Source organism: Alteribacillus sp. YIM 98480, from assembly GCF_009765375.1.
GTDB lineage: Bacteria > Bacillota > Bacilli > Bacillales > Marinococcaceae > Alteribacillus.
In genome coordinates, this window is sequence record NZ_VTOK01000006.1 from 1 (window position 1) to 57,671 (window position 57,671).

50 protein-coding genes and 1 pseudogene (1 of these 51 running past the window's edge) are annotated in these 57,671 nt (G+C 37.5%); 35 read left to right on the plus strand and 16 right to left on the minus strand.

The window, feature by feature from the left end:
- Nucleotides 1-92 precede the first annotated feature (92 nt).
- On the minus strand, nt 93-887 hold the full coding sequence (locus tag FZF09_RS08835; RefSeq protein ID WP_370514441.1) for an HAD family hydrolase: 795 nt from the start codon (nt 885-887) through the stop codon (nt 93-95).
- A 442-nt stretch (nt 888-1,329) separates the two neighbouring features.
- Here FZF09_RS08835 and FZF09_RS08840 point away from each other — a divergent pair, with 442 nt between their 5' ends.
- The 7 genes from FZF09_RS08840 (at nt 1,330) to FZF09_RS08870 (ending at nt 18,229) form a co-directional block, all read left to right on the plus strand.
- On the plus strand, nt 1,330-4,170 hold the full coding sequence (locus FZF09_RS08840) for a 2-oxoglutarate dehydrogenase E1 component (protein WP_158736236.1): 2,841 nt from the start codon (nt 1,330-1,332) through the stop codon (nt 4,168-4,170).
- A gap of 15 nt (nt 4,171-4,185) precedes the next feature.
- Nucleotides 4,186-5,472: a 2-oxoglutarate dehydrogenase complex dihydrolipoyllysine-residue succinyltransferase gene (odhB, locus tag FZF09_RS08845; RefSeq protein WP_158736237.1), complete on the plus strand. Its 1,287-nt coding sequence runs from the start codon at nt 4,186-4,188 to the stop codon at nt 5,470-5,472.
- A 344-nt stretch (nt 5,473-5,816) separates the two neighbouring features.
- Nucleotides 5,817-6,125: a hypothetical protein gene (locus FZF09_RS08850; protein WP_158736238.1), complete on the plus strand. Its 309-nt coding sequence runs from the start codon at nt 5,817-5,819 to the stop codon at nt 6,123-6,125.
- Nucleotides 6,126-6,465: 340 nt separating this feature from the next.
- The gene (gene addB / locus FZF09_RS08855) at nt 6,466-9,969 is read left to right on the plus strand and encodes a helicase-exonuclease AddAB subunit AddB (protein WP_158736239.1); all 3,504 of its coding nucleotides are present in this window, start codon (nt 6,466-6,468) and stop codon (nt 9,967-9,969) included.
- Entirely contained in the window at nt 9,969-13,646 is a 3,678-nt protein-coding gene (gene addA / locus FZF09_RS08860; RefSeq protein ID WP_158736240.1) for a helicase-exonuclease AddAB subunit AddA, read from the plus strand. Before addB ends, addA begins: the two co-directional genes overlap by 1 nt.
- 12 nt (nt 13,647-13,658) lie before the next feature.
- A complete protein-coding gene (locus FZF09_RS08865; protein WP_158736241.1) occupies nt 13,659-14,813 on the plus strand; it encodes an exonuclease SbcCD subunit D in 1,155 nt (384 codons plus the stop codon).
- Nucleotides 14,814-14,815: 2 nt separating this feature from the next.
- Entirely contained in the window at nt 14,816-18,229 is a 3,414-nt protein-coding gene (locus FZF09_RS08870) for an AAA family ATPase (RefSeq protein ID WP_158736242.1), read from the plus strand.
- A gap of 97 nt (nt 18,230-18,326) precedes the next feature.
- Here FZF09_RS08870 and FZF09_RS08875 read toward each other — a convergent pair whose 3' ends face one another.
- The 5 genes from FZF09_RS08875 to FZF09_RS08895 form a co-directional block, all read right to left on the minus strand.
- Entirely contained in the window at nt 18,327-19,499 is a 1,173-nt protein-coding gene (locus FZF09_RS08875) for a CapA family protein (protein ID WP_158736243.1), read from the minus strand.
- 10 nt (nt 19,500-19,509) lie between these two features.
- Nucleotides 19,510-19,959, minus strand: a complete 450-nt coding sequence (gene pgsC, locus FZF09_RS08880) for a poly-gamma-glutamate biosynthesis protein PgsC (RefSeq protein WP_158736244.1) — start codon at nt 19,957-19,959, stop codon at nt 19,510-19,512.
- Between the two features lie 16 nt (nt 19,960-19,975).
- Nucleotides 19,976-21,166: a poly-gamma-glutamate synthase PgsB gene (gene pgsB / locus FZF09_RS08885; RefSeq protein ID WP_158736245.1), complete on the minus strand. Its 1,191-nt coding sequence runs from the start codon at nt 21,164-21,166 to the stop codon at nt 19,976-19,978.
- 120 nt (nt 21,167-21,286) lie between these two features.
- A complete protein-coding gene (locus FZF09_RS08890) occupies nt 21,287-21,448 on the minus strand; it encodes a hypothetical protein (RefSeq protein WP_158736246.1) in 162 nt (53 codons plus the stop codon).
- A gap of 20 nt (nt 21,449-21,468) precedes the next feature.
- On the minus strand, nt 21,469-23,136 hold the full coding sequence (locus FZF09_RS08895; protein ID WP_158736247.1) for a gamma-glutamyltransferase family protein: 1,668 nt from the start codon (nt 23,134-23,136) through the stop codon (nt 21,469-21,471).
- 181 nt (nt 23,137-23,317) lie between these two features.
- On the opposite strand from FZF09_RS08895, the gene FZF09_RS08900 reads away from it, so the two are divergent.
- Nucleotides 23,318-24,061 carry a ZIP family metal transporter gene (locus tag FZF09_RS08900; protein ID WP_158736466.1) on the plus strand — a complete coding sequence of 248 codons (744 nt, stop codon included), beginning with the start codon at nt 23,318-23,320 and terminating at the stop codon, nt 24,059-24,061.
- 544 nt (nt 24,062-24,605) lie between these two features.
- Here FZF09_RS08900 and FZF09_RS08905 read toward each other — a convergent pair.
- On the minus strand, nt 24,606-24,941 hold the full coding sequence (locus FZF09_RS08905; RefSeq protein ID WP_158736248.1) for a CHY zinc finger protein: 336 nt from the start codon (nt 24,939-24,941) through the stop codon (nt 24,606-24,608).
- Nucleotides 24,942-25,376: 435 nt separating this feature from the next.
- On the opposite strand from FZF09_RS08905, the gene FZF09_RS08910 reads away from it, so the two are divergent.
- The 8 genes from FZF09_RS08910 to FZF09_RS08945 all read left to right on the plus strand — a co-directional run bounded on the left by FZF09_RS08910 (nt 25,377) and on the right by FZF09_RS08945 (nt 31,054).
- Nucleotides 25,377-25,811, plus strand: coding sequence for a hypothetical protein (locus tag FZF09_RS08910; protein ID WP_158736249.1), 435 nt, complete (start codon nt 25,377-25,379; stop codon nt 25,809-25,811).
- Between the two features lie 163 nt (nt 25,812-25,974).
- Nucleotides 25,975-26,715: an SDR family oxidoreductase gene (locus FZF09_RS08915; protein ID WP_158736250.1), complete on the plus strand. Its 741-nt coding sequence runs from the start codon at nt 25,975-25,977 to the stop codon at nt 26,713-26,715.
- Nucleotides 26,716-26,803: 88 nt separating this feature from the next.
- Nucleotides 26,804-27,463, plus strand: a complete 660-nt coding sequence (locus FZF09_RS08920; protein WP_233269456.1) for a type 1 glutamine amidotransferase domain-containing protein — start codon at nt 26,804-26,806, stop codon at nt 27,461-27,463.
- 573 nt (nt 27,464-28,036) lie between these two features.
- Nucleotides 28,037-28,525, plus strand: a complete 489-nt coding sequence (locus FZF09_RS08925; protein ID WP_158736252.1) for a hypothetical protein — start codon at nt 28,037-28,039, stop codon at nt 28,523-28,525.
- 252 nt (nt 28,526-28,777) lie between these two features.
- Nucleotides 28,778-29,992 carry a NupC/NupG family nucleoside CNT transporter gene (locus tag FZF09_RS08930; protein WP_158736253.1) on the plus strand — a complete coding sequence of 405 codons (1,215 nt, stop codon included), beginning with the start codon at nt 28,778-28,780 and terminating at the stop codon, nt 29,990-29,992.
- 164 nt (nt 29,993-30,156) lie between these two features.
- A complete protein-coding gene (locus FZF09_RS08935) occupies nt 30,157-30,378 on the plus strand; it encodes a hypothetical protein (RefSeq protein WP_158736254.1) in 222 nt (73 codons plus the stop codon).
- A 10-nt stretch (nt 30,379-30,388) separates the two neighbouring features.
- A complete protein-coding gene (locus tag FZF09_RS08940) occupies nt 30,389-30,592 on the plus strand; it encodes a DUF6501 family protein (RefSeq protein WP_158736255.1) in 204 nt (67 codons plus the stop codon).
- Between the two features lie 78 nt (nt 30,593-30,670).
- Entirely contained in the window at nt 30,671-31,054 is a 384-nt protein-coding gene (locus FZF09_RS08945) for a hypothetical protein (protein ID WP_158736256.1), read from the plus strand.
- 355 nt (nt 31,055-31,409) lie between these two features.
- Here FZF09_RS08945 and FZF09_RS08950 read toward each other — a convergent pair whose 3' ends face one another.
- Nucleotides 31,410-32,231 carry a YihY/virulence factor BrkB family protein gene (locus tag FZF09_RS08950; RefSeq protein WP_158736257.1) on the minus strand — a complete coding sequence of 274 codons (822 nt, stop codon included), beginning with the start codon at nt 32,229-32,231 and terminating at the stop codon, nt 31,410-31,412.
- A gap of 121 nt (nt 32,232-32,352) precedes the next feature.
- Between FZF09_RS08950 and FZF09_RS08955 the strand changes: the two genes are divergently transcribed.
- Nucleotides 32,353-33,180 carry a S1C family serine protease gene (locus tag FZF09_RS08955; RefSeq protein WP_158736258.1) on the plus strand — a complete coding sequence of 276 codons (828 nt, stop codon included), beginning with the start codon at nt 32,353-32,355 and terminating at the stop codon, nt 33,178-33,180.
- 105 nt (nt 33,181-33,285) lie between these two features.
- Here the strand turns inward: FZF09_RS08955 and FZF09_RS08960 are convergent, their stop codons facing one another.
- Nucleotides 33,286-34,887 (minus strand): ABC-F family ATP-binding cassette domain-containing protein, encoded by a 1,602-nt coding sequence (locus FZF09_RS08960; RefSeq protein WP_158736259.1) that lies wholly within the window; start codon nt 34,885-34,887, stop codon nt 33,286-33,288.
- A gap of 170 nt (nt 34,888-35,057) precedes the next feature.
- Here FZF09_RS08960 and FZF09_RS08965 point away from each other — a divergent pair, with 170 nt between their 5' ends.
- The 4 genes from FZF09_RS08965 to FZF09_RS08980 all read left to right on the plus strand — a co-directional run bounded on the left by FZF09_RS08965 (nt 35,058) and on the right by FZF09_RS08980 (nt 38,757).
- Nucleotides 35,058-35,942: a TetR/AcrR family transcriptional regulator gene (locus tag FZF09_RS08965; RefSeq protein ID WP_158736260.1), complete on the plus strand. Its 885-nt coding sequence runs from the start codon at nt 35,058-35,060 to the stop codon at nt 35,940-35,942.
- 25 nt (nt 35,943-35,967) lie between these two features.
- Nucleotides 35,968-37,380: an MDR family MFS transporter gene (locus FZF09_RS08970; protein WP_158736261.1), complete on the plus strand. Its 1,413-nt coding sequence runs from the start codon at nt 35,968-35,970 to the stop codon at nt 37,378-37,380.
- 159 nt (nt 37,381-37,539) lie between these two features.
- Nucleotides 37,540-38,349 carry a uroporphyrinogen-III synthase gene (locus FZF09_RS08975; protein WP_158736262.1) on the plus strand — a complete coding sequence of 270 codons (810 nt, stop codon included), beginning with the start codon at nt 37,540-37,542 and terminating at the stop codon, nt 38,347-38,349.
- A 12-nt stretch (nt 38,350-38,361) separates the two neighbouring features.
- The gene (locus FZF09_RS08980) at nt 38,362-38,757 is read left to right on the plus strand and encodes an acyl-CoA thioesterase (RefSeq protein WP_158736263.1); all 396 of its coding nucleotides are present in this window, start codon (nt 38,362-38,364) and stop codon (nt 38,755-38,757) included.
- Between the two features lie 2 nt (nt 38,758-38,759).
- On the opposite strand, the gene FZF09_RS08985 is transcribed toward FZF09_RS08980, so the two are convergent.
- The 3 genes from FZF09_RS08985 to fdhD form a co-directional block, all read right to left on the minus strand.
- Nucleotides 38,760-39,335: a molybdenum cofactor guanylyltransferase gene (locus FZF09_RS08985; protein WP_158736264.1), complete on the minus strand. Its 576-nt coding sequence runs from the start codon at nt 39,333-39,335 to the stop codon at nt 38,760-38,762.
- A 237-nt stretch (nt 39,336-39,572) separates the two neighbouring features.
- Nucleotides 39,573-39,800: a group-specific protein gene (locus FZF09_RS08990; RefSeq protein ID WP_158736265.1), complete on the minus strand. Its 228-nt coding sequence runs from the start codon at nt 39,798-39,800 to the stop codon at nt 39,573-39,575.
- On the minus strand, nt 39,781-40,608 hold the full coding sequence (gene fdhD / locus FZF09_RS08995) for a formate dehydrogenase accessory sulfurtransferase FdhD (protein WP_158736266.1): 828 nt from the start codon (nt 40,606-40,608) through the stop codon (nt 39,781-39,783). The genes FZF09_RS08990 and fdhD overlap by 20 nt, the downstream gene beginning before the upstream one ends.
- Before the next feature lie 637 nt (nt 40,609-41,245).
- Between fdhD and FZF09_RS09000 the strand changes: the two genes are divergently transcribed.
- The 6 genes and pseudogenes from FZF09_RS09000 to FZF09_RS09025 all read left to right on the plus strand — a co-directional run bounded on the left by FZF09_RS09000 (nt 41,246) and on the right by FZF09_RS09025 (nt 46,569).
- Entirely contained in the window at nt 41,246-41,611 is a 366-nt protein-coding gene (locus FZF09_RS09000; RefSeq protein WP_158736267.1) for a Na-translocating system protein MpsC family protein, read from the plus strand.
- Nucleotides 41,612-41,647: 36 nt separating this feature from the next.
- Nucleotides 41,648-41,764, plus strand: a pseudogene (locus FZF09_RS09005) (DUF1641 domain-containing protein); the annotation flags it as partial.
- 153 nt (nt 41,765-41,917) lie between these two features.
- A complete protein-coding gene (locus FZF09_RS09010) occupies nt 41,918-45,271 on the plus strand; it encodes an ATP-binding protein (protein ID WP_158736268.1) in 3,354 nt (1,117 codons plus the stop codon).
- Between the two features lie 51 nt (nt 45,272-45,322).
- Nucleotides 45,323-46,024: a response regulator transcription factor gene (locus FZF09_RS09015; protein WP_158736269.1), complete on the plus strand. Its 702-nt coding sequence runs from the start codon at nt 45,323-45,325 to the stop codon at nt 46,022-46,024.
- 123 nt (nt 46,025-46,147) lie between these two features.
- Entirely contained in the window at nt 46,148-46,291 is a 144-nt protein-coding gene (gene sinI, locus FZF09_RS09020; protein WP_233269457.1) for a DNA-binding anti-repressor SinI, read from the plus strand.
- Nucleotides 46,292-46,398: 107 nt separating this feature from the next.
- Nucleotides 46,399-46,569: a hypothetical protein gene (locus FZF09_RS09025; protein WP_158736270.1), complete on the plus strand. Its 171-nt coding sequence runs from the start codon at nt 46,399-46,401 to the stop codon at nt 46,567-46,569.
- 215 nt (nt 46,570-46,784) lie between these two features.
- On the opposite strand, the gene FZF09_RS09030 is transcribed toward FZF09_RS09025, so the two are convergent.
- Nucleotides 46,785-47,921, minus strand: coding sequence for a zinc-dependent alcohol dehydrogenase (locus FZF09_RS09030; RefSeq protein WP_158736271.1), 1,137 nt, complete (start codon nt 47,919-47,921; stop codon nt 46,785-46,787).
- Between the two features lie 174 nt (nt 47,922-48,095).
- Between FZF09_RS09030 and FZF09_RS09035 the strand changes: the two genes are divergently transcribed.
- Entirely contained in the window at nt 48,096-49,091 is a 996-nt protein-coding gene (locus tag FZF09_RS09035) for an aldo/keto reductase (RefSeq protein WP_158736272.1), read from the plus strand.
- 28 nt (nt 49,092-49,119) lie between these two features.
- On the opposite strand, the gene FZF09_RS09040 is transcribed toward FZF09_RS09035, so the two are convergent.
- From FZF09_RS09040 to FZF09_RS09050, 3 genes are read right to left on the minus strand one after another with little or no spacing between them, the layout of a single operon-like run.
- Nucleotides 49,120-49,635: a cupin domain-containing protein gene (locus FZF09_RS09040; RefSeq protein WP_158736273.1), complete on the minus strand. Its 516-nt coding sequence runs from the start codon at nt 49,633-49,635 to the stop codon at nt 49,120-49,122.
- 58 nt (nt 49,636-49,693) lie between these two features.
- Nucleotides 49,694-50,650 carry a UV DNA damage repair endonuclease UvsE gene (gene uvsE / locus FZF09_RS09045; RefSeq protein WP_158736274.1) on the minus strand — a complete coding sequence of 319 codons (957 nt, stop codon included), beginning with the start codon at nt 50,648-50,650 and terminating at the stop codon, nt 49,694-49,696.
- Entirely contained in the window at nt 50,647-50,940 is a 294-nt protein-coding gene (locus FZF09_RS09050; RefSeq protein ID WP_158736275.1) for a hypothetical protein, read from the minus strand. Before FZF09_RS09050 ends, uvsE begins: the two co-directional genes overlap by 4 nt.
- A gap of 136 nt (nt 50,941-51,076) precedes the next feature.
- Between FZF09_RS09050 and FZF09_RS09055 the strand changes: the two genes are divergently transcribed.
- The 7 genes from FZF09_RS09055 to bioD all read left to right on the plus strand — a co-directional run.
- Nucleotides 51,077-52,261 carry an MBL fold metallo-hydrolase gene (locus FZF09_RS09055; RefSeq protein ID WP_158736276.1) on the plus strand — a complete coding sequence of 395 codons (1,185 nt, stop codon included), beginning with the start codon at nt 51,077-51,079 and terminating at the stop codon, nt 52,259-52,261.
- A gap of 105 nt (nt 52,262-52,366) precedes the next feature.
- Complete coding sequence (locus tag FZF09_RS09060) at nt 52,367-53,656, plus strand: glycosyl hydrolase family 18 protein (RefSeq protein ID WP_158736277.1); 1,290 nt, start codon at nt 52,367-52,369, stop codon at nt 53,654-53,656.
- 70 nt (nt 53,657-53,726) lie between these two features.
- Nucleotides 53,727-53,972, plus strand: a complete 246-nt coding sequence (locus FZF09_RS09065) for a YkuS family protein (RefSeq protein WP_158736278.1) — start codon at nt 53,727-53,729, stop codon at nt 53,970-53,972.
- A gap of 267 nt (nt 53,973-54,239) precedes the next feature.
- Nucleotides 54,240-55,001 carry a 6-carboxyhexanoate--CoA ligase gene (locus tag FZF09_RS09070; RefSeq protein WP_158736279.1) on the plus strand — a complete coding sequence of 254 codons (762 nt, stop codon included), beginning with the start codon at nt 54,240-54,242 and terminating at the stop codon, nt 54,999-55,001.
- 1 nt (nt 55,002) lies between these two features.
- Nucleotides 55,003-56,367 carry an adenosylmethionine--8-amino-7-oxononanoate transaminase gene (gene bioA, locus FZF09_RS09075; RefSeq protein WP_158736280.1) on the plus strand — a complete coding sequence of 455 codons (1,365 nt, stop codon included), beginning with the start codon at nt 55,003-55,005 and terminating at the stop codon, nt 56,365-56,367.
- Nucleotides 56,348-57,523 carry an 8-amino-7-oxononanoate synthase gene (bioF, locus tag FZF09_RS09080; RefSeq protein WP_233269458.1) on the plus strand — a complete coding sequence of 392 codons (1,176 nt, stop codon included), beginning with the start codon at nt 56,348-56,350 and terminating at the stop codon, nt 57,521-57,523. Before bioA ends, bioF begins: the two co-directional genes overlap by 20 nt.
- Nucleotides 57,524-57,671 carry the 5' portion of a dethiobiotin synthase gene (gene bioD, locus FZF09_RS09085; protein ID WP_158736281.1) on the plus strand. 587 nt of this gene lie beyond the right edge of the window, so only the first 148 of its 735 coding nucleotides appear in the window; it begins with the start codon at nt 57,524-57,526; its stop codon lies beyond the right edge, outside the window.

Consider the following 57,671-nt stretch of genomic DNA (forward strand, 5'->3'; position numbering starts at 1 on the left):
CGATTATCAAAAAACGATAATCGGAATCTTTTTTACTATTTCGGGCTAGTTATGTCCCAGCCCCTTTTAGGAAATTCCATATTTCATTATTTTTATTCAATAGAAGTTAATAATGATGGGATTTCAGATAAGCTTTTTACTTCCCAGCCAAAAGAAATAGAGGGGTCAGGTGTTGATCCTTCACGATTGATCCAAATGTTTTTTATGTTTGCACGATTAGAACCGAGTATGTCTGTGTTTAAATTGTCTCCAATCATAATAGCTTCGCTGGCTTCAAGCGACAGTAATTTTAACGTATGTTCAAATATAGACGGATCGGGCTTGCCAATGCCAAACGCGCCTGAAACTAATATGTATTCAAAAAAAGGAATAAGCTGCGGGGTCATAGTAAGTTTTTCATCTTGTAAAGTTGGAGACCCATTTGTTAATAAGAATAAACGATAGTCTGTTTTTAGTTTCGCTAAAACTTCTAAAGTGTCTTCATAAAGAAAAGGCAGTTTTTTACGATGGTAGCGATATTTTTCTGCTAACGTTCGGCCAAGTTCTTGATTTTCAATTCCATGTTTAAGCAAGGCATTGGTCCATGCTTTTCGTTGATATTCAGGCATTAATTTATTCATCTTTCGAAAGCCTGCGTTCGTTTTGTCAGAAAACTCTCCCCATAATCCTTCAAAAGGGTTAATTCCAATTTTTTTTGTAAAAGGATACGTTTCATATTCTGCGTATAATGCAGCTGCTTCCTTACGTAACGTTTGCTCTAGATCTCTATGATCAACACCAGTCTCTTCTTCGGCTTCTAAACAAACGATCCTTAATGCTTCTTTTACACTTTTTTTATCCCATAGCAACGTATCATCTAGATCAAAAATTAAAGCTTTTAACATCATCTGTTCTCCTTTCTTCGACACAACGATATTATAACCCTTAAAAGATGAGAAAGCATTAAAGAAATTTGTCTTCAGCACTTTTATTCTCTATTTTTTGTTGTACAATAACAATGAAGGTTCACATTTTTGACATTTTTTTTAAATAGAAAATATTTTTTATGTTATTTTTATATCTGTTTCTACATATTTATATTGCTTGTCATAAAGTGTCAAATTTTCACCCCTTGCTTTTGAGAACGCGCTTACAACGTGTTAGAATAAAAGTACAGAATAAATCATGTAAAAGAAGTAATATAAAAATGTTAAAAGCAGGTATACATCCTGAGGGGAGTGGTTGGAAAAGATTGCTTATAAAGATTATAGATCATTTTCTTTAAAGAAATGCTTTACATAATTTTTTCAACCTTACCAAATATCACTTAGCAGTTGGAGGTAGAACCCGATGAGTAATAATTCAGCCAAGCATGATGAGCCGTGGCAGGAATTTTATGGTCCCAACCTTGGTTATTTAATGGACCTTTATGAACAATATAAAGATGATCCATCAGCCTTAGAACCTGAAACAAAAAAATGGTTTGACCAATATGGTGCTCCGCAGGAAGAACAGACAGTGCACACAAATGGTGAATCTGTAGGAACTGCAGAAGAAGTACAGCCTAGAGCAGATACTGTTGTTAAAATTGCAGCTGCTGTAAAGCTTGCTGAAAATATCCGTATCCATGGACATTTATCTGCAGATGTTAACCCTCTTCAAGAGCCAGGTGAAGAAACCTCTTTTTTGAAAATTAATGAGTATGGATTGACAGAAGAGGACTTAAAACACCTGCCGGTCCATGTTATCTGCCCAGATGCTCCGGAAAATATTTCAAATGGTCTAGAAGCTATCAATCATCTAAAAGAAATGTACACGAAGTCTATTGCTTTTGAATTTGATCATGTACACGATGTTGAGGAACATCAATGGTTAAATCGCCAAGTGGAATCTGGAGATATTTACAAATCTTTATCTGAAGATAAAAGGAAAAGAATTCTAAAGAGTTTAACGGAAGTAGAAAGTTTTGAACAATTTCTTCATAAAACATTTGTTGGACAAAAGCGTTTTTCTATTGAAGGCGTCGACTCCTTAGTGCCAATGCTAGATGAGTTTGCACAAGATTCGATCCAAGACGGAGCTAGAAACGTAATGATCGGAATGGCCCACCGCGGGCGGTTAAGTGTATTGGCACACGTGCTTGGAAAGCCGTATGATCTTATTTTCTCCGAATTTCAACATGCCCCAAATAAGGATTTAGTACCTTCTGAAGGTTCAATAGGAATAAATTATGGATGGACAGGGGATGTAAAATACCATTTAGGTGCTCACAAGAAGATTGAACAAGAATCTTTTGATTCCCGTATTACGCTGGCAAATAATCCAAGTCACCTGGAATTTGTAAACCCTGTTGTAGAAGGTTACGCGAGAGCTGCACAAGATGACCGCTCACAGCCTGGTTTTCCACAGCAGGACACGAATAAATCAGTTGCTCTTCTCATACATGGGGATGCGGCTTTTCCTGGGGAAGGTATTGTTACTGAAACGTTGAATATGAGCAGGTTAAAAGGGTATCAAACAGGTGGTACTCTGCACATTATTGCTAATAACCAATTAGGTTTTACTACGGACACGCATGACTCAAGGTCAACAACTTATGCAAGTGATCCTGCTAAAGGCTATGAAATCCCAATTGTTCATGTTAACGCTGATGATCCTGAATCTTGTATGGCTGCTATCCATTTGGCTTATCAATACCGACACAGATTCAATAAAGATTTTGTTATTGATTTAATTGGATATAGAAGATTTGGACATAATGAAATGGACGAGCCGGCAGCTACACAGCCTTATTTGTATAACGTTATACGAAAGCATCCGACTGTTCGTGAAATCTATGCCAAATCATTAATTTCTGACAATGTCTTTTCTGAAAAAGAAACAGAAACATTAAAAGAAGAAACAATAAAGTTTTTGTCATCCCAGTATGAAAAAGTGGCTGATAATAAATCGGATGAACCAGAAAAAGTAGTTATACCTGAAGAAGTAGAACAAAGACTTCCTGTTGTTGAGACAGGATATAATTTAGACGAATTAAGACAAATTAACAAAGAGTTAATTACTTGGCCTGAAGGATTTAGTGTTTTTCCGAAATTAAAAAAGATTTTAGAGCGCAGAGAAGAGGCCTTGGAGGATAATGGCAAGATTGATTGGGCACATGCTGAAACGTTAGCTTATGCCACGATTATATCGGACGGAACCCCGGTACGATTAACGGGTCAGGATTCTCAAAGAGGGACCTTCGCCCACCGCCATATTGTCTTGCATGACCATAAAAACGGTGATATTTACTCTCCTCTTCATACATTATCAAAAGCCAAAGCATCTTTTGCTGTTCACAACAGCCCGCTTTCAGAAGGATCTATTGTTGGTTTTGAATATGGATACAATGTTCATGCACCTGAAACGCTCGTTTTATGGGAAGCGCAATTTGGTGATTTTGCAAATGCAGCTCAGGTCATTTTTGATCAGTTTATTTCGGCTGGCCGTGCAAAATGGGGTCAAAAATCAGGCATGGTGCTGCTGCTGCCGCATGGATATGAAGGTCAAGGACCGGAACATTCAAGTGCAAGGCTGGAACGCTTTTTGACTTTGGCTGCTGAGAACAATTGGAATGTCGCGAACTTAACAAGCTCAGCTCAGTATTTTCATCTGCTTCGCAGACAAGCAGCTACTCTAGGCACAGAAGAAATGAGACCGCTCGTGTTAATGACACCAAAAAGTCTTTTAAGAAATCAAAATGTAGCTTCTTCGCCAGAAGAGTTTGCAAATGGGCGTTTCCAAGCCGTGTTGGAAGACCCTAAAACAGGAAAACAAAAGGATAAAGTAACTCGAATTGTATTTGCTTCTGGAAAAATGGCAGTTGACTTGCATGAAGCTATTGAAGAAGAAAGTACAGAAAACGTTCATATTATACGGATTGAAGAATTATATCCATTTCCTGGAGAAGAAATTCAAGATATTGTACGAGAGTATAAAAATGTTAAAGAATTTAAATGGGTACAAGAGGAGCCAGAGAATATGGGGCCTTGGAATTATATCCAACCGCTTCTGCGAGATATCGCTCCAAATAACGTATCCACAAGTTATATTGGCAGAAGACGCCGGTCAAGCCCTTCTGAAGGGGACCCTAAAGTACACAAAAAAGAACAGACACGGATTATCAACGAAGCACTAACAGGAAAATTATAAGGAGGACTCATCATCATGGCTGAAATTAAAGTACCGGAGCTAGCAGAATCTATTACAGAAGGAACAATAGCAGAATGGTTGAAACAACCAGGTGATCAAGTAGAAAAAGGAGAAAATATTGCAGAATTAGAAACAGATAAAGTAAATGTAGAAATTACTTCCGAAAAATCTGGAGTTCTTCAAGAGCTTCTCAAAGAGCCAGGAGATACGGTGGAAGTTGGCGATGTTATTGCAGTGGTTGACGAAAATGGCGAGGCAAGCGGAAATGAAAAAAGCGGGGGAGAAGACAAAAAAGAAGAAGTCAAAGAACCTTCTGAGGCCTCAGCAGAAGACTCTGCAAAACCCCAAAATAATAATGATGAAAATAATGAAGAAGATTCATCAACAGACCGTCCGGTAGCTTCACCATCTGCTAGAAAGCTTGCCAGAGAAAAGGGATTAGATCTAAACCAAATTCCAACGAGAGACCCTCTAGGAAGAGTAAGAAAAGAAGATGTAGAAGACTACGAGAAAAATAAAGCGGCTGCCTCAGCAAAAGCTGACAGCGGTGCTACATCTAAAAAAGAAAGTGCTCCTGCCCAAAAAGATGAATTTGAAGGCAAACCAGTAGAACGTGTGAAAATGTCTCGCCGCCGTCAAACGATTGCTAACAGACTAGTAGACGTACAGCAGACTTCAGCAATGTTGACAACCTTTAATGAAATAGACATGACAGCCGTTATGAATGTAAGAAAAAGAAGAAAAGAAGCTTTTCAAGAAGCACACGACGTTCGTTTAGGTTTTATGTCATTCTTTACAAAAGCTGTTATTGCTGCGTTGAAACATTACCCATTATTAAATGCAGAAATTCAGGGAAACGAGATCATCAAAAAGCAGTTTTATGACATTGGTATGGCTGTTTCTACCGATGACGGTCTTGTCGTTCCGGTTGTAAGAGAGGCGGACAAAAAATCATTTGCTGAATTAGAACAATCGGTAGTGGATTTATCGAAAAAAGCAAGAGACAATAAATTAACTCTAAAAGACTTACAAGGCGGATCGTTCACGATAACAAACGGCGGTGTTTTTGGTTCCTTGTTATCTACACCAATTCTGAATGGGCCGCAGGTAGGTATTTTGGGAATGCACAAAATCCAATGGCGCCCCGTTGCTATTGATGAAGAGAAAATGGAAAACCGACCAATGATGTACATCGCGTTGTCTTATGACCATCGAATTGTGGATGGTAAAGAAGCTGTAAGCTTTTTGGTTAAAATAAAAGAGCTCTTAGAAGATCCAGAAACTCTTCTTTTAGAAGGATAATTATTATTTTAAAAGCTTTTCCTTGCAAATTGAGGCAGGGAAAAGCTTTTTTACACTGATAAAAAGTATAAAAATTTTAGCGTGGATGAATCATCGACGTCGTCAAATGTTGAGTCAGCCCTTTCATATTAGCTTTAAAGGATATTAATTTGGAGGGCTTTTCAGCCTAAAATTCGACAAAATCTCTCTCATTTTACGATTATTAATCATATAATATCATTAACCAATGTTAAAACAATTTAAATTAAATTTTCTCTTTATATCTATTGATATATACCTATATCTTCGTGTTATAATCGCCTTGTGAAAAACTATAGTGAACATTTTCTTAAGGAGGTTTTTTTATGACTCGCATTAACATGGACAAAAAAACGGTCAGCTGGATTAAAAAAAACGGCGGTATTGTAACACTGCATCCATTTTATCCGTTTAACCAGAAAAAACAGCGCGGGCCAGTAGATGTTATGCTTACATTTGATAAGCCGGAAAGCGATAACACTTTTAACATTGTACCGCACGAAGGGGTAGAAGTGTATATTCATAATCATCTTCGCATCAAGAATCAACTGAGACTTCGTATTAGCGGATTTGGACCATTTCAGCATCTTAGCTGCAGCGGTATAAAACATTTCCGAAAAAATACTGCTGTTTAAGTTTTCAGAAAAGCAGGGAATTTAGAGGACAATATAAAGATACAAATAGTGTAAGGAGGTTCAATATATGAGTCCTCCCATCCGGAGATTGTTAACCATTACGATGGAATAACAATCTCTTTTTGTATGTGTAAATAGTAACCAAACTGCTTGTACAAGTCCGCGCAACACAGTTGCACTCCACGTTTTTTTTGGTTGCCCAACCTTTTCTTTTGTTTTCCATTTTGCAAATATGCCTTTTCCTTTTGTAAATATTTATATAAAATATAATAAGAAAGCGAACATATGATTCATTTAAATGTGACTATAAAAGAATTGTTTTAAAACGGAGGCGTTCAATATGGGGGCAGTCTTTTACATAGGAAGAACAGGAACGGGTAAAACACATGCTATTCGAGCAGAAATGAAAGACAAACTCAACAAACAGCCTAAAGACGGCCCGCCAATCATTTATTTGGTGCCTGATCAGATGACATTCCAAGCAGAATACGATCTTTTACAAAGAACAAACACAGGGATGACAAGAGGCCAAGTTTTAAGTTTTTCACGAATGGCATGGCGGATTCTAAAAGAAACAGGCGGGATAACCAAAACCTATATTCAGCAAACCGGCATACAAATGGTGCTGCGAAAAGTGATTGAAGAACAAAAAGATGGTCTCCGTTTATATAGAAAAGCATCTGATAAAAGCGGATTTATTGAACATTTGGAACAGTTAATAACAGAATTTAAACGCCAGGTTGTTTCGGTAGATGTGCTTGAGAAAAAATATTTAGATTTAGAAGCAGAAACCGACAAATCAGCGCAAAATCAGGTATTAACAGATAAACTCCATGATATTGTTAATATATGGAAAGGTGTAGAACTGGTTTTAGGAAATCGTTATGCAGGAACGGAAGATTATTTGCGCCTCTTAGCTAAAAAAGCAGAAAACTCCTCATTGTTAGAGGAGGCAGAAATATATGTAGATGGTTTTCATTCGTTTACACCGCAAGAGCTTAACGTTTTACAAGCCCTCATGAACAAATCTGCACATATAACCTTTGCACTGACTTTAGATAAACCTTATGACGGGGAACCTCCGCATATGTTGGATTTATTTCAACAAACTGGAACGACTTATCAAAAATTAAGAGAACTATGTAATCAAACGGATTGTAATATAGAGGAAACAGTAGTATTTAAAGAGCAAAAAAAATATAAAACGTTAAACTTGCGGCACCTAGAAAAGTATTTTGAGAAACGCCCAACGATACCAGGCGAATCAGATAACAGTATTATGATCAGAGCAGCAGTAAACAGAAGAGCAGAGATTGAGGCTTGTGCAAGAGAAATTATAAAGCTTGTACAAGAAAAGGGATATCGTTATAAAGACATTGCAGTAATTACTAGAAATATGGAAGATTACGGAGAAATGCTTAGTGCTTCCTTCCATGATTACAATATACCTTTGTTTAACGATCAAAGACGTCCTATGTTGAACCACCCTGTTATTGAATGTATACGTTCTTCTTTAGAAACGATTTCTGGAAATTGGAGATATGAACCGTTATTTAGATCGTTGAAAACAGATATGTTTTTTTCTATCGAAGAAGACTGGGAGCAAGAAAGAGAAAAAGTGGATATGTTAGAGAATTATGTACTTGCTTATGGTATTAAAGAAAAACATTGGAAACAAAAAGGGCTTTGGGGATATGTAAGCAAGAGAACATCAGCAGGAACGGAGGAGCAGCGTAGGAAAAAAGACGTTGATTATGAGCGTACAATAAATTTCCTCCGTGAAAAGTTTTCATCCGCTCTATTGCAGTTTGAACAACGTATAAAAAAAAGAAATACCTTAAGAGAATTCAGTGTAAGATTATTTGAATTTCTAGAAGAGCTGAATGTACCTCATAAAATTGAAAAGTTAAGAGACAAAGCTAAGGATGCAGGTGATCTGGCTAAAGCTAGAGAGCATGAACAGGTATGGGGAGCAGTTATTGAATTATTAGAGCAAATCGTCGAAATGGCCGGGGACGAAGAAGTGTCTTTTTCTGATTTTCAAAAAATAATAGAAGCTGGACTGGAGTCAATGAGTTTTAGTATTGTGCCGCCTGCTATTGATCAAGTTACTGCAGCAGACATGGAACGTTCGAGGCTGACAAATATTAAAGTCGTTTTTTTACTAGGGGTGAATGAGGGAATAATTCCTGCCACATTTGAAGAAGAAGGCATACTCAGTGATGAAGAAAGAAAATGGTTTGAAAAACAAGGGATGGAGCTTGCAGATGATTCCGGCCAGCAGCTTCTCAATGAGCAGTTCCTTATTTACCGTGCTTTAAGCTTATCAGAAGAGAATTTGTATATTAGCTACCCATTGGCAGATGAAGAAGGAAAAACTTTACAGCCTTCTGTAATTATAAACCAATTGAAAGATATCTTTCCTGATATAGAGGAAAATCTACTATTCAACGAACCTAACGAGTTTACACAAAGTCAGCAAATTGATTTTGTAGGCCCTCACCGGAAAACATTGTCATTTTTAACATATCAGCTTCAATTATGGAAAAAAGGATACCCGATTTCCTCTGTTTGGTGGGACGTATATAATTGGCATATAAAAAATGATCCGTTTGGAAGGGCTCCATCTGTGTTAAATAGTTTATATTATACGAATCAACCTGTTCATTTAACTAGTGATACGAGTAAATATTTGTATGGGGAAAAATTAAAAGCAAGCGTTTCAAGGATGGAAAAATTCGAGTCCTGTGCATTTTCTCAATTTGCATCCTATGGTCTCGGTTTAAAAGAACGGGATGTTTATAAACTAGAAGCACCCGATATTGGCCAGCTGTTTCATGCTGCCTTAAAAGATATGACCGAGGTTATAAGAAAAGAAGGAAAAGACTGGGGAGAACTTTCTCCAAAAGAATGCCGCCAGATAGCTAAAGAATGTGTGGCAGCTTTAGTTCCTAAAATACAGCGGGAAATTTTGTTAAGTACGAATAGATACAAATATTTACAAAAGAAGCTTGAAGATACAGTTGGACGGGCATCGGAAATGCTAAGTAAACAAGCAAAAGCATCTGGATTTTCGCCATATGGATTAGAACTTGGCTTTGGTCAGGAACAAGAACTTCCTCCTTTACGTTTCACCTTGCCCGATGGATCGGAAATGGAAGTGGCTGGAAGGATTGACAGGGTAGATACGGCTGCTGGGTCAGAAGGTATTTTTGTGAGGATAATTGATTACAAATCGAGCGAGAAAGACATTAAGCTAGCAGACGTCTACTTCGGATTAGCCCTTCAAATGCTGGTTTATCTTGATGTTGTATTATCATTTTCTGAAGATTGGATTGGGGATAAGGCACAACCAGCAGGAGTACTGTATTTCCATGTCCATAACCCGTTTATTCAAGCAAAACAGGGCTTGAGTGAAGAAGAATTAGAAAATGAATTTCTCAAGCGGTTTAAAATGAAAGGGCTTCTCATGGCAGAAGAGGAATCAGTACGGTTAATGGACCAAACCCTTACGACAGGACATTCTCAAATCGTTCCTGCAGCTATTAAAAAGGATGGCTCATTTTACAATAACTCTTCGGTTCTGCCCTCCCATAACTACGAATCACTCAGGCAGTTTATTCGTAAGAAACTTCAAGATATTGGCTACTCCATTATGCAAGGGAACACGGAAATAATACCTTTTAAAAACCAGCAAAATACCGCTTGTTCATTTTGTTCTTTTAAAGCTGTTTGTCAATTTGACACTTCTTTTGAAGCAAATGACTACCGCGTGTTGTCTAAAAATAAAAAAGAAATACATTCTTATTTGTTTGATAACGAGCAGAAGAAGGGGCATGAATAATGAAAATGAAGTGGAAGCCAAAACCAGATGGAGCATCATGGACTGATAGTCAATGGGAAGCTATCTCTGGATCAGGGAGCAGCCAACTTGTATCAGCAGCTGCTGGCAGCGGGAAAACAGCAGTGCTTGTAGAACGAATCATTAATAAGATTACTGATAAAGATCATCCAGCAGATGTCGATCGGCTCCTGATTGTAACATTTACAAATGCAGCTGCAGCAGAAATGAAAAACCGCATCGCTGAAGCATTGGAGCGAGAAATAAATAAAAGCCCTGGTTCATTGCATTTACGCAGGCAGCTAGCGTTATTAAACAGGGCGCAAATCTCTACTCTCCATTCATTTTGTATGAGCTTAATACGAAAATATTATTACAAAGTAAACATAGATCCTAAATTTCGTATTTTAGATGAAATTGAAGGGGAACTAATGAGAGAAGAAATTCTAGATGAAGTGTTTGAAGAACAGTACAGCAAAGAAAACAATACTTCATTTATCGATGCTTGTGATAGGTTCAGCGGTGATAAGTCAGATGAGGGCTTTCGAAACGTCGTTCGAAATGTATACCGTTTTTCAAGAGCACATCCCGACCCAGATCACTGGCTCAGTAAAATGGCTTCTTATTATAACTTGGCAGAAGATCAAAACATGGAAGAGTTAGAATGGGTAAAAGAAATTTGGAGAGAGGTGAAGGCACGTCTATCTGCCTCTATTGAAGCTTTGCAAAAAGCCAAATCATTATGTGAATTAGATGGCGGCCCTGCTCCTTACTTAGAAACAATTGCAGAAGATGAAAAAATGCTTGAAACATTGCATGGTGCTAGTACTTGGGAGAAGCTGTATAATTCATTTCAGTACATTGCATTCAAGCGTTTAAAAACGATTAAAAAGAATGAAGGTGTAGAAGAAACCTTAAAAGCTCAAGTAAAAGATATTCGAGATAAAGTAAAAAAAGAGATTAATAGTATAAAAACAGAGGCATTTGACGAGCATCCTCACGTTTTACTTCAGGATATTAAGGAGATGGCTGTCCCTGTACAATCGCTTGTAAATACTGTTCGTTTATTTGCTGAAAGCTATCAGGCAGCTAAAGAAGATAAAGGCCTTGTCGATTTTTCTGATCTTGAGCATTTATGTTTAGCTGTATTAAACGAAGAAGATTCAGAGGCTGTTCATGAATGCCGGTATCGTTTTGAAGAAATATTAGTGGACGAATATCAGGATACCAACCATACCCAGGAAGCGATTCTTCAAACGATTTCAAATGGCGATAATTTATTTTTGGTAGGTGATGTCAAACAAAGTGTGTACCGTTTTCGTTTGGCAGAACCAGGACTTTTCCTAGAAAAATACCAAAAATATAATCAAACCAATGGCATTCCAGGTTGGAAAGTAGACCTTGATCAAAACTTTAGAAGTCGTACAGAAGTTTTAAGTGCTGCTAACTTCATTTTTAAACAGCTTATGGACGAAAAAGCTGGAGATGTAAAATATGATGAAGCTGCTGAATTAAAAGCTGGAAATAAAGAGTATCAGCACATGGAAAATAGAGATCCAGAGCTGGTGCTTATTAATAAGGGAGATCCATTAGAACAGTCAAAAGAAAACGCCGATGAAGCAGAAGAAGACACTGAAACAGCGCAGTTAGAAGCGAGATGGATGGCAGGGAAAATAAAGCAATTAATAAATGAACAATATCAAATACTGGATAAAGAAACAAAACAATTACGCAATATTACCTATCGCGATGTTGTTATATTAATGCGTTCGATGCCGTGGGCTTCTACAATTATGGAGGAATTTAAAAAAGAGGGTCTGCCTGTTTATGCAGAACTGAGCGGTGGTTATTTTCAAGCAGTAGAAATAAATATTATGCTGTCTTTGCTGCAAGTAATTGATAATCCAAGACAAGACATTCCTCTAGCTTCTGTTCTGCGCTCTCCTATCGTCGGAATGAATGAGGAAGAGCTGGCACAGATTCGGCTAATGAATAAAAAAAATACATTTTTTGATGCACTAAAAGAATCCGTCATTGCAGGACCAGCATCGGTATGGAAAGAGAAAGCACTATTGTTTTATGAAAAACTTCGTGTGTGGCGAGAGCGTGCTCGCAGTGAATCATTATCTGAATTTATTTGGGATCTATTACAGGAGACGGGATATTATGATTTTGCAGGAGGTTTGCCTGGAGGAAAGCAAAGACAAGCAAATTTATTAGCTTTATATGACCGAGCAAGATCATATGAGAAAACGTCTTTCCGGGGATTGTTTCGATTTTTACGGTTTATTGAGCGTATACAAGAACGCGGGGATGATTTAGGAACAGCCAGAGCGTTAGGAGAACAAGAAGATGTCATTCGGTTAATGACGATTCATAAAAGCAAGGGACTCGAATTTCCAGTTGTTTTTATTGCTGGGTTGAATAAGCAGTTTAATTTTCAGGATGTTCACCGTAACGTACTTCTTCATAAGGAATTAGGTATTGGAGCCAAGTCTATAGATCCCAATCAAAGAGTGATCAAAGAATCCATCCCGCAGCTGGCCGTCAAAAAGCGGATTCATCGAGAAAATATAGCAGAAGAGATGAGAGTTCTTTATGTAGCTATGACCCGGGCGAAAGAAAAGCTAATCTTAGTTGGTACATTAAAAAAAGCAGAAAAAACATTGAACGATTGGTTAGAGTATAGGCAGCACGGGGAATGGATTCTGCCAGAGGTAGATAGGTTAAAAGCCAAATCATATGCTGATTGGATAGGTCCTGCGCTGTTTCGTCATCATTCTGCGAAGGCCTGGCAGCAAGTGGAAGAAAGCTGCGGATTTACGGAGGTTTACTATTATCCTTCCAACTGGAAGATAACGTTTGTTGAACATCAAGACTTACAAGAAGCAGATGAAGACATTGTAACCGTGGAACAAGAAGTCGAACAAGCTTTAAAACAACAGCAGCCGGTAAACGCTCAGAGTGAATATATGGATGATATAGAAAAAAAGTTAAGCTGGTCCTATCCTTATCAAGCTTCCGTCAGCCATCGATCGAAACAGACGGTTAGTGAATACAAAAGGACTCTTCAAGATGAATACAGCGAGCCGGCTTTTCAGCCAGCCTTTCAATCTCAACACGCAGAACGTCCTTTATTTATGCAGCAAAAAAACACTAGGCCGGCTGAAAGAGGAACAGCAGTCCACACGGTAATGGAGCATATTCCACTTGAAACAACGATTTCAAAAGAAAACTGTCAGCATTATATTACAGAATTAGTATATAAAGAACTATTAAGTGAAGAGCAAGCCAATATGGTGGAGGCTAGTGAAATTGTTTCGTTTTTTTCCTCTTCTCTTGGAGAAAGAATGAAAAAAGCTTCCCAAGTTTTTAGAGAAATCCCTTTTAGTTACGGATTGAAAAAAAGCAGTGATAAAGATTTGATTTTAATCCAAGGGGCAGTGGACTGTGTGTTTCGCGATGAAAGAGGGCAGCTTGTTTTGATTGATTACAAAACAGATGCGTTTAAAAGCAGGTTCCCAGATAATATCAACACAGCTGTAACAATGATGAAAGACAGGTATCAATCGCAAATGGATCTTTATCTAGAAGCTTTATCCAACATTTGGCAAGAAGAAATACAAGAAGCGTATCTTTACGCTTTTGACGGTCATTATGTGATTGATATGATGAATTAGGGAGAGGTTTTTATGAGAGTTCTGCATACAGCAGATTGGCATTTAGGGAAAACGCTTGAAGGCAGAAGCAGGATGCCGGAACAAATTGCTTTTTTTGAGGAACTTGAAGCGATTATCAGAGATGAAAAAATAGATGTGTTATTAATGGCTGGTGATGTGTTTGACTCTGTGAACCCGCCTGCCTCAGCTGAAGAATTATTTTATGAAAGCATGGCAAACTTCAGTGAAAAGTATAACATGCCAATTATTATTATTGCTGGAAATCATGATCATCCAGACAGACTCCAAGCAGCCAGAAAGATCGCAAAAAGTCAAGGGATATATATTTTAGGTTACCCAGGCACAGAACCTGTAAAAATACCAGTAAAAGAGGAAGTGCTTCAACTAGGAGCTCTTCCTTATCCTTCTGAATCACGTATGCAAGCTGTATTTAGCAGTTCAATGGAAGAGCAGTCTTTACAAAGCGCCTATAACAAAAAAATGAAACACCTTTTTCAGCAGTTAACCCAATCATTTAAGAAAGAAAACGTTTGTATGGCGATGAGTCATTTGTTTGCAGCTGGAGGCGCATCGAGTGATTCAGAAAGACCGATTGAAGTCGGAGGAGCATATACGGTTTCGCCTTCATCATTGCCTAAAAATGTGCAATATACAGCTCTTGGACATCTTCACCGTCCGCAAAATATTCACGGATCCGATGGCTTAATAAGGTATAGCGGATCACCCATTGCTTTTAGTTTTTCCGAATCAGGCTATTCCAAATCAGTAACTATTATTGATATTAAAGCTCAAAAGACCCCTCATGTCAAAGAGATTCCACTATCTTGCGGAAAGCCATTAGTGAAGTGGGATGCTCGTTATGGACTCGAAGAAGTCTACCAGTGGTTAAATGAAAAAAGAGATGATAATGCTTGGATTGAACTGGACTTGCATATTACAGAAACACCTTCTATGGAAGAAATACATCATATAAGAAAATCACATGAAGGAATCATACATATTCATCCGGTTTTTCCAGACATGCAAAACAATATAACCTCAGAAAAAAGAAAAGAATTTCCGATTGATGAATTGTTTAAGAAGTTTTATGAGAGGCAAACAGGCGGGGCTCAGGCCGATGAAAAACTAGTCCGATTATTTTTGGAGCTCGCAGAAGGAGGAGAATAAAGGTGCGTCCTATAGAAATCACAATTAAAGGTTTGCACAGTTTTAGAGAAAAGCAAACGGTGAACTTCTCTTCCCTATGCGAAGGGGGGGTCTTTGGAATATTCGGTCCCACAGGAAGCGGAAAATCTTCTTTATTAGATGCAATGACATTAGCGTTATATGGCAAAGTAGAGCGAGCCTTGAACAATACGCAAGGTATTATTAATCAAGCAGAAAAATCATTATCCGTGTCTTTTACCTTCGAACTTGGTCATAAAGGACATGCTTCAACTTACAAGGTAGAACGCAGCTTTATACGTACGAGTGAATTTAATGTAAAAACGTCCCTCTGCCGTTTGCTTGATATGACAAAAGAACCTTCTGTATTAGCTGATAAAACGAATGATGTGAATAATCAAATTGAACATTTGCTTGGGTTGTCCATAGATGATTTTACAAGAGCGGTAGTACTTCCCCAAGGTAAGTTCTCGGAATTTCTAAAACTTCGCGGAAACGAAAGAAGAAAAATGCTGCAGCGATTATTTCATTTAGAGAAGTACGGAGACGAGCTAATTAAAAAAATTAAAAAGAAACTTCAGGAGGTGACGCATGAAAAAGAAAAAATAGAAGCAGAACAACTTGGACTTGGGGATGCATCGAAAGAAGCATTACATACGGCAGAAGATAACCTTAAATATTGGGAAAACGAACTTCAACAGGCCGTAATGAGAAAAGAGCAAACAGAAGAAAAGTGGGACCAAATAAAACAATTAAGGGCTTGGCAAAAAGAAAAAGAAGAAGCCGATCAAGAGCTTTTAGAATTAGAAAAGCAAGCACCACAAATAGAAATCTACAAAAATTATATACAGCAAGCAATAGAAGCAGAGTCGCTTCTTCCATATGCCAATGCTTTCCTCTATGCCGATAAAGAACAGAGAGAGTGGAAAAAGAAAGCTGATGATACAGCAAATAAGCTTGTTGATATATTAGTCAACGAAAAACATCTGCTTTGTCAGTGGGAAGAATTTCAACAAGAGAAACAGTCAAAAGACGAAGAAATTGCCTCTATCCGTCAATCTATTGATAAAGCAGAGGAATTAGAAAAAGAAGTGTCTCAGTATAATCAGGAAAAACAAAACATAGAAGATGTGTATAAGACATTGACAAATGAGTTGGATGCATATCGTAAAGAAGCGGAAAATATAAACGCACACGTAATGAAATATTCAGACGCAGTAAAAACACTTAAAGATCGACAAAACAAATTGCTAGGAACCCGGGAAGAAAAAAATACATTATTTAGAGCAATACAAGAAAAACAACACATATTGCATATCAATCAACACTTGGAAAATATAAAAAGAGAAGAAAGCGACAGGAAACAACAAACAAACAAAGCTTTCGAAGACAAAAAAGAAGCAGAACAACAGGTTAACAAAGGGAAAGAAACATTAACTGCACGATTTTCTCAAGTGTTGTATTGGTATGATAAAACCGCTGCAGAAAAAGGGTGGATAGACCAATTTTTACATCATCTGCAAAGATGGTTGAAGGAAGAGGCAGACAAAGAAAATCATATGAAAGCTAGGGAAATGTCGTATCATTTATCTACTCATTTGAAAGAAGGCAGCCCATGCCCGGTGTGTGGTTCTTCTGAACATCCTGCTCCTGCCGTTCCAGAAGAAAAATCTTTGAAATTCACAGATGAACATGTCGTTGAACGAGAAAAATTAGAAGAATGGATCAGCAAACTTCAAAGCTATCAATTAGTAATGAATCAGAGAGAATGGACATTGCAGCAAACATCGTCTTCTATTGTGGACCAAATGGGAGAAGAAATAGGAGCATCTCTTGCTAAAGAAGAGGATACGGATGATTTATTTTCATTAAAAAAAGCTGACAAATGGGAGGAGAAAATACAACGAAAGCTCGTACAATGGGATAAAGAAGAGGAAACCCTTTCTCGACTGCAAAAAAGCATCGAAAAAGAATTAAAACATTATTATCAAGCGATAGAAAATAGGAAACAGCACGAGTATGAATGTGATAGCAAATATTACGTACACAAAGAATTAGTAGAAAAAAGAATGACTGCAGAGGTAGAACGAGATAGAGCGAGGCAGAAGTGGGAAGAGAAATTCCCCTCTTATTCGTTTGATGCATTAGAGGACAGATATGAAACCCTCCAGCAGAATGAAGAAGAAGGCGAGCATTTACAAAAAAGGATAGAGGATGGCACGAAACAAATTGAAGACTTACAAGGTCGTTATGATGATTTATTAAAGAAACTCCATGCGATAGAAGTAAAACAAACGGAGGCAAAAACACAAGTTGATCAAATGACTGCTTTTGTAAATGATAGAGCAGCGCAGCTAGAAACAATCTTACAGGGCCAGCATTTAAACACATTAAAAAAGGATGTACATGATCAAATAGCTGCCTGGCAGAAAAAAGAGAATCACTTGAACAGCGAATTAGAAAAATTAAAAACAGAAAAACAACAAACAGAGCAAGAAAAAGCGGTTGCTGAGCATTCTTATGATGAATCTGTATCAAGATTAAAAAAAGCGCGGATCGATTGGCAAGAGAAAGCGGATAGCAGCACATTACAGCTTCATCCTGCTGCTGTGAGCGACGCTATATTGAGTGAACAAGAAAAAGATGAATACGAAAAGAAAATTAAGACGTTCGAACAGGAAAAGGAAAAATGGAAAAGAATAAAACAAGAATTGGTGCAAAAATTATCTGATCGGTATGTTACAGACAAAGAATGGGAAGTGTGGAAAGAGACTTGGCATGCTATTAATAAAAAATTAGATGATATAAGGGAAAAAAGAGGAGCTGCATCTAAAAGTTTAGATGAAATAAAACAAAAGCACGCATACTATAATGAGCTTGAAAAGGAAAGAAAAAAAAGAGAAGAGAAAGAAAACCAATATCAACAGTTAGATACTGTTTTTCGTGGGAAAGGCTTTGTTGAATTTTTAGCAGAAGAGCAGCTTGTTCAAGTAAGCCGGCTCGCATCTGAACGTCTGTATACATTAACTAATGGACGTTATGCCATTGAAGTAGATTCTAGCGGTGGTTTTATTGTGAGAGATGATGCCAATGGTGGAATAAAAAGACCTGTTACGACATTATCAGGAGGAGAAACGTTTTTAACAAGTCTTGCTTTGGCATTAGCTTTATCGGCTTCCATTCAATTAAAAGGGCAGTATCCATTGGAATTTTTCTTTTTAGATGAAGGATTTGGGACCTTGGACCATGAACTGCTAGAGACAGTAATGAGCGCTTTGGAAAAGCTTCAGACAGATAATTTATCAGTTGGTGTTATAAGTCACGTACCAGAGCTGCAGGAAAGACTGCCTAAAAAATTATTCGTCAAGCCAGCTGAACCAGGCGGCCCTGGAAGCAAAGTTTACATCCAAGGAATGTAAGGGGTTTTGCAAAATAGTTTCAAATAATATTATTATGTAAAGTGAATATAATAGAAAGAAACAAGCACTGAATAGAGATTAGTGCTTGTTTCTTCAATTACTCTTTGTTGTTTAAAACATGTGAATGATCGGCAGAGATAATTAATCGTTTACCATTCTCTACTATATTCTCTTTTGCTTCTGTGTCTTTTGTCAGCTGCCTAAATATTCTGTTCTTGTGAATACTGGTCGTTAACCCTTGCACCGGGCGCGGTTGTGCTTCAAATACACGAAAAGGATGCATTTCTAACATCGCAGTCCCATCATTTTTTAATTCATATTCAGCAATAACGCTGTCCCGTGTTCTTGTCCAGCCTTGATCAAAAATAAAATTACCAAGTGAATACATGATGAGTGTATCGTTATAAACATCGACTGATTGAAGAACATGGGGGTGATGCCCAATAATAATATCGGCTCCTGCATCCGCTATGGCATGAGCCAATTCTTTCTGGCGGGTGGTGGGGGAGCTGTCGTATTCTTGTCCGCTGTGCAGATGAACCAATACTAAATCTGCATCTTCTTTTGCTTTTTTTATAGCTGGGATAAAATCATCCGGATCTGATGTTAATATGCCGGGTGTGTTTGGGCTGCCACTTTCCATATCAGCATAAACAATATCGTTTATACCTAATGTAGCCACATCAAGCTCCTCGTATTGATTAACTGTATAACTTTCCGATGAATTTCCGTTTTCAACGACTCCTGCTGGATCAATTGAAGTTTGTCGAAAAGCATCGAGCGTAGCTGAAAATCCCTCTGATTTATAATCCATCATATGATTATTCGCCAAGTTCACTGTAGAAAAATTTAATTGTTCTAAAGCGCCTAATGACCTTTGTTTAGAAGACAAGTGAATCGTTTTATTAGCTTGTTCAAACTCGTCTTCGTTATCTATAATTGGGTGTTCGAAATTGCCTGTTGTATAATCACTAGAACGTAATATACTTTCAGCATAAGCAAACAGTGAAGTGTATCCATGTCGTTTAGTTATTTCTTCGACATGGCGGCCAAGCATAATATCGCCAACCATAGACGCCGAAAACACCGTATCATCTTCTTCTGGTTTGCTGCTTTTTTCAACAGCTTCAGGCTCAGACCAACGGATAACAGAAATTAATAAAATACATAGTAATAATGCAATCCAAGCTTGATGAAATCCTTTTTTCTTTTCTTTTTTGGTAATTGCTAATATCTTTTCTTTAAATGTTAACTCTTTTTGTTTCATCATATGGAAACCCCTAAATAAGATAATATAACGTTATAATACCGAACGTAACGGCAGTAAGCACTAAAGTACTTGTAAATGTCGGGATGACACCTTGTTTTTGCATTGTATTTGCAATAAGGCCTGGCACGATTACACCTAATCCCCGAAATTCATATATTTCAAAAGGAAGGACGGGATAAAAATAATCAAACAGCAGCTTTAACACAATTCCTGTACAAAGCATGGCCGCAAATTTTCTTCTCCCGTAAAGCACCATAAATTTAGATAATCCAAAAGTGACAATCAAATAGGTGACCAGGCTTATAATAAATATCGTTAAGAGAAATACAGGCTGATCAAATACAAGTGCTAAATAACCGGGAACGATTAGCCCGGCAGGCATCACACCTGTTTTCTCCGCATATATTAAACTGAGCACAACGCCTATTACTAAGGCGATGTATAAATCTGTACCAAACAATGACATTGCCTCCTCATCAACTTACTTTATTGCTATCCAAGATATTAGGAGAAGATTGAAGAGCATTTATAAATGCCTCTCCGGCACCATGGATATTTCCTATTCCAAATATTGTTGCATGGTTTGCTTCGTTTATAACTCTATCTAGTACAGCGTCTGGTTTGGTTCCTTCTAAATTAATAACTTTTTCAAAGGGAAGGTTCCCTTTTTCATAATCAGACAATACGTGGTGAACGTTCTTTCCTATTAGTATCAATTTTTCTCCATGAAGATGAGGAAGCACGTTATCACTGAAGTCTTTAGTACGGTCGACTCTGTCTTCTCGGCAATTCATAATAACAATAGGATGCTCGGTCATAAATTCGGATGACTTAATCCTTTCCCAGATGGAAAGAGTGGAGTGAGCATCATTAGCGGCAAAACTATTAATAAAATAAGAAGATTTTTGAGCACCGTCTTTGAATGCTGTGATCTTAAGAGCACCTGGGTCCGGATTTGCGTTTAACATTCCTTTTAAAGCTGTCTCTTTATCAATGTTTAAACTTTCCGCCACGGCTAAAGCCACTGCTGCGTTCTCCGGGAAAATCATATAATCGAATGTATGAATAAATCCTTCTGGCAATTTATTCGGGTCAGCACAAATGACTTCGGTGTTTCTTTTTTGTGCTATATCGTAAAAATAAGAATAAAACGGACCATCTGTCGTGATTAATGTGCCGTCATATGGAATAGTCGAAGCAAAGCCGTCCGCCACATGCTGAAGGGTAGGGCCCATTACATCCATATGGTCTTCATATACATTTAAAATGACACCAATATTTGCTTGTAAAAAATGTTTTTGAAGAACGTCTTGATATTCTGGATTAATCGCCATGCATTCACTCACAAATGCTTCTGCTCTTTGGGCCGAAACCTGTTGTAAAATTGTTTTTTGTTCTTTAATGTTTGGTCCTTCTAGCCTTCTTACGATAGGTGTTTCTTGTCGTTGCCAGTCAATAAGGCGAGCAGAAGTGCCCGTTGTTTTTCCGAAAGTCTTGTATCCCGCTTCCGTTAACACGCCGGTTATCAGGCGGGTTACGGTAGATTTGCCCCGGATCCCATTTACGTTCACACGAACGGGAATCGTATCAATTTCTTTTTGATGTTTTCGTTTTTCTTGATAGCCGAAATAACATAAAATGGCACATGCCATTAATATAAGAAGCATGGCTTGTCCTCCTAGTCAGCCCTGTATTTCTAATGCTCTTATTTACTCACACCGTGCATAAAATGGGGCGTCCTTTAACTTCATTTGATCGGACGCCTGATTTTGCATAAAATTACTTTTTTAATCGGTTAAAAAACTTTCATCTTCCTCTTCCTGTTGGAGTTGAGAATCGATAGCTTCTGATTCTTGCGGCGTTAGATTTTCATCATGTTTAAAAAAATACATGAATAATACTAGACCTAATAAGAATAAATAAGGAAGTATTGTTTTTAGTTTAGGCATAAAAACCACACCTGCAAATATTAATTAATATCGAATGAACCTTCTCTTCGTTCATCAGCAATTCCAGTCATCTCCTGTTTGTCGTAATCTTTTATTAAAGCTGAAACATTTCCGAAATAGGTGCTTACACCTTCCACTTGATAATCATATCCGTAGCTTTCTAGTTGTGCAATAAGACTCTGGTCCTCAATAAATGCTTCAGTATCTTCTAGATGAATCAGGTCTTTCTCAGGGTGAAAGCGACCGGCATTAACGGTGTCCTGGTAATCTTCTTCCAAGTATGCCTGTCTAATCAAAAACTGGGATAGAACACCAGGAATACGGTTGCCCCCCGGAGTGCCTATTCCCATAACAACTTCGGAAGTCTCATTTTTTATAATACTAGGGGCAATAAAACTGCGTGGACGTTTTCCAATTTCTATATAATTAGGTGAATTTGGATCATCGCTGAAGTTGCCCAAGTTGCTGTTCATCCACATGCCATCTACCATGTTTCCCGAGCCGAAGAAATTTCCTAAAGTGTTTGTAGCTGAAACTGTTTTTCCTTCTTTATCAATGATGACAAAATGAGTGGTGCTTGTATGTTCTTGCATATTGTTATCCTGTTCTACATCTAATATAACTTCTTCGCTTAATCTGTTTTCGGTGACATAATTCGCACGTTCCCTAATAAAGTCATCACTTGTCAGATGGTCAACATTGACATTTTCAAAATTAGGATCGCCAATGGTGTTCAATCGTTGATAATATGCTTCCCTTGTAATTTCGCTCATTAAATGTATATACTCGGCCTTATTGTTGTTTAAATAGTTTTTAATATTCAAATGTTCGGCCATGCCAAGCATTTGAATGAAGGTTGTTCCTGAAAGTGGAGGTGGAGCAGAATAAACGGTATGATCTTCAAATGTCCCTTTTACGGGTTCCTTTTCATCTACAGTATATTGAGACAGATCACTGCTGTTAATATGGGGAACTTGGCCAGATATACTGTTTGAAACGTTTCCTTCGTAAAAATCATTTAAACCTTCTGTTTGTAACTGTTTTAATGTATTAGCTAAGTCTTCTTGCACAAGTGTTTCTCCAATTTCAATTGGTTCTCCTTCAGGGTAAAAATGAGGTACTTCTTCTGTCTGAATCCGGTGTGCTGCATTTTTTAAGCGGTAGTGTAAATCTGGGTTGACCTTAAATCCATTCTCAGCATAAGAAATAGCCGGTTGGAGCAGCTCATCTATTGGCAGTTCTCCATGTGTTTCATGTATAGTCTGCATCCCCTTAACAAATCCAGGAATTGCGATTTGGTCAGCAGGATTTTGGGTTGAAGCTGTTTCCCGGTAATCATAAGTGATAGGATCGTTTTTTAAAGAAGGCATATACAGCATGGCACCGCCGCCTCCTAAGCCAGAGCCATAAGGTTCTGTGACTGCTAAGGTGAAGGAAACAGCTACTGCAGCATCGATGGCGTTGCCTCCTTTTTCCAAAATATCCATTCCGGTTTCAATTGCGTAGTCGTTAGAGGAACTTACCCCGTATCCTTCAAATTCTTCTAAGGAAACTTTTTGTGCGTCATCTTCAAAATCGGGTGATGAGTCCTCAGCATTTTCGTTCCACGTATTAGACATGAAAAAATAAATAGCGAAACCTAGTATGATGATCCCTGCTAATATATTAGTAAGTTTTGTGGCAGACAAATTTTTTTGGCACTCCTTTCAAAAAACGACAACAACTCTATGTTGTATATCCTAACAATAAAGGATTTAAAACGCCATTGGATCGAAAATAATTGATAATATTTGATATTCTTTTAGATTTCTTTCTATTTTTTACTAAAATGCGTAAACTATAAAAGGTAGTATGAAAGTGGGTGAAATCATGGAGGAATTCATACTGGCAAGTGGATTATCTGCATTTGCCACCGGATTAGGAGCAATTCCTGCGATATTATTAAGAAACACAACTCACCGAGGAAAAGATATGCTGCTTGCTTTTAGTGCAGGAATGATGATGGCAGCATCTATGTTTGAACTTATACCAGAGAGCTTAAACCTTGGTGGTTATGAGGCTGCTTTTATTGGAATATTTCTTGGAATGTTGATTTTAACATTATTAGAACAGAATATTCCTCATGAACATATTGAACGGACCGATAATAATGAGTATTTTGACATTAAAATGATTGATCGAAAAGCACTGCTTATTATAATGGCCATCACGCTTCATAATATACCGGAAGGGTTGTCTGTCGGGGTAAGTTATAATAGTGGGATAGAAGGTCTTGGCTTATTGATAGCTCTTGCTATTGGGGTTCAGAATGCGCCGGAAGGTTTTATCATCGCATTCTTTTTAATCGAACAAGGAGTTAAAAAAAGCCATGCATTTTTAATAGCTTTAGGTACAGGTTGTATGGAGTGGATTGCAGCTTTTGTTGGTTTTTGGTTAACGGCGGTTGCAAGTCAGTTAGTTCCCATAGGATTAGCTTTTGCGGCCGGATCTATGCTATATATTGTGTACAAAGAATTAATTCCCGAAAGTCACGGGGATGGATATGCATTAAGTGCAACGTATTCATTTACAGGCGGGCTGCTATTGATGGTAGCTATGACATGGTTTTTTTAAAAGGTAAGAAATGATAAATTGTTTTTGATGTCTAGCTTCAGCGCCCAGCTGCTCAGGCGCACACGAGAAAGAGGAACTTTTGTTAAAACCGCGACGTCCTGTCGCAACGCAAAAGTCAACACCTCCTGTGCAAGCCAGTTCAGCGTTGTCACAGGACGTCCTTCCACACGATGTGGTGCCTTTTACGTTGCACATTCGTCGCCAAAAACGCCACGTCCTGTGGCATTGGCGACATTAGCACATCCTATGCGTCGACGTGTTCGATTTTAGTAGAAGTTCATTAAAATGAGCTGAACGTCTTCCCTTTCGACTCCGGGCCGCAGGCGACCCTGCGCGAAAGCTCCAGAACCTGTGGCGGCTGACCAGGGCGCTTGCGCTTTTCTTAGTGAGGTGAATCAACGAGGTGGACAACAATAAATTAGAAAAAATGCTTGCATTAATAAGTTTTTTCGTTGGAATTATTTTATTCCTTTCGTTAATAAGACAGTTAATAGATTTTTTTTGAAGAATTAGTCTAGGAATTTTGAAGTATTTATTCTAAAAGTTAGGTTTGAAAATATAAATGATAATGATGCTGACAGCCTGGGTTATATAAAGCTTTGCACACAGGGCAAGAATAGTTGCATTTTAAATATTCTTGAATGGTGAGTTTATATCCGCAAGCTCCGCAAAGAATGGCTTTTTGGTTCCATTGATCTTTAGGCCATTGTAGAGGGGGGTGATCGCATATTTGTTCATGACATTTATAACAGCAGAAAAAATCTCCACAGCAAAAAAATTGAATAGCAATGATATCTTCTTTCTTATGATAGTGGGCACAGCGGCTTTGTTTATCCGGGCGGACCCCTTTTACAACGGTATTACCTATATTTACTTTCATAATAACCCTCTTTTTGTGCAATGATAAAACAGATTACAATTAGTGAGAAAACGTTGCCTGCTTCTTAAACTGTATGCGTTGTTGACAAGATAACTTTATTCATTCCTAAGACAGTATAACAAAAAATCAGGAAAAATAATGTTTAATTTCATAGGAGGAGGGTATATACATCAATGTCTCTTATTTTATTTAGAGGTACTAATATTTCTGTCACCGAATGTTCATTGACCGTTTGGTGTTGATGGCGTATTATTAAAGTTGGAATAAAACCAAAAGCTAATTTGTGACAAAAGTTAGAATTTTCATTCAATTAATCGACACATTGTTGCTTTTGTGTTATATTTATTCTATGCGTTAATGTTCAGAATTTTCTACATTACATGAAGGAGATGGTTCATGGCAACGGTGTAGAGTATTTTTTAAGGAGGAGATCGTATGCCTGTAAAAGAAAATCAAGAAACACTTGTAAGAACCAAAGCAAAAGAGCTCTGCAGTGCAATGGAATTAAGGGGTTGGGCAAGCACAAAATTTGTACCTACTCCGCCTTATGGATATACGCTAGTGAGTATGACGGGATGTCGTGCGTGGTTTGGCAAACGGTGGGGCATGATTTGCGATGATATGGAAGATCATCTTAAACTTGTATTAGATATTCCAAGAGGAAGGTCATCGGCTGAAGAAATTTCTGAACGGTTAAACCTTCCATTAGTAAGCGGCAACAAAGGGAAAAGCGGAGTTGAAATGATTGATAACCGGGATCGTATTACTGTAGTTCTCTATCTGTTTACAGATGAATTAAAAAATACGCAATTCCGGAATAGTGAAGTAATGGAATTTGTTAGTGATGTTAGACGTTGGTCCTGCCTGTAAACTTCATAATTAAGAACCACACAGGGCGTCACCCTTCTCGGGTGCGCTTATTTTTTTGTGAAAGTAATTTTTCCATCGAATATGGTAAAACATAATAATAGACGTCACTGAACCTTTTTAAACCGAATGCGTCAATCCCTTTCATGTTGGAGGTCTTTTTAGAATGACACTTAATAAAACAGTAATTATTACAGGTGCAAGCAGTGGAATAGGTGAAGCAGCTGCAAGAAAATTGACTCAAGAAGGAGCCAATGTTGTGCTTGCTGCTAGAAGTATAAATAAATTAAAACAATTGCAATCAGAACTAATCAATAATAAAGGAGAAGTGATTGTTCGCCAAACAGATGTTACTTCGTTAGATGAAATGAAGCAGCTGGCCGCTTTCGCCATAGAATCATTTGGTAAAATAGATGTGATGTTTAATAATGCAGGTTTAATGCCGCTTTCTTATATGAAAAACACGAAAGTAGACGAATGGAATCGTATGATTGATGTTAATATCAAAGGTGTATTGAATGGGTTTGCAGCAGTATGTAATCATATGCTTGCCAGAAATCAAGGTCATATTATTACAACTTCTTCTGATGCAGCACATAAAGTTTTTGTTGGATCTGCAGTTTATAGTGCTACAAAGCATGCTGTGTCTGCTATTATGAAAGGATTGAAGCTAGAAATGGCAAGGACGGATTTACGATTTACGGCGATTTCTCCAGGAGCTGTTGCTACTGATTTAACGAATACCATTACGGATGAAAATATTTTAAAGAACATGAATGAAGAAGGGATGCCTTTTGAACCTCTGAAAAGTGAAGATGTAGCGGAGGTAGTATATTATGCTGTCACTCAGCCTGCAAATGTAGATGTAAATGAAATAGTGGTGCGTCCTGTTCATCAGGATGGATGATACGTTCACATTTGTAACATTTTTATGTTTCCATTAAAATGAAGGTAGAAAAAGAAGAGGGATGATTGAAAAAAGGGGGAGGCGTACATTGGCTTGTATTTTGATCGTTGTTACAAATGCTGGCAACGTAATAAATGGAAGAGAGACGGGAGTATGGTTATCTGAATTCGCAGAATCTTATCTCACTTTTGTTGATGCTGGTCATGAGGTTATTATTGCAAGCCCAAAGGGAGGAGAAGCTCCGATAGACCCAAAAAGCAAAGGAGAGGCGCTTCTTAAAAAGTGGGAAGAAGCAGCTGATGTTTTAAAAAACACTATCTCTCTTGATAATTTAGACAGTGAAGACTTTGACGGTATTTTTTTAGCAGGCGGTCATGGAACAATGTTTGATTTCCCTAGTAGTGAACGTCTTCAATACATATTAACTGAGATGGCAGAAGATAATAAAGTGATAGGAGCTGTGTGTCATGGTTCCGCTGGTTTCACACATTTCCTTTTACCTGATGGAACTCCATTTTTAGAAGGGAAGCGGTTAACGACTTTTACAAATAAAGAAGAAAAAGAAATGGATTTAGACAAAGATATGCCTTTTCTATTAGAGTCTAAAGTAAGAGAACTAGGGGCTACTTTTGTCGCTGCTCCTATTTTTACAGAAAATGTAGAAATGGATGGAAATTTTATAACCGGTCAAAACCCGCAGTCAACTTTACGAACGGCTAAAATGTTCTTAGAGAAAATAGAACAGTAAGAGGGGCTGGTTATGACCGAAGAAAAGGCTTATAAAATTTTGCAGCGTTTTTTTACGGATGAATGAATGCAGTAGGAAAAACGAAGAGTCTTACGGATTTTATATCGTCATTTAAAAGAACAATTGAATGTATTAGGTGTTAGAGATCAACCTGAAAGTGCAAATAATAAGTTGGAACGATGTAAAGAATTTGCTTATATGCCTGGAGATAATATTTTAAAAACTATGCAATATGTTTTTAATGCGGCTCGAGGGGAACGTATCTTAAATAAAGATGAAGCCCGCCTGCATCTTCAACGTATTTACAAAACATTATATCAGCCGGCTGGGAGAAACGTCCTGTCATACCAGAAAGTTTTTGGATCACTCCGTTAGGGGCAGCATGTTTAGCAGCAGAAGAAGGGGTAGAAACTATATTTGATCTTTTAAATGAAGTAGAAAAAGCAGAGAGGGAATAATTAACAATTGGAATCAAACCATGAAACTTTATTAAAAGTATAGGAAACTTTCTTTATAAATGTTACAATATTTAAAAGTTTAGAATCAGACAAAATTTGAAAGACGGGGTGCGGAATGAAAGCGTATCGTCGTAAATTTTATTATTTAGGACAAAACCAGCGGACGATGGAACCTATGAGCATGGATCGTATTAGACAAGCCGGATTTGATATAACAGTAAAGAGAGATGACTTGCCTTACATGATTAGCTTTTGCCGTGAATGGCGGTCGTTTTTCGAAAAAACAGCAAAACATGTTCATCCTCTTTATCGTCCTTATATAGAAGAATCTTCTTCCTTTTTTGATGATCAGGTAGAACAAATGACACTCTGTACGGCACCGCATCATGATACAAACACGTACATTCTTCCTTTCACAGATCTGGTTTCAGCTTTAATGCTTGCATATGATGCATTTGACAGAGTTCTTGATGCCTATCAAAGTATGCCTGCTCATTTCGAGACAGCTTTGAAGTATTACAGGCAATTTTCATTAAAATCAGACACTGATAAAGCTCAGTTTATTTTAAATCATCTGCCAGATCTGAGATTAAGTGTTGAATGATGAAGTATTAAAAACTCCGATAGATTCGGGGTTTTTTTTGTTTCGCAATGTTATTCAACTAGACAATTTTCGTAAAGTATATGTATTAAAACGATTGAATAGTCAAAAGATATATTAGCAGGTTTCTTACTGCACATAATATTTAATTGATATTTACTTTTTTGAACTTGTTTGATAAAGTATCAAATGTCCTTCCATTATAGGGAAGAAAGCGTTTTCTGTAATGGGAAATATATAAGTGGTGGTGGAGCTATGAATTTTTTGTGGGGCTTAATGGGGATTGTATTTATTTTGTTTCTTGCTTTTCTGTTATCGGCAAGAAAAAAGTCGATCAATCCAAGAACAATTTTAGGTGGACTCGCTTTTCAAATATTTTTCGCATTTATCGTTTTATACTGGCAGGCAGGAGTAAGCGCTCTTGAAGGAGTTACAAGGGCTGTGCAAAGCATCATAGATAATGCTAATGAAGGTATTCTTTTTCTATTCGGTGATTTACTCGAATTAGAAGGTGTTGTAAATGTTTTTGCTTTTCAAGTATTACCGGTCATTATTTTCTTTTCTTCATTAATTGCAGTCTTATATTACATTGGCGTTATGCAGTGGATAGTAAAGATTATTGGTGGATTTTTGTCTTTTGTACTTGGAACTAGTAAAGCAGAGTCGATGTCTGCTGCCGCAAATATATTTGTTGGTCAAACGGAAGCACCTCTTGTCGTTCGTCCCTATTTGGCAAAAATGACAAAGTCAGAATTATTTACTGTCATGACAGGAGGACTTGCTTCTGTAGCAGGTTCAGTATTGTTTGGATATTACGCTCTTGGAATTCCATTAAACTATCTGCTAGCGGCGAGCTTTATGGCAGCTCCAGCCGGTTTAATTATGGCAAAAATGATGATGCCAGAAACCGAAGTATCAACTACAACCGATAAAATAAAAATTGAAAAAGATAAAGAATCGCAAAATGTTATTGATGCAGCGGCTAGAGGAGCTTCTACAGGGCTGCACTTAGCATTAAACGTTGGTGCGATGCTGCTGGCTTTTATCGGTCTCATCGCATTAGTTAACTCTCTATTAGGTTTAGTTGGCGGATGGTTTGGTGCAGAATACTTAACGCTTGAACTTATTTTAGGATTTATTTTTGCCCCAATAGCATTTATGATTGGTGTTCCTTGGGCAGAAGCCTTGCAAGCCGGAAGTTTTATAGGTCAAAAACTTGTAGTAAATGAATTTGTAGCGTATGCAGCATTTGCCCCGGAAATGGAAACTTTTTCTGAAAAAGCACAGGTCATCATTACATTTGCATTGTGCGGATTTGCGAACCTCTCTTCTATGGCTATCATTCTGGGCGGTATAGGAGCGCTTATCCCAGAACGACGCAAAGAATTAGCACAGCTCGGCCTTCGTGCTGTTGCTGCAGGTGCTTTAGCATCTTTATTAAGTGCTGCTATTGCTGGTATGTTTGTTTAAATCATTCGCAGCCAGTCCTTCGCTTAGAGGGGATGGCTGCTTTTATTTATACTTTAAGTCTGTTAAAGGAAAAAGTATAAGCAAAACTACGGCTTTGCCATAAGGAATCGGCGATAAGCAGAGTTTTTCTAAAGAGGTAAAAGTACAAATATTTGGCGTTTTACATGTCTAGCGCAAGCGCCTACTCGCTCGAGATTCCATCGGTCCGTCAATGGAAAGCAAAGATCAGCTTTCCATATGCCGCCCCTCTAGGACTTGTCGATAGTGAGCAAGGTGCTTGCGCTTTTCTTAAAAAGTTGATTCGTTTATGTATTGTTGATATGATTTTGAAAGAACGGGGTGGGGGCAAACATCTAGTCATCGTTTTCTTGAGTGGAAAAAGATAGGAGGCAAAAAATGATACATAAAACATGGACCGATTCAAAAACAAAAAAACAGCTGAAATGTGTGCATGCGAATGCTAAAAAATATAAGGTGGACCGGGTGCTGACCCCCGGAAAAACATATGACGTTAAAAACGAAACAGAGGAGTTTTATTTTGTTATTGACAACTCCGGTAAAGTTGGCGGCTTTAAAAAAGATTACTTTGAAGAGCTTTAAATAAAGGAAAATTTTTCTCCAGAGCATAAAGGTTACGCCGCTGCTTTGGAGTTTTTGTTACATAAAGGGGGATGGGGAATGAATATATTTTATCGATTAAGCCGAATAGGCAAAGACAGAGAAGAAACATCAGAAAAAACAAAATATCCGGAACTTCAAACGAGGTATTATGCAGCTTCTTTTTCTCAAGTTTTTAAGAAAGTAAAAGAATTAGAAAACGAGGAAATAATGGGCCGAATGATTAAAGTTGATGAAGCAAGAGGGGAAGTTCTTGCCGAAGCAGCTTTAGGAAAAGATCAATTTGATGTAGTATTAACGGTCATTCCATTGGAGTCTAATGTTACTGTTTTAGATGTAGTGTCTTCCATTCGAACGAAAAGAGGAGATGGGGGTAAAAATTTTTTTATTATAGATCATATTTTGAAAATAATGGACAAATCACTCCCGCTAAAATATGTGTAAGTGTTTATAAGTAATTATAAGCCATTTGCGAAGAAAAGCAGATGGCTTTTTGTTATACTTAGGAAACTAGGTCTTTAGACATAATAATTCGTAAGTCGAGTTTTTCTATTTTCGGAAATTATATTCACACGAAATGTGGATAACTGTCTCTGCGTTGTTTGATTCATGTCTAGCTTTAGAATCAGGGCGCTTGTGCTCTTTTGCTCTGTTGTTATACTTCAGCAGAATTCAGGAATAATACAGTTTTTATTTGTCTCCTCTGTGAGGACGAAACAATGAAGCGGAGATTTGTTTTTGTTTCGCTTTATTATATTAGGAAATATCCTGGTACGGCAGAGGAACTATACTGATAAAATTATTTTGTTCGCCATCTATTTTTTCTTTTTTCTGCAATCATGGCATTTAACTCACCACCGGCTAATATGGAAAATCCAGAAATATAAAACCAGATCATTAAAACAATAATGTTTCCAAGACTGCCATAAATCACCGAGTAATCGTTATTTTCTACATAAAAGAAAAAGCCAAGTGAACCTGCCTGCCAGCTTATAAGCGCAAATACAGCTCCTGGAAAAGCTTCTTTTGGAGAGATTATTCTATTTGGAACGGTTAAATAAATGTATAAAAGCACGAGTCCAATAACAATAAAACTCACGCCCCAGCGCACCCATTCCCAGATATACATAAAAAAGGCATCCCATCCAATGAGGGAAAATAAAAAAGAGCCAAAAGGCCTTCCGTAAATCGGAAGCAAGAGCGAAATGATAATCGCTAATAATATTGACATCATAAGACCAAACCCAATGATAAACATTTTATATAACGGTGGGTACGATAAACGGTAAGCGTGGTTAATCGCTCTTATAATGGCAAATGTCCCCAATAACGATAGCCAAACGGTTGCAATTGAACTAAAAGAAAGAGTGTCAAAACGCTGGACATCAATAATGGTGTTAATATTAAAAGTAATAATATTAAGCGTTCCAGGAGGCACGTAAGGAGAAATAAACCTAAGAACATCATTACTTGAAATAGGTAAGAAACTAATGACACTTAAAATAAACAGAAGCAATGGAAACATGGCCATTAAAAAATAATAACCGAGTTGTGCGGACACATCGAAAATTCTATTTTCTCTAATACGTCTAATGAAATGACGGATAAATGTTATATACATTCCTGATGCCTCCTATCCTAAAAAACGATATTTTAAAGTCTGTGCCCAATCAATCTTCCTTATATAGTATAGTTAAAAAAGTACGATGATATTTCTTAAGTGTTAAAGGAGTTTCACTTGTATGGATGATAAACATAAAGATAAGCTTGATGAATTGTATGATGAAAAGTATGAAGAAATTTCTTACGAAGAATTTAAAGAAGCATTAGATGAGGAACCGCAGCGAAAACCATCTGAAAACATGAAGAAAAAGAAAAAAAGGCGAGGCGTGCGCATTATCGCAGTTTTATTAACACTGATGCTTGTTTTTCAAGTTTCGGCAATGTTGTTTGACACATTCCGGCTTGACGCTATCGAGTTTTTAAAAACATCTTATCGGCTTTCTCAGGATGAAGACATTCAGGAGTGGAAAGAAGCAGTTGTTACTATACAGGGGGAAGGAAGATTTGGGCGTTCGAAAGGAACCGGTTTTTTTATTGAAAAAGAAGGGCTTGTTTTAACAAATCATCATGTGATTGAACAACAAGACACAATTGGCGTAAATACAGAAGATGGAGAAATCTATGAAGGGGAGTTGGTAGCCAGTGACGCCGAAAAAGACCTGGCTTTAGTCGAAATAGAAGAAGAGGAGGGATTTAAAGCCTTGCAGCTGCAGAATAAAATATCTGAGGAAAATGAGCACATTTATGTGATTGGAAATCCGCTTTCTTTTACTAAAATAGCGAATGAAGGAAAAATTTTAAGTAAAGAGACAACGAGAGAAAACGCGTTAGGTATATCAGCTCCAATATACCGTGGGAACAGCGGCAGTCCCGTTATAAGTGAAAACGGGGAAGTGACAGGGGTTGTTTACGCAAAAAAAACGATTAATCATCCAGAACAAGAATCCATTGGTTTAGCTGTTCCAATAGATGACGTACACTCTTTTTTAGAAGAAATGAAAGAATGAAATTAACATAGCCGATACTGAAAATGTGTCTCAAAGTAATTGGGATTTTACTTGTTAGATAAAAAGAGGCCGTACTGCTTATGAGCAGAAACAGCCTCTGTTTTTTTATTTCTTTTGCATCTTTTGATCTTCGATATATTCATCATACGTCGTTTGTTTATCGATAAAGCCCTCTGGAGTGAATTCAATAATCCTGTTTGCGATCGTCTGAATAAATTCATGGTCGTGTGATGAAAATAGAACCGATCCTTTAAAATCAATTAACCCATTATTTAAAGCTGTAATTGATTCGAGATCTAAGTGGTTAGTTGGTTCGTCTAAAATGAGTACATTCGCACCACTTAACATCATTTTAGAAAGCATGCAGCGTACTTTTTCTCCTCCGGATAACACGTTTGCTTTTTTAAAGACTTCTTCACCTGAGAAAAGCATTCGCCCGAGAAAGCCGCGGATAAATGTTTCGGTTTGATCGTCAGGAGAGTACTGTCTTAGCCATTCGACTAAATTTAAATCAACACCGTCAAAATAAGGGGAATTATCTTTAGGAAAATATGCTTGGGAGGTTGTTAATCCCCATTTAAACGAGCCGCTGTCTGGTTCCATTTCTCCGGTGAGTATTTTAAATAGCGTGGTCTTCGCAATTTCATGATCTCCTACAAAAGCTACTTTATCTCCACTGTTTAGAACAAAGCTTACGTTATCAAGAACTTTTACGCCGTCAATTGTTTTTGTGAGCCCTTCAACAGTAAGCAAATCTTTACCAAGATCGCGGTTTGGCTTAAACTGTACGAATGGATAACGACGGGAAGAAGGCTTTATATCATCTAACGTAATTTTTTCTAATGTCTTTTTCCTCGAGGTAGCTTGTTTTGATTTAGATGCATTCGCACTAAATCTGGCGATAAAATCTTTTAATTGCTTAATTTGCTCTTCTTTCTTTTGGTTTGCTTCCTTAGCCATTTTTTGCGCGAGCTGACTGGATTCATACCAAAAGTCATAATTTCCTACATATAGTTCAATCTTCCCGAAGTCGAGGTCTGCAATATGAGTGCACACTTTATTTAAAAAGTGACGGTCGTGAGAAACGACGATAACTGTATTTTCAAAGTTAATTAAAAATTCTTCTAACCATTGAACAGCTTCAATATCAAGGTGGTTTGTCGGCTCATCCATTAACAGTATATCAGGATTTCCAAATAAAGCTTGAGCAAGAAGTACTTTTACCTTTTCTGCACCGGTAAGTTCTGCCATTGTTTTTTCATGAAGTTCTTCTGGAACTCCAAGCCCTCTAAGGAGCTGGGCAGCCTCTGTTTCAGCCTCATATCCATTCATTTCTGCAAATTCAGCTTCAAGTTCTGCTGCTTTCATACCGTCTTCATCGGAAAAATCAGGTTTCATGTAAATCTCATCTTTTTCGTGCATGACTTCATACAAGCGGGAATGCCCCATAATGACAACATCAATCACCCGCTTCTCTTCATAAGCAAAGTGATCCTGTTTTAAAACGGCGACGCGCTGGCCTTTGTCTATATGAACATGCCCGGATTGAGAGTCAATTTCACCAGATAGGATTTTAAGGAAAGTAGATTTTCCAGCACCGTTGGCACCAATCAAACCGTAACAATTACCGGGAGTAAATTTAATATTTACGTCCTCAAATAGTTTTTTATCTCCATATCTAAGCCCGACGTTTTGGCAAGTAATCATTCACATACATCCTTTTTCTATAAACTATAGCTATCATAACATATATGCCATCGGAAACAATATTTTTGACAACGCGTTCGGATCAATATAAACTATAATGGCCGTTATAAAACTTGTTGGTTTTATCATGACCGATTAGTCACTAAAGAATCGGAGGAAATAAATTTAAAATGGATAAAAGAGAGCGTCTCATTGTTTCTGCTATGCATCATTTTTCGGAAAAAGGCTACTTCTCTACTTCTGTTCAAGAAATAACTTCATCTTGCGGGGTAGCAAAAGGAACTTTTTATAAATTTTTTCGGTCTAAAGAAGATTTGTTAATCGAAGTTTTTCGTTATAATCACCAGCAAATGCTTCTTCGTGCAAAAAATGTACACTTAGATGATTCTTTATCTCCGAAAGAACAACTAATAAAGAAAATATCTTTAGAACTAAACGGTCTTTATGATAATAGAGAATTTTTTCTATTGCTGCATAAAGTCGTTTCTGTTCAAGAACACAAAACGATTATGCCGCTTATGAAGAAAACAAAAGCAGCGATGATGAACTGGCATAAAGAGTGGCTCTTAGAAGTATATGGAGAATATATTCAAAAGCAGGTATGGGACCTTGTCCTGTTTTTACAGGGAGCCTTGAAAGAATATATAAGTTTAATGGATGAGACAAAGCATATCGTTGATACAGAAAAAGCCGCTAGAAAGATGGTGGCTCGTATCGATGTGTTAGTGAATTATTCCGGAGATTTCGAACCTATCTTAACGAAAGATGTTATGAAAGATTATGAACAAATAGCAATGGAGCCAGAAAAAAAGACAAAAGAAGAAGAACGAAGGGAGCTTTTGGAACAAATAAAAGTGGATATTAAGCGTTCTTCTTTTCCTTCATCTACGGAAAAAGAAATGCTGCAAGCCGTTCAACTTTTGCATGAGGAATTTCAACAGCAGGAGCCCCGGACCTTTTTAATGAAAGCTCTCGTTTCTTATATGAAAGAAAACGCTAATTTAGAAGAAAGCCTTTTTGCATTAGAACAATTTATTGTGAAAGACATGGAGTAAAATTATAAAAAAGAAGGCGTATAGTATGACAGATTTAAATAATAGAGGAGAAGAACAGAAAGAAATAAAAAAACTTCCGATTATGGCAGCGCTTATGATTGGAGCGTTCGTTGCTATCTTAAATCAAACGTTATTAGCAACAGCAATTCCTCCCATTATGGAAGACTTGCAGATTTCAGCGAACACTGCTCAATGGCTGACTACGATTTTTATGCTTGTAAATGGTATTATGATCCCAATCACTGCTTTTTTAGTGGAAACCTTTACGACAAGAAAATTATTTTTGACCGCTATTAGTACATTTGCAGCAGGTACGCTTATTTGTGCGGCAGCCCCCAATTTTTCTGTTTTAATGATAGGAAGAATAATTCAAGCAGGCGGTGCAGGTGTGATGATGCCGTTAATGCAAACGGTCATTCTTCTTATTTTTCCAATGGAAAAACGGGGCGCTGCCATGGGATTTATTGGGTTAGTTATCTCATTTGCTCCCGCTATCGGACCAACGCTTTCTGGGTTTATGGTAGATCATTTCCACTGGCGGACATTATTTTATATTGTTTTACCGATTGCAGTCTTAGATATCATTCTTGCCTATTTTGTACTAAAAAACGTAACAGAGCAAAGATATCCAAAAGTAGACATCCTTTCTATTGTTTTATCTACTCTCGGTTTTGGCGGTATTTTGTATGGATTCAGCAGTGCAGGAAGTACAGGATGGGGAAGCATTCCTGTTGTGTTGACGATGGCAGTAGGCATCGTTTGCCTGGTTTTGTTTTCATTCCGTCAATTCCAATTATCACAGCCTATATTAGAGCTTAGAGTATTTAAATACGGAATATTCACCTTAACAACCGGGATCGGTATGTTAGTATTTATGTCTATGATTGGCGCCGCTACAGTGCTGCCTATTTATATGCAGGATATGCGTGAATTTACCGCTATGGAGTCTGGTTTAATGATGCTGCCTGGAGCCGTTTTAATGGGAATTATGTCTCCTGTAACAGGCAGGATTTTTGACAAAATCGGGGCAAGAAAATTATCCCTTACAGGGCTTTTTCTTATTACAATCTCTAACTTTATGTATACGGACCTTACAGGTACAACATCGTTCACTTATATGACGATTATGTATTCGCTTCGAATGGCAGGTATTGCTATGGTAATGATGCCAGTAACCACAGCCGGTTTAAATGTACTTCCGAAGCACTTGATTCCTCATGGTACGGCAGTAAATAATACGATGAGGCAAGTTTCAGGTTCGATTGGGACTGCACTTTTAGTAACGGTGATGACAACGACAGCTATGGGAAAGGGACCGAATATAAATGCAGAGGCTCTCATTCACGGGGTGAATATGTCCTTTTGGGTGGCGTTTATTTTTGGTCTGATAGGTTTTGTGCTTAGTTTTCTTATTAAGAACAAACAAGCTGTTTCCTAAATACAGATGATTAAACAGGCAGGTGTATGCTGCCTGTTTTTAGCATGGTTAACTACTTGCATCAGCAATGGACTCCGAGCAGAACTTCTTGTTTCTAGTAGGCATGGAAAGGTTAGATTGATATAATTTTATATAGATAACAAAAAAGGAGGAAACGGAATGGGTAAAGGACTTGAAGGCAAAACAGTAGCAATTGCTGCTTCTCGGAAAACAGATGAAATGACAGCTCTGATTGAAAAGCAAGGCGGTACCGCAGTGGTTCGTCCTTTACAAGGAACAACTTTTTTAGCAGAAGAAGACATACAGCCGGATTTTAGAAAAACACTTGATGAACAGCCGGACTGGTTGATTTTTACGACTGGAATTGGAACAGAAACATTGCTTCATGTATCTGAGCAATTAGACCGGAGAAAAGATTTTGAGAAAATTCTAAGAGAAGGAAAAGTTGCAGTAAGAGGATATAAAACAAAGAATGCTCTAAAAAAAATTGGTATTATTCCTGAAGCAAGAGATGATGATGGAACAACGGCAGGTTTAATAAGTGCGATGGAAAACAAAGACTTTACCAACAAAAAAGTTATGGTTCAGCTTCACGGTGTGAAGGCTCCTCGTCTTGTGGAATTTCTTAAAAGAAAAGGGGCTTCATCTGTTACGGAACTTCTTCCTTATCAACATATCCCGCCAGAGAAAGAAACCGTGGAAATGATATGTAGAGAATTGCGTCGGGGTGAAATTGATGCAATATGCTTTACAACCCAGCTCCAAGTGCATTCCTTGTTTCAATATGCACAAGAGCATCATTTGAAAGAGGAGCTGATTTCTATTTTTGAAAATCAAACAACAGCTGTTGCTGTAGGAAAAGTGACCGCCGAGGCATTAAAAGAAGTAGGAGTAAAAAGGTTGTTAGCCCCAGAAAATCAGAGGATGGGAGCTATGATTATGGAGCTTTCCCAATCCTATCAAAAATAGGGGAGGTCGCTTATGTTTGAAAAAACAATAGACCCGCGCATATCTGAAACGGATGGAGCAGGCCATATCAATAATACAGTTATTCCAGTATGGTTCGAATCGGGGCGGGATCAGATATTTAAGCTGTTTACCCCGAGTCTGTCATTTAAAAAATGGAAATGTGTCATTATTAAAATGAATGTAGATTTTGTTGGTCAATTGTTTTATGGGGAACCGGTTCAAGTGAAAACGTGGATCAATAATGTGAGAAATTCGAGTTTTGAAATCTATGAAGAAATTCATCAAAGAGGAGAGGTGTGCGCAAAAGGAAGCGCTACTTATGTTAATTTTAATTTTGACAAGCAAAAAAGCGAGCCGATCCCTGAACATATAAAATCCGAGCTTAAGCATCATTTGTATGAAAAATGAAATTAAATGAACCAATCCTCTTTACGGTTAATATTTAAGAAATCTTTTTGGTCTTTTGGATAGAAGAGAGAATGGACAGTAATAGACTGGATAAGCGGATACATACTTTTTTTATTTTTATTTATCAACTCTTCTATGATAGGAAGACATTGTCTGTTATACATCCCGTGCAAAGGCTGCTGTTTGCTGCCCGTAACGGGAACAAAAGCATCATATGGCTTATCTGCTTTTTCAGCATGAGATATCATCGTTTTAATAAAACAAGAAGAAACAAATGGGGTGTCAGTGGGTAATAGAAATACCCACTCGTTTTTCTTAGCCAAATGGAGTAGTGCAAAAAAAAGTGCGTACAACGGACCTTGATGTTTTTTATCTTCTACGAGAATTTCAGCTTTATCATTGTTAAAAAAAGGAGCCAGCTGATCATTGGTTGAAATAGCTATATCGTCTATTCCACCAGCTTTAAAGGCATGAATACTATGTTCATAAAATGAAAGACCGTTGTACTTTTCAAACATTTTTGGTTTTCCATAACGTGAAGATTGACCGCCAGCAAGCACAATACCTGATATATTCATTTGCTTGTTCCCCTTTGAATACTTATACGAAAGAAATAGGGGTTGTCCCAAAAAGGTTAGTTTAGATATGAAAATCATCTAAGCAACTGGGATATGTGAGACTCCTGCGTGAAAGAGGGCAGTGTGAAGACCTCGCAGTGAGCGTGTTCTGCTCAAAGGAGGCTGAATCGTTGCCCGCGGAAAGTGAGTATATTCCAGTTGCGTTTTTTGAGAACTACTTATGGGACAGCCCCTTTGTTATTCAGCTAACGCTTTCATTTTTTTGTCTCGATCCAACCGTTCTGCTTCATCTTTTAAATCATATTTTTTTAACAGATGAAATAATTCATTTAACGTATTTTGAGAAGGATGGTCAGCTAACAGCGTGTTACAAGATTGATAAACAGAGGACGGGAGGAACGGTTTTTGACTTTTAAGCTTTTCAGCAACAGATTCTTTTGTGTGGTCAATATTGCATGAACTCATTGGACATTTCTCCTTTTTCATTTTTTTTAATTCTAAAATTATGAGAGTAAACATTAAAAGAAGACCCGCGTATAAAACCAACGGCTGTAATGTTTAAGTCTTCAGCTAACTTAATGGCTAAATCAGTAGGAGCAGATTTAGATAATACGAGACCAACGCCAATTTTTGAGGCTTTTGTTAACACTTCTGAAGATAATCTGCCGCTGAAAACAAGGATTTTATCCTTAATAGCAATATTTTGAAGCAGGCAGTAACCGTAAAGTTTATCTAGAGCATTGTGTCTTCCGATATCGGCCCGGTCTACAATGATATGATCAGGAGTGCAAATGGCTGCATTATGAACTCCGCCCGTTTTTTTAAATACTTGGCTGTTTTGCTGCATTTGTTTCATTAAATGAATACATTGGCCAGCAGTGAGCGAAGCAGTACTCATAGAGGTTTTAGAAATTACTGCGTCATTTTGAAAATAAAACTGCCGGCTTTTTCCGCAGCAGGAATTTATTACGCGTTTGGAATAAAATGATGGATTTTTAGTGAGTTTTTTATTTAATGCTACGTACGCAAAGCCTTTATCTTCATCTATTTCAAGAGAGGATATTTCATTTATAAACAAAATGACACCTTCTGAAGCAAGAAAACCAACTACCATTTCTTTATAGTGCTGTGGTGAACAGACCATGGTTGCAAACTCTTCTTTATTCACAAATATAGTAAGAGGGACTTCAGAAACGATATCGTCTTCTGCATCCTGAAATTGACCGTCACGGTAGGCAGTAATTGTTTTTTTTACGCTTATATGCTGTTTCAACCCTTTCCCTCATTTCCGCACAATGATTAGAAAAACATGGCTAACTTCCAAGTTCTACCATAGATTCATTTATACAGCTGACCGAATTATGTTATAAATTCTTAATTGAAAGTATAAACATAACTTTTTTGAACTTACAACCCTAAAGCTCCACAGAACGAGAATTTTAGTCTAATCGTTTAAAATGATTGAAAAGTTATCCAAGATAGGATATATTTTTTATAGTTCAGAAAACTGTAACAAGTAAAATGCGAGATAGCGTTCCTGTTTTCGATTTTAACTGTTGCAGAATTGAAAGCGATTACTTTGGTTGAAGAGCAGCGTACCTGCCTGATGCTAAAACGTCGTATTTTTGGCAGATAGGTGTGAACCTATTTGTTAGAAAATTACGGCTTTTTTTGTTTTTTATGAGGAAAAAGAAGGAGGAAAAGTAATTTGGCGGATTAGTAGCTGCTGCCTTTATTATTTCACTTTTCGTTCCAATCGATATCAAACAATTGAAACGCCAGCAGAAAGACAAAGTGGCGAGTTGACAATTTGTCTGCTTGCTAATACGCTGTTTTTAGTAAAAGAAAATATAGGAAAAACAAATTATGTATAGGGAAGTAACATAATCGGAAAAGGATTGGCAATGAACATGGACAAACACGAAGCAGAATTCAGTAATTTAGTTCGGGCTTTTCGAAAAAAACATATGGGAAAAGGCCCAAGTAAAATCAACACTACTTTCTGTAAAAATTGGGCTATTTGTGAATTAGAAGGAAATTTATCGCCAGTAGAAAAATTTATTGCTAATGCAGACGAAGGAAAACAAATGTTAAGAGAAGCACGGACGGAAATGGTAAAAGAAATGTATCGGCAAAATCATCCAGTAGAAATGGAAGAATACTTACAATGTCATTTTGTTGATCTATTTGTTGATATTGATATAGAAAGAGATTTTGGGATGTCTATTTTTGTGTTCGATGAAAATATTGAAGAAAAGTTTTTATCTAAGAAGTAGGTTGGTACTTGGCTGCGATTATGCTAAAGACCCCTTAAGGATCCTGAAATAAATCCGGCCATTACTTTAATGTTAACCTTTCAAAAAGGGATGGGACATGAAACCGAAGAGGAGACGGAAAACAAAGAGGAACCTCCAGATCAAAAAGTTTAGACGATGTTAAAAAAACTGTGAACTTTTAAATATGAGTTCACAGTTTTTTTACTGACATTGTTATTTTACTTTTCTAAAAAATGCTACATTTTAACTGGAAAATTTAGTATGATTTTTATTAGATAGCGGTTGGGAAGGAAAAGAGGTACATATATGTTCATGAAGTGGTATTTATTTATTGTTGTTATAGTTCTAAGCAGTATTTGGGGAGGGAAACTAGAAGCAGCAGCGGCTGTAGAGCTAAAACAAAGCGAACAAAAATATGATCTGCATTCGTCTATAGATATACTACAAGATAAAGAAGGGATATGGTCTGTGGATGATGTTTCTTCTGAAGATTTTTCTGCTTCATTTACAAAAAATGTAGAAAGTATCCCTAGTTTTGGATACACGTCTTCTGTTTATTGGGTTCGTTTTCAAATAGAAAATAACACAACGATAGATGATTGGGTACTAGAAATAGCTTATCCGCCCCATGACTCTATTGAACTATATAAAATGGTAAATAATCGTCCTTTAAAAGCAGGGGAAACAGGTGATCTAAAAGAATTCTACAATAGAGATAGGAACCATCGTCATTTTACTTTTAATCTGAATCCTCCTGAAAATGAATCACTTACATATTATTTACGTTTTGAAAGTGAAGGTTCGATGCAGCTGCCCCTGACACTTTGGTCAGAAGAAGCGTTTGCGCAAAAAAACCAGATCGAATACTTAATTTTAGGATTGTATTACGGAATATCTATTGTCATGATACTATACAATCTTTTTTTGTTTTTTTCGCTGCGGCTGCATAGTTATTTATGGTATGTTCTATTTATTTTAGCTCTTACGTTCACTCACTTGACTTTAAACGGAGCAGCGTATCAATTTATATGGCCGGAAAGTCCCTGGTGGAACAATCGTGCTATTGTCTTTTTTATGGCCGCATCCAATGCATTGGCTTTTCTTTTTACGAAAAGTTTTTTAAATACTCCAGCTTACACACCTAAACTAAACCAGCTTTTTAAACTGTTTGTTCCCTTTCAATTTTTCATTATGGCTTTGTTAATGATTAGTTATAACGCGGCTTTAAACCTCGTGATGTTAAGTACCATTGTGCTTGTATTTATCGTACTTTCAGCAGCAGGATTTATTTGGAGGAAAGGGTACAGCCCTGCTCGTTATTTCTTCTTCGGCTGGATCATCTTCTTAGTTGGAGTATTTCTTTCTTCGTTAGCAGACGCAGGCTTTATTCCTATTACTTTCTTTACAAAATATGCTTCTCAAATTGGCTCTGCTTTTGAAGTCATCCTATTTTCTCTGGCTCTTGCTGATAAGTTTAATGTTTTACGAATGGAAAAAGAAAAAGCAGAAAGACGTGCAAAAGAGAGCCAGGAGTTAGCTGTAGAGCAGTTGAAAAAGACCAATCGATTAAAAGATGAATTTCTTGCAAATACCTCGCACGAGCTGCGAACACCATTAAATGGGATTATTGGTATTGCAGAGTCGGTAAGAGATGGTGCAGCAGGTCAAGTAAATACATCTTTAAAAAATAATCTGTCCATGATTATACAAAGCGGAAAACGATTGTCTCACTTAGTAAATGACTTGCTTGATTTTTCGAAATTAAAACATAAAGCCATTGAATTGCAATTCAAACCTATACGTTTAAAAGAAGCAACCGACGTAGTCTTTTTCTTATTGGAACCTCTGATGAAAGGTAAACCTATCACATTTATTAACAATATACCTCCAGATTTACCATTGGTAAAAGCAGATGAGAACAGGGTGCAGCAAATTTTGCATAACATTATTGATAATGCTATTAAATTCACCGAAACAGGGTCGATCACTGTTAGTGCTGAAAGAGAAAAGGACAGTGTGCTCATAACCGTTCAAGACACAGGGATTGGCATTAAAGGTGAGGACTTAAAAATAATATTTAACGAGTTTGAGCAAGGAAGTGATGAAAACGTAAGACAAAAAAGGGGAACTGGATTAGGTTTAAGTATTACTAAAAAGCTGATAGAGCTGCATGGCGGAACGACTTCAGTTATGTCAGAACCTAAAAAAGGTACGACTTTCCGCTTTAGCCTTCCCTTATATGATGGAGCGGTAAATAATGCAGCATTTCCACTAGCATATTATGAAAACTATAAAGAGGAAGCGGAAGTAATGGATAATTCCGTACATCTTATAATGAAGAAAAAAAACCAAGGAAGTATTTTAATTGCAGATGATGAGCCAATAAACTTGCAAGTTCTCCAAAACCATTTACGAATGGAAGGCTATGACGTAACGGCAGTAACCAATGGTGAACAATTGCTGCAAAAAGCAAAAACACACGTTTATGATTTAATCATTATTGATGTAATGATGCCTGTTTTATCTGGTTATAAAGTAAGTGAATTGTTAAGAGAAAACCATTCCTTAACAGAATTACCCATTTTAATTGTAACGGCAAGAAATGAATTAGAAGACATTGTTACGGCATTTCGTTTTGGCGCTAATGATTATTTATCAAAGCCATGTTATAAAGAGGAACTGCTGGCACGGGTGCAAACTCTTTTAACGATGCAAAAAGCTATGAAAGATACATTAACTCAAAAAGAAGCATTAAACCATGCGAATAATGAGTTAAAACTTTTAAATCATGAGCTTGAAGAAAGAGTGAAGGAAAGAACGAAAAAACTCGAATTAAAAACAAAAGAACTGCTTAGAATGGAAAAATCACGCCGTCATTTATTGTCTAATATATCACATGATTTAGGTACCCCTATGACTTCTTTACAAGGATATATTAAAGCAATGATTGATGAAGTTATTTCTGTGGATAACAAATATTATTTAAAAATGATTTATGAAAAAGTGTTATTTATTGATCGGTTGATTAGGGATTTGTATGACTTATCACGATTAGAAGCAAGACAGGTAAGCTTTCATTGGGAATATATTAATGTATCCACCTTTATTAATCAGTTTTTACCTTCGTTTGAGTCAGATGTCCGCGCGCAAAATCTTTCCTTTGCCATACAAAATTATTTTACTGCGACAAAAGAAGGAGACGCTATCTATGCTGATCTTGACCGCCTTAAGCAAGTTATGTCCAATCTCATCTATAATGCTGTAAAATATACACCAGACAAAGGTACTATCATTATTGAAGTAAACGATTCTTCTGAGCCTTCTAGACACTTTAGAGAACATGACAAAGGTAAAGAAGAAACAGCTTTCACTTTAGAAGAACCAATTCAAGATCAAAGACACGGCCGCTCGATAGTTATTGGTGTCCATGATACGGGCAGGGGAATAAATCCAGAATCTCTTCCATTTATTTTTGATCGCTTTTTTCGTGAAGATTCTTCTAGACCCTCTAGTGATGGCAATATCGGTCTCGGCCTAAACATTTGCAAAGAAATTGTTGAGTACCATGGAGGCATGATTTGGGCAGAAAGTAAAAAACAAAAAGGAAGCACGTTTTATTTTACCCTTCCTCTTCATCCGCTGATGAGAGAGCACAGCTAGATTCTCAACGTTTTATTTAAAACAATAAAATAAAATAGGAGAGTTGTTAAAATGGGGAAAGAAACGATACTAGTAGTAGAAGATGAAGAAGATATTAGAAATTTAATTCAATTATATTTGCAAAAAGATTATACAGTATTTACTTCAGTAAATGGCAAGGATGCGTTAAAGCAGATCAAAGAACAAAAACCGGACTTAGTTCTATTAGATATCCTCGTTCCCGAACTGAACGGTTTTGAAGTTTGTGCAAAATTGAGAGAAACAGATGAAGAAACACCAGTATTATTTTTAAGCGCAAAAAGAGAATTTGAAGATAAAATTCAAGGTTTAGAGTTAGGGGCAGATGACTATATTACAAAGCCTTTTGATCCTGGGGAGATGCTTGCAAGAGTAAAGGCTCACTTACGAAGAAGCCGCTTGAAAACAAATATACAGCCAAAAAAAGAGCTGTCCCGCTATTTGCAATTTGGAGATCTTTCTATTGATATAGAAGGCTATTCTGTATTTCGAAACGGCGAACCAATTCACTTATTTGCAAAAGAAATGCAGTTATTACTGTTATTAGCAAAAAATCCTCATCAAGTTTTTAGTGTAGAACAATTATATGACAATATTTGGGGGGCTAATCGGTACGGAGATTTAAAAACGGTATCAGTGCATATAAGTAAGTTGCGAAAAAAAATAGAAAAAAACCCAGCAAATCCTGAATTTATTATTACTGTAAGAGGCTTTGGCTATAAATTTCTTCCATAACAAACGTTAATTTTTCTGAATTAATTTTAAAGTTTTAACCTCATTTTAACCTGCTTCTTTTATCCTAAAATTAGACGTCCAGAACAGCCCGGCTTATAGAAATATAAATCGGAGGGGATTTTTGTGAAGAAAGAAATGGCAAAAAAGGAGTTAGATAGAGAGTGGGTAGAATTAATTAAAGCTGCAAGGGACTCAGGGTTAGAGAAAAAAGAGATTCAATTATTTTTGCAAGAGCAAGCTCTTCACAAGAAGCGTTATACTGTTTAAAGAGCCAGGATGCCAGGGGGGGCAAACAATACTTAATAGCTCGAATGAAACAGCCTTGGGCTGTTTTTTTTTGTAAGGTAAGAAATTATAAATAGTTGGCGTTTTCCATGTCTAGCGCAAGCGCCTACTCGCTCGAGATTCCTTCGGTTCGTCAATGGAAAGCAAAGATCAGCTTTCCATATGCCGCCCCTCCAGGACTTGTCGCTCGTGAGCAAGGCGCTTGCGCTTTTCTTATAAGGGACTGTTCAAAAGGTTCTTTAGGGTGTGTCGGCATCTAGCAGCTGGAATAAGCGCTGCTCTCCTGCGGGAAATAGGGCAGTGTGAAGACAGTGAAGGATTTACTCACGAGAAGGCTTAACCGCCGTCCGAAGCCAAGAAGACACTACGAGAACGGAGCAAAGAGAGTTGGAAGATGCCGCATTTGAGTCCTAGAGAAAGCAAGTATATTCCAGATGCGTTTGCCGAAAATTGACTTACAGCACAGCTCCTTACGTTATGGTTTTAATACTACTTTGATACAATCATCATGTTTTTCATCAAATATATCGTATCCTTTTTCTGCTTGATCGAGAGGAAGGCGGTGCGTAATAATATCTGTAGGATCGAACTCTTGATTTATTATTTTATTATACAACTCTGGAATGTAATGGATAATGGGTGCTTGTCCCATCTTTAACGTGATGTTCCTGGCAAAAAAATCACCTAACGGAAAGGCATTATAACGCGTACCATACACTCCTACTATACTAACTGTTCCTCCTTTTCTTACTGCCTGACTTGCCAGTACAATCGGCCCCATTGTTCCCCCTTGAAGTTTAAGGGCTGTTTCTACCATTTCAACTGCAGATTTTTTTCCATCCATTCCTACACAATCAATTACAGAATCTGCCCCTCCTTTTGTTATTTCTTTTAAATGGGTGCCTAGATGGTCCTGCTTAGAAAAATCATAGACTTCCACTTTATTTACATTTTTAGCATGGTCTAATCGATACTGGACATAATCAACTGCGATCACGCGCTTAGCCCCTTTTAACCAAGCAAACTTCTGTGCAAGCAAACCTACTGGACCGCAGCCTAGCACAATAACGGTATCATTTTTTTGCACATTTGCTTGTTCTACACCCCAATAGGCAGTTGGAATAATATCTGAAAGAAACAGAATGCTTTCGTCTTCGAGTTCGCATTCTTCTGGCACGACAAATGGAGTGAAATTTCCATAAGGAACTCTTAATAACTCTGCTTGACCGCCGGGATATCCCCCAAATGTTCCGGAATATCCGAAATATGCACCTGCCTCACCATGAGGATTTGAGTTGTCGCATTGACTCTCTAATTGGTTCTTGCAATAGTAACAATCTCCGCAAGCAATGTTAAAAGGGACAATAACTCTATCTCCTTTTTTCACTTTTGTCACATCAGGTCCCGTATCTTCAACAATTCCCATTGGCTCGTGTCCAATAATATAACCCTCCGGAAAATTAGGAACCATTCCGTGGATTAAGTGAAGGTCTGAACCACAAATAGCTGTACTTGTTATTTTTACTAGTATGTCGTCTTTTTTTTCAATTTTTGCGTTTGGAACTTCTTTTACTTTCACGTCTTTTATTCCTTGGTATGTTACGGCTTTCATATTTGCACCTCTGCTATTGGTATTTATGCATTTATATATAATTGGTACATAAGAAATGGTAGACTGTCTCCTTTTAGATAACCTTTCCTAAATGATTAGATTTATGATATTTGTAAAAAAAGCTGTTACAATAAGAATCGTTATTTGTGCTGATGACTGAAAGGAAGTGAAGAAATGAAATACAAAAAGTTAGGAAAAAGCGGTACAATTGTTTCGGAATTATGCTTAGGTACCATGACGTTTGGAAAAGGAACTTCTGAAAAAGACGCTATTCGCATGGTTCATCAGTTTCTTGATTATGGAGGAAATTTTATCGACACAGCTGACGTATACGTTGGCGGAAGATCAGAAGAAATAGTTGGGGAGGCTATTAAAGATAGACGATCCGATGTAGTACTGGCTACAAAAGTTCGGATGAAAGTAGGAGAAAATCCGAATGATGTTGGATACTCACGTAAACGTGTGGTGGAAGGGGTTGAACAAAGTCTTAAACGACTTAAAACAGATTATATTGATCTCTATCAGCTGCATGTATGGGATCATCTTACCCCAATAGAGGAAACACTCCGAACGCTTGATGATCTCATTTCTTCTGGGAAAGTTAGATACATTGGCTGCTCTAATTTTTTGGCCTGGCAGTTAATGAAATCTTTGTCGGTTAGTGAACAAAAAAATGCAGCCAAATTCATTACCATTCAGCCGCAATATAGTTTACTGCACCGGGAAATGGATAGGGAAGTGGTTTCTCTTTGTCAAGAGGAAGGGATAGGGATTCTTCCGTGGGCTCCGCTTGGAGGGGGGTTCTTAACAGGAAAATACGATTCTTTACATAAGCCAGATCAAGAGTGGCGATTAGTTACAGCAGGGCCGGGTGAATACTATTGGGAAAATAAAGCGCTTGAGAGAAATTTTATCATTCTTGAGAAAGTAAAAAAGATAGCAGCTGAGATTGATAAGACGCCGGCTCAGGTTGCACTAAATTGGCTGTTAATGAAAGAAGGCATCACATCGCCAATTTTTGGAGCAAGAACCCTAGAACAATTTGAAGAAAATATAAACGCTGCTGGATGGAGGTTAAGCGAAGAACACTTTGAAGAACTAGATCAGATTAGTGCGCTGCCTCCGGAATATCCTAATCGATTTATTGAAAAATTTAAAAGAGACATTTAAACAGATTGAGAAGGGGGAAGCTCCCTTCTCATTTTTCTTCTGTCCATTTTTTAATGAGCGGTCCATCTTTACCAAAAACAGGGTCAAGCTCTGGCAGGGGGACATTTTTAATGACCTCCAACACTTCTGGTCTTTCCTTTCGTTCTCCGGTTTTAAGATTATAATTTGATCCATTCGGATACGCACCAGTTATTCGAAAATCGAAACTAGAACTCATCTTTTTGTGGCCGGTTCCGGCAGGAAGAACGATAACGTCTCCTGCTTTTAAATCAAAAGTAGTACCTTTTTTGCCGCCGAGTTTGATGCGGACAGAACCTTTCAAAACGCCTAGTACTTCATGAGAGTTGCTGTGATAGTGGTGATAATCTAATACATCTCCTCTCCAGCTGTTTTTCCAATTGTTATGATAAAAGGTATCTTGGCATGCTTCAGGTTCATCAGCAAATACTGCTGAATACAAAAGGACCGGCAAATTTTCATTATTTGGTATGCTGCCATCATCTGTAAAAGTCATAGAGGTGATTTTTTGTTTTTTCACGTTCATCCCTCCTAGGTCTTCAGCTATTTCTTTATATATCCTTCGTTGTTATTGATTAAATGAATTATACCTTCAAAACTGCTCCGTCTAGGCGTTTTATCCCGCGCAAATCTGCCAGTTCTTTTACTAATTGCAGGGCGGCTTTATCTTTTTGCTTCGCTTCTACCATTATATCCAAAGATTGTCCGTATTGTTTTATAGCATCGATAAGAGGAAGGATAAATGCAAGATCTACATAATCGGCATGACTTCTGTAGGCTGCTTCAGATTTTGGCGAAGAAACATGAATTTTTGGAGGATGCGGTGTATGTTTCCATGTTTTAAATACACGTGGCAAAATCATTTCAAGGTTTTCGGATGAATGCCGATTTGCCTTGTAGTGATGAAAATCAAACATACAAGGGATGTTTTCTGTTTCACAGATATCTAATACTTCAAAAGCCGTGTAGGTTTTATCATCATTTTCAAGAGTCATCTGTTTTTTTATGGGAAGCGGCAGCTGCTGAAGATTCGTATAAAACCGATTAACAGCAGCACTTTTATCACCATATGCTCCACCGACATGAAGATTAATGTAAGCTTCTGTTGATAAATTCATGGCATCTAACAAATGGTAATGATATTTCATGTCGTTTACTGCGTTCGCTGTAATATACGGCTTATCGCTTGTGAAAAGGGTGAATTGATTAGGATGAAAGCTTGTTCGAATGCCATGTTGTTTAACAAGCCCTCCTATTTCCTTATAAAGAGAGGAAAAGGGTGAAAGATAGTCCCACTCGACTTCCTGATGAGTAGCAAGAGGGACAAGTGATGATGAAAATCGATATAGTTTAATGCCGTGTGCAATATTAAAATGCAGGGCGCGTATGGTATGTTCAAGGTTTTTCTTTGTAATATTATACAACGCTCTTTTTCTTTCCTGATCATTCATTTTTTTCCAGCGGCTAAAAGTCAGTGTTTTTGCAGGTGAAGTATTCCAAAGCGAGGTGGCGTGAGCAACATAACCAAGTCGAATAATCATTGCTTCTCTATTTCCTCGGACACCACAAAAGCCAGGTCGTCATTACCAAACAAGGACAAGACCCCTAGCAACGTTTCATTTGATATGTCTTCTGATTCTTCTTTAGGTACCGTTAAATCAATAGCTTGCTCAAGCTGAGGATTATTGCCTTGGTCTGGATAAGCTTTCAGATAGAGCTCCTGAGGATTTAAATGATGGTTAACGCACCACTGAGCAAAAACTAATATCATCATCTTTTCATCCTGCTGGTAGCTTTTAATAATTTTATCTTCAACTTCTTTTTGATTCATTTTATTATTTCCTCCGTAATTTTTATGAGTGTATGTCTATAGTAAAGGACAATATATTCGTTTACAAATACAAATCACTCCTTCGTTCATATTCCCATAAGCATTGAGACATAGTAACAATACGGAGGGATAAGAAATGAAAATACTGCGCTATATGCTCACGCTTACGATATTATTTTCTTTTCTATTACCGGAAACCACTTTAATCTTTTCCGAAGACTCGGAAGTTTTTGCATCAAAAAACAAAACAGTTTGGTTTGATGACGATGATGATCTGGCTCTTTTTACGGAATCTCATGCCACACTTGATTTTCATTTTTTAGATGTCGGGCAAGGAGATAGTACGTTAATTGTTTCTGATTCAGGTGCTGCTATGTTAATTGATGGAGGTAAACCAGAATGCGGCAAAGAAATAGTACGTTATTTGAAAGATGCCGGGGTAGAAAAATTAGAGTGGGTTGTTGCTACTCACCCTGATATCGATCACATAGGCGGTCTAGTTGAAGTATTAGAAGAAATGGACGTAGAAAAAGTATTAGACAGCGGAAGAGAACATGACACGAAAACCTATCAAAAATATAGGAAAATAATCAAGGATAAAAATATAGATTTCTTTCTAGCCGAAGAAGGAGAGCGTGTAAAAACAAAACTGGCCGATCAAGTAAACGTACTAAATGCTTATTCAGATAGTGACGTGCGAAACGATTCCTCCATCGTGCTTCAGTTTGTGTATAACGATACGAACGTATTGTTAACTGGAGACGCGACAGTAGTAAATGAAAAAGATATGATGAAAAAGTATGACGTGGAAGCAGACATTATAAAAGTAGCTCATCATGGGTCGCTTACTTCAACTGGAAGGAAATTTATAGAAAAAGTCGCCCCGGAAATAGCTATTATTCCGTTCGATAAAAAAAATACATTTGGCCACCCTAATGCTAGTGTATTAAATCGTTTGAGAAACACGGGTGCAGATATATATACGACGGAACATTCTGGTCATATTTTAGTCTCTTTGTATAAAGAGAATATGTACATTTCAAAGAAACCTTGGGAAGGAAAAGGTAGAAAATTTCCAACACCCGTACCAAGGATCCACATGACCAATGAACAAACCTACAAAATAGATAAACCAGTAAATATTAACACAGCTTCTAAAAAAGAAATAGCAAAACTTCCGAATATAAGTCCGGCAGCTGCAGAATTAGTGGTGGAATTTAGAGACGAAAACGGGCCTTTTCGCACAAAAGAAGATTTAATCAAAGTAAGCGGGATTGGAAGATATACGTATAAAAAAATAAATAAATATATTACAACCTGAGCTGACTTGTCCTGTAATCTTTTTTCTTTTTATAAAACTGGTTATTTATTTTCTTATAAAAAAATACGGTTAGATAAGAAGAAAAAATGACAGGAGGACGAGTCTGTGCAAATACATGTAGTTGCTCCAGGTGAATCCCTATGGGTTATTGCTCAAAGGTATAATGTTCCGTATAACACGATTTCTCAAGCCAATCAGCTTCCTAACCCTGATCAATTAGTAGTAGGTCAAGCGCTTGTTATTCCTATTGAAGGACGTATTCATTGGGTACAGCCAGGAGAGAATGTTTGGCACGTTAGTCAGCGCTATCAAACACCTGTAAAAGAAATTTTAAGAAGAAATAGACTGCCGTTCCCACAATATATTCCTACTGGTTATCCGCTCTATATTTTAAATGAGTTCAGACAAAAACCATCAGTTGATGTTGGCGCTTATATTGATTTGCAAATAACAGGTGATGAGTCTCAGTCCGTCATAAATGAAATCGGTCAACATTTAACTTTTTTACAAGTATTTAGTTATCATATGAATGACGATGGGACTCTTACTTCTATTGAGGATCAGCCAATCATTAACACAGCTTATGAAAATGAGATTGTACCTTTAATGGTGATCACCAATATTGAAGAGGGCGAGTTTAGTACAGAGCTGGCTACTACGGTTTTAGGAAGTGAAGACTTACAGAACAAGCTCCTAGATGAAGCGCTGGCTACAATGGAGGAAAAAGGGTATTTAGGGTTGGATTTCGATTTGGAATATTTAGGGGCTGAAAATAGAGAACCTTACAATAATTTAATGAGAAAAGCAAAAGAGCGGCTGGATGAAAAAGGTTATTTCCTATCTAGTGCGCTTGCTCCTCAAGTGGAACCTGGGATGCCTGGAGTGTTATATGAAGGACATGATTTTGAAACGCATGGAGAGATTGCTGATTTTGTATTTTTAATGACTTATGAATGGGGCTGGACAGGAGGTCCGCCGATGGCAGTTGCTCCTATTAATGAAGTAAGGCGGGTTATTGAATATGCTGTTTCTGTCATGCCAAGCGATAAAATTATGATGGGAATTCCTTTGTACGGATATAACTGGACGCTGCCATATGTAGAAGGTGAGACACAAGCGGAATCCATTGATCATCAGCAGGCAATTGAGTTAGCTGTTAAATATAATGCTGCTATAGAGTATGATCAAGAAGCTCAATCTCCTTTTTTTAAATATTATGATGAACAAGGGAACGAACATGAGGTATGGTTTGATGATGCGAGAAGCATTCAAGCTAAATTTGACCTTATCAAAGAGTTTGATTTACGAGGGTTTTATTATTGGGTTCTCGGTTGGGAATTTCCGCAAAACTGGCTGCTTTTAGAGGATAACTTTAATGTAAACAAACGAGTATAGGAAAATGCATGAAAATAAAGGATAAGAACATATTAAGGGAGACAACATTACAAGGAGGTAGAAGGAACAAATGGCTCGAATTGGAGTGGAAGAATCCCTTACTGATGTTCAACAGCAATTACAAGAACAAGGACATGAAGTGGTTACATTAAGGCAGGAATCAGATGCAGACGGCTGTGATTGCTGCGTTATTACTGGCCAGGATCAAAACATGATGAATATGCAAAATACAGCGCTTGAAGGGTCTGTTATCAACGCCCACGGTTTCAATTCCAATGAGATTTGTGAGCAAGTAGAACAAAAACTTCACCAATAAGAGTGAATGAAAGCCCGGTCATCTGTGATTGAAAGATGGCCGGTTTTTTTGTATTTTAAGAAAGTTTAACATTATTAAAGGGTTAAAGTATCGAAAAAATAAGGCTTTCGCCATTAAGGACTTGGCGACAAGCCAAGTAATTATAAAATTTCACGCACCGTATTAAACTCAAAAAATAAAAATCATTTGACTAACTAAATTGTTAACTATAAAATATAATTTGTTAACAAAAGAAATTAATTTCTGGAAAGGTTGTTGTTGCTAACAATGGAGAAACTCTACAGCGTTCGAATGAGAGCAGCGGTTGGAGGTGCTCATGAGAAAGGGGGAAAACATATTTCCGGTGGAGAGAGTCTGGCGTCTGAAACAGAATTACAAGAAAAAGCTGATTATTTACTTAAAAAAGCATTTTTACATCAGCGGGGAAAGCCAGATTTTTTTAATCTTGTGATCGAAGATGTGAAGGAGCCAGTCTGCTGCAGTGAACCTCTGCTTGTCTCCACATATAAAGTAAAAGATGCTAAAGATGGCAGAAGTACTGCAAAATATCTTTTACAACAATGCGGATTGACCAATGCAGTGATAAACAAAGCGTTTAACATTCTTGCTAGTAACTTTCATGTTCGCGGAGCTATTCTTATTGATGCTAAAACGGGAAAACGTATTGATAATCGGGATGATCAAGGAGTACGTGTGTCTCAGCTTGATTGGAGACAAAATGATTTTAAAAATTGGTGTGAATTCCATAAAATACATGAAAACTTTCGCCTGAAAGAAGCATTAACTTTAGCTGCAAAAGTATGCAGACATTCTGCAACCATTGCCGAACTTTGCTGGAGCGATGATCCAAATTACATAACGGGTTATATAGCTAGTCCAAAAAGAGGATATGAACGAATCACTAAAATGAAAGAAAAAGGGGATGAAAGAGGCGGGCGGCTGTTATTTATAGACCATGTTCAAGACGTCGATGCCTATGTTTACTATTTAGAAAAAAAACCTTTTATGATAAGAAACGGAGGAGAATAAAATGAATTTAATAGAAAAAAGCAAGCAGCATTTATGGCTTCCATTTACACAAATGAAAGACTATGATGAAAATCCACTAATTATTGAAAGTGGCGATGGTATTAAAGTGAAGGATACGAGCGGAAAAGAATATTATGATGCCTTTTCTTCTGTGTGGTTAAACGTCCATGGCCATCGAAAAAAAGAATTAGATCAGGCGATTATTTCTCAATTAGATAAAATCGCCCACTCCACGTTACTTGGTATGACCAATGTTCCTGCGACAGAGCTTGCTGAAAAGCTAGTTGAAATCGCTCCTCCTGCTTTATCGAGAGTGTTCTATTCAGACAGTGGCGCAGAAGCAGTAGAAATTGCTGTGAAAATGGCATTTCAATATTGGCAGAACCTTGGCCAAACAAAAAAACAAAAATTTATTTCAGTAAAAAATGGCTATCACGGAGATACAATTGGGGCAGTTAGTGTAGGATCGATTGATATATTTCACAATATTTACGGTCCTCTAATGTTTGAAAATTATCATACGCCCGTCCCAAATGTGTACCGCCATCCGAGTGAAGATCCTGTTCAGTGTTCGGAAGAATGTTTAGAAAATTTGGAAAAACTTTTAGCGGAAAACCATGAAAGTATTGCAGGGTTAACTGTTGAAGCAATGGTACAAGGAGCGGGCGGAATGATTGTTATGCCTGAAGGGTTTTTATCTGGTGTTCGTAAGCTTTGCAGTAAATATGATGTATTGATGATTGTTGATGAAGTGGCAACGGGCTTCGGCCGGACAGGAAAAATGTTTGCTTGTGAACATGAAGCAGTGGAACCGGATTTAATGGCAGCAGGCAAAGGACTTACCGGAGGATATTTACCAATTGCAGTAACCTTTACGACCGAAAAAATTTACAAAGCTTTCTATGATGATTATGAAAATTTAAAAACATTTTTCCATGGCCATTCTTATACTGGAAATCAGCTTGGCTGTGCTGTGGCATTAGAAAACCTCCGATTATTTGAAAAAGATTGGATAGTTGAACAAGTAGCTGATAAAACAGACTTTTTGAGAGAATTACTTGAAAATATAAAAGAACTCGACCATGTAGGGGATGTTCGGCAGCTTGGCTTTATGTGCGGAATTGAACTGGTTCTGGATAAGACTACGAAAGAATCTTTTCCTTTTGAAAGCAGAACTGGCTATAAAACATCGTTAAAAATGAGAGAACTGGGCTTATTAACACGACCAATGGGAGATGTAGCTGTTTTTATGCCGCCATTAGTCAGTACGAAATCCGAACTTAATAAAATGACAGCTATTATGAAAGAAGCGATTGAGACGGTGACAAAAGAGGAGGTGCAGCGTCTTGATCAAACCGGCGTATAGGTGGGCCGATCAACAAATAAACGATCTTAAAAAAAGCGGACTATATCGTCATTTACGAACGAGTGAAAGTGGTCCTGCTTCAACAGTTGAAATTGAAGGCAAAGAAATGCTTATGGTGTCATCTAATAACTATTTAGGATTAGCAGCAGATCAAAGGCTTATAATGGAAGCATCCAAGGTGATGCAGCAGTTTGGAGTAGGAAGTACGGGCTCAAGACTAACTACTGGTAATTCTACGTGGCATGAAAAGTTAGAAAAGCGGATAGCTGCTTTTAAAAAAGAAGAGGCTGCTATTGTATTTTCAAGCGGATATCTTGCTAATGTTGGCGTTATCTCTGCTTTAGCACAGGACGGCGATATTATTTTAAGTGATGAATTAAATCATGCTAGTTTGATTGACGGCTGCCGTCTAAGTAAAGCGAAAACAATGGTTTACCGGCATGTGGACATGAATGATTTGAAAAAAAAGCTGCAGCTGGCGCGCAATAATCAAAATAAGTTTATTGTGACAGACAGTGTGTTCAGCATGGATGGCAATCTTGCGCCCTTACCTGAAATAAAAGAATTAGCGGACGAATATAACGCCTTTATCATTGTCGATGATGCGCACGCTACTGGAGTCTTAGGAGAAAATGGAAGAGGAAGCACAGAACATTTTCATGTTGATGTTGATATTACTATTGGAACGCTTAGTAAAACTATTGGTACAGAGGGTGGATTTGCTGCAGGTTCTTTTCCTATCATAGAGCTATTGCGCAACAAAGCACGTTCTTTTATTTTTCAAACAGCTCTGCCGCCGGGAATGGTTGCAGCCGCCATAAAATCAATCGACATTATTGAACAGGAAAAATCGTTACTCTATTCTCTAAGGACTAACATAAAAAAGCTCCAAAAACAGCTTGCTGAAATAGGTTTTGTTACAATGCCAACCCCGACTCCTATCATACCTGTGTTGATTGGAGAAGCACAAAAGACAGTTGCATTTTCTAAGCAGCTTGAAAGAGAAGGAGTTTTTGCCCCAGCGATCAGGCCTCCTACTGTGCCAGAAGGAAAAAGCAGAATTAGGTTAACGGTAATGGCTTCTCACACCGACAATGACATTCAACAAGTTTGCCAGGCTTTTTATACAACTGGCAAAAACATGGGGGTAATATAAATGACAAAAAATGGTATTTTCGTAACAGGAACGGACACTGACGTAGGTAAAACATTTGTAGCTTCAGGGGTTGCAGCTGCTCTGCGGCAGCAAGGAACAGACGTTGGCGTCTTTAAACCAATGTTAAGCGGTATAAAAAGAGAGAATC

Excerpts from the sequence above, each read along its gene's own strand:
- addA (WP_158736240.1), top strand. The coding sequence starts at position 9,969 with ATGAAAATGAAGTGGAAGCCAAAACCAGATGGAGCATCATGGACTGAT.
- FZF09_RS08960 (WP_158736259.1), bottom strand. The coding sequence starts at position 34,887 with ATGATTACTTGCCAAAACGTCGGGCTTAGATATGGAGATAAAAAACTA.
- FZF09_RS09040 (WP_158736273.1), bottom strand. The coding sequence starts at position 49,635 with ATGAACGTGAAAAAACAAAAAATCACCTCTATGACTTTTACAGATGAT.
- FZF09_RS08985 (WP_158736264.1), bottom strand. The coding sequence starts at position 39,335 with ATGAATATATCAGGTATTGTGCTTGCTGGCGGTCAATCTTCACGTTAT.
- FZF09_RS09055 (WP_158736276.1), top strand. The coding sequence starts at position 51,077 with ATGAAAATACTGCGCTATATGCTCACGCTTACGATATTATTTTCTTTT.
- FZF09_RS08970 (WP_158736261.1), top strand. The coding sequence starts at position 35,968 with ATGACAGATTTAAATAATAGAGGAGAAGAACAGAAAGAAATAAAAAAA.
- FZF09_RS08865 (WP_158736241.1), top strand. The coding sequence starts at position 13,659 with ATGAGAGTTCTGCATACAGCAGATTGGCATTTAGGGAAAACGCTTGAA.
- FZF09_RS08840 (WP_158736236.1), top strand. The coding sequence starts at position 1,330 with ATGAGTAATAATTCAGCCAAGCATGATGAGCCGTGGCAGGAATTTTAT.
- FZF09_RS08905 (WP_158736248.1), bottom strand. The coding sequence starts at position 24,941 with ATGAAAGTAAATATAGGTAATACCGTTGTAAAAGGGGTCCGCCCGGAT.
- FZF09_RS08835 (WP_370514441.1), bottom strand. The coding sequence starts at position 887 with ATGATGTTAAAAGCTTTAATTTTTGATCTAGATGATACGTTGCTATGG.
- uvsE (WP_158736274.1), bottom strand. The coding sequence starts at position 50,650 with ATGATTATTCGACTTGGTTATGTTGCTCACGCCACCTCGCTTTGGAAT.
- FZF09_RS08935 (WP_158736254.1), top strand. The coding sequence starts at position 30,157 with ATGTCTAGCGCAAGCGCCTACTCGCTCGAGATTCCATCGGTCCGTCAA.
- FZF09_RS08850 (WP_158736238.1), top strand. The coding sequence starts at position 5,817 with ATGACTCGCATTAACATGGACAAAAAAACGGTCAGCTGGATTAAAAAA.
- bioA (WP_158736280.1), top strand. The coding sequence starts at position 55,003 with ATGAATTTAATAGAAAAAAGCAAGCAGCATTTATGGCTTCCATTTACA.
- FZF09_RS08955 (WP_158736258.1), top strand. The coding sequence starts at position 32,353 with ATGGATGATAAACATAAAGATAAGCTTGATGAATTGTATGATGAAAAG.
- FZF09_RS08990 (WP_158736265.1), bottom strand. The coding sequence starts at position 39,800 with ATGAGTTCATGCAATATTGACCACACAAAAGAATCTGTTGCTGAAAAG.
- odhB (WP_158736237.1), top strand. The coding sequence starts at position 4,186 with ATGGCTGAAATTAAAGTACCGGAGCTAGCAGAATCTATTACAGAAGGA.
- FZF09_RS08900 (WP_158736466.1), top strand. The coding sequence starts at position 23,318 with ATGGAGGAATTCATACTGGCAAGTGGATTATCTGCATTTGCCACCGGA.
- FZF09_RS09030 (WP_158736271.1), bottom strand. The coding sequence starts at position 47,921 with ATGAAAGCCGTAACATACCAAGGAATAAAAGACGTGAAAGTAAAAGAA.
- FZF09_RS08975 (WP_158736262.1), top strand. The coding sequence starts at position 37,540 with ATGGGTAAAGGACTTGAAGGCAAAACAGTAGCAATTGCTGCTTCTCGG.
- FZF09_RS09065 (WP_158736278.1), top strand. The coding sequence starts at position 53,727 with ATGGCTCGAATTGGAGTGGAAGAATCCCTTACTGATGTTCAACAGCAA.
- FZF09_RS09070 (WP_158736279.1), top strand. The coding sequence starts at position 54,240 with ATGGAGAAACTCTACAGCGTTCGAATGAGAGCAGCGGTTGGAGGTGCT.
- FZF09_RS09000 (WP_158736267.1), top strand. The coding sequence starts at position 41,246 with ATGGACAAACACGAAGCAGAATTCAGTAATTTAGTTCGGGCTTTTCGA.
- FZF09_RS08930 (WP_158736253.1), top strand. The coding sequence starts at position 28,778 with ATGAATTTTTTGTGGGGCTTAATGGGGATTGTATTTATTTTGTTTCTT.
- FZF09_RS09035 (WP_158736272.1), top strand. The coding sequence starts at position 48,096 with ATGAAATACAAAAAGTTAGGAAAAAGCGGTACAATTGTTTCGGAATTA.
- FZF09_RS08925 (WP_158736252.1), top strand. The coding sequence starts at position 28,037 with ATGAAAGCGTATCGTCGTAAATTTTATTATTTAGGACAAAACCAGCGG.
- FZF09_RS08910 (WP_158736249.1), top strand. The coding sequence starts at position 25,377 with ATGCCTGTAAAAGAAAATCAAGAAACACTTGTAAGAACCAAAGCAAAA.
- FZF09_RS09010 (WP_158736268.1), top strand. The coding sequence starts at position 41,918 with ATGTTCATGAAGTGGTATTTATTTATTGTTGTTATAGTTCTAAGCAGT.
- FZF09_RS09025 (WP_158736270.1), top strand. The coding sequence starts at position 46,399 with ATGTCTAGCGCAAGCGCCTACTCGCTCGAGATTCCTTCGGTTCGTCAA.
- FZF09_RS08890 (WP_158736246.1), bottom strand. The coding sequence starts at position 21,448 with ATGCCTAAACTAAAAACAATACTTCCTTATTTATTCTTATTAGGTCTA.
- FZF09_RS08945 (WP_158736256.1), top strand. The coding sequence starts at position 30,671 with ATGAATATATTTTATCGATTAAGCCGAATAGGCAAAGACAGAGAAGAA.
- FZF09_RS09015 (WP_158736269.1), top strand. The coding sequence starts at position 45,323 with ATGGGGAAAGAAACGATACTAGTAGTAGAAGATGAAGAAGATATTAGA.
- FZF09_RS08965 (WP_158736260.1), top strand. The coding sequence starts at position 35,058 with ATGGATAAAAGAGAGCGTCTCATTGTTTCTGCTATGCATCATTTTTCG.
- addB (WP_158736239.1), top strand. The coding sequence starts at position 6,466 with ATGGGGGCAGTCTTTTACATAGGAAGAACAGGAACGGGTAAAACACAT.
- FZF09_RS08875 (WP_158736243.1), bottom strand. The coding sequence starts at position 19,499 with ATGATGAAACAAAAAGAGTTAACATTTAAAGAAAAGATATTAGCAATT.
- FZF09_RS08915 (WP_158736250.1), top strand. The coding sequence starts at position 25,975 with ATGACACTTAATAAAACAGTAATTATTACAGGTGCAAGCAGTGGAATA.
- FZF09_RS08950 (WP_158736257.1), bottom strand. The coding sequence starts at position 32,231 with ATGTATATAACATTTATCCGTCATTTCATTAGACGTATTAGAGAAAAT.
- FZF09_RS08940 (WP_158736255.1), top strand. The coding sequence starts at position 30,389 with ATGATACATAAAACATGGACCGATTCAAAAACAAAAAAACAGCTGAAA.
- pgsB (WP_158736245.1), bottom strand. The coding sequence starts at position 21,166 with ATGCTTCTTATATTAATGGCATGTGCCATTTTATGTTATTTCGGCTAT.
- FZF09_RS08980 (WP_158736263.1), top strand. The coding sequence starts at position 38,362 with ATGTTTGAAAAAACAATAGACCCGCGCATATCTGAAACGGATGGAGCA.
- FZF09_RS09050 (WP_158736275.1), bottom strand. The coding sequence starts at position 50,940 with ATGAATCAAAAAGAAGTTGAAGATAAAATTATTAAAAGCTACCAGCAG.